General features: G+C 42.4%; 53 protein-coding genes, 2 tRNA genes and 1 pseudogene (1 of these 56 only partly in view). 5 read left to right on the forward strand and 51 right to left on the reverse strand.

All coding sequences use genetic code 11. The annotated features are described in order from the left end of the window. Positions 1-239: 239 nt before the first annotated feature. A complete protein-coding gene (locus HMPREF9389_RS10650) occupies positions 240-2,210 on the reverse strand; it encodes a peptide ABC transporter substrate-binding protein (protein ID WP_002927642.1) in 1,971 nt (656 codons plus the stop codon). A gap of 191 nt (positions 2,211-2,401) precedes the next feature. Then, positions 2,402-4,357: a peptide ABC transporter substrate-binding protein gene (locus HMPREF9389_RS10645; protein WP_032906119.1), complete on the reverse strand. Its 1,956-nt coding sequence runs from the start codon at positions 4,355-4,357 to the stop codon at positions 2,402-2,404. A 296-nt stretch (positions 4,358-4,653) separates the two neighbouring features. Between HMPREF9389_RS10645 and pbp3 the strand changes: the two genes are divergently transcribed. Next, the gene (gene pbp3 / locus HMPREF9389_RS10640; RefSeq protein ID WP_002927651.1) at positions 4,654-5,922 is read left to right on the forward strand and encodes a D-alanyl-D-alanine carboxypeptidase PBP3; all 1,269 of its coding nucleotides are present in this window, start codon (positions 4,654-4,656) and stop codon (positions 5,920-5,922) included. 123 nt (positions 5,923-6,045) lie between these two features. Here pbp3 and sufB read toward each other — a convergent pair whose 3' ends face one another. From sufB to HMPREF9389_RS10595, 9 genes are all read right to left on the reverse strand, one after another. Next, positions 6,046-7,458, reverse strand: coding sequence for a Fe-S cluster assembly protein SufB (gene sufB / locus HMPREF9389_RS10635; protein ID WP_002893631.1), 1,413 nt, complete (start codon positions 7,456-7,458; stop codon positions 6,046-6,048). 17 nt (positions 7,459-7,475) lie between these two features. Then, entirely contained in the window at positions 7,476-7,913 is a 438-nt protein-coding gene (sufU, locus tag HMPREF9389_RS10630; RefSeq protein ID WP_002902442.1) for a Fe-S cluster assembly sulfur transfer protein SufU, read from the reverse strand. Further along, on the reverse strand, positions 7,900-9,132 hold the full coding sequence (locus tag HMPREF9389_RS10625) for a cysteine desulfurase (protein ID WP_002927654.1): 1,233 nt from the start codon (positions 9,130-9,132) through the stop codon (positions 7,900-7,902). The genes sufU and HMPREF9389_RS10625 overlap by 14 nt, the downstream gene beginning before the upstream one ends. Before the next feature lie 40 nt (positions 9,133-9,172). Next, entirely contained in the window at positions 9,173-10,435 is a 1,263-nt protein-coding gene (gene sufD, locus HMPREF9389_RS10620; RefSeq protein WP_002927656.1) for a Fe-S cluster assembly protein SufD, read from the reverse strand. Between the two features lie 41 nt (positions 10,436-10,476). Further along, the gene (gene sufC, locus HMPREF9389_RS10615) at positions 10,477-11,247 is read right to left on the reverse strand and encodes a Fe-S cluster assembly ATPase SufC (protein WP_002893635.1); all 771 of its coding nucleotides are present in this window, start codon (positions 11,245-11,247) and stop codon (positions 10,477-10,479) included. Positions 11,248-11,336: 89 nt separating this feature from the next. Continuing rightward, entirely contained in the window at positions 11,337-12,503 is a 1,167-nt protein-coding gene (locus HMPREF9389_RS10610; RefSeq protein ID WP_002893637.1) for a glycosyltransferase family 4 protein, read from the reverse strand. Beyond that, positions 12,494-13,246, reverse strand: coding sequence for an adaptor protein MecA (mecA, locus tag HMPREF9389_RS10605; protein ID WP_002927661.1), 753 nt, complete (start codon positions 13,244-13,246; stop codon positions 12,494-12,496). The genes HMPREF9389_RS10610 and mecA overlap by 10 nt, the downstream gene beginning before the upstream one ends. A gap of 195 nt (positions 13,247-13,441) precedes the next feature. After that, positions 13,442-14,284: an undecaprenyl-diphosphate phosphatase gene (locus HMPREF9389_RS10600; protein WP_002927663.1), complete on the reverse strand. Its 843-nt coding sequence runs from the start codon at positions 14,282-14,284 to the stop codon at positions 13,442-13,444. A gap of 139 nt (positions 14,285-14,423) precedes the next feature. Then, on the reverse strand, positions 14,424-16,319 hold the full coding sequence (locus HMPREF9389_RS10595; RefSeq protein ID WP_002927666.1) for a DUF2207 domain-containing protein: 1,896 nt from the start codon (positions 16,317-16,319) through the stop codon (positions 14,424-14,426). A 131-nt stretch (positions 16,320-16,450) separates the two neighbouring features. On the opposite strand from HMPREF9389_RS10595, the gene HMPREF9389_RS10590 reads away from it, so the two are divergent. Then, positions 16,451-18,016: an ABC transporter substrate-binding protein/permease gene (locus HMPREF9389_RS10590; protein WP_002927671.1), complete on the forward strand. Its 1,566-nt coding sequence runs from the start codon at positions 16,451-16,453 to the stop codon at positions 18,014-18,016. Next, positions 18,013-18,753: an amino acid ABC transporter ATP-binding protein gene (locus HMPREF9389_RS10585; RefSeq protein ID WP_002927672.1), complete on the forward strand. Its 741-nt coding sequence runs from the start codon at positions 18,013-18,015 to the stop codon at positions 18,751-18,753. The genes HMPREF9389_RS10590 and HMPREF9389_RS10585 overlap by 4 nt, the downstream gene beginning before the upstream one ends. A gap of 96 nt (positions 18,754-18,849) precedes the next feature. Here the strand turns inward: HMPREF9389_RS10585 and HMPREF9389_RS10580 are convergent, their stop codons facing one another. From HMPREF9389_RS10580 to HMPREF9389_RS10555, 6 genes are all read right to left on the reverse strand, one after another. Continuing rightward, positions 18,850-19,065: a hypothetical protein gene (locus HMPREF9389_RS10580; protein ID WP_002893653.1), complete on the reverse strand. Its 216-nt coding sequence runs from the start codon at positions 19,063-19,065 to the stop codon at positions 18,850-18,852. A gap of 108 nt (positions 19,066-19,173) precedes the next feature. Continuing rightward, the gene (locus HMPREF9389_RS10575; RefSeq protein WP_002927673.1) at positions 19,174-20,106 is read right to left on the reverse strand and encodes an SPFH domain-containing protein; all 933 of its coding nucleotides are present in this window, start codon (positions 20,104-20,106) and stop codon (positions 19,174-19,176) included. A 56-nt stretch (positions 20,107-20,162) separates the two neighbouring features. Next, positions 20,163-21,413 (reverse strand): threonine ammonia-lyase IlvA, encoded by a 1,251-nt coding sequence (ilvA, locus tag HMPREF9389_RS10570; protein ID WP_002927674.1) that lies wholly within the window; start codon positions 21,411-21,413, stop codon positions 20,163-20,165. Between the two features lie 99 nt (positions 21,414-21,512). Beyond that, complete coding sequence (gene ilvC / locus HMPREF9389_RS10565; RefSeq protein WP_002927675.1) at positions 21,513-22,535, reverse strand: ketol-acid reductoisomerase; 1,023 nt, start codon at positions 22,533-22,535, stop codon at positions 21,513-21,515. Positions 22,536-22,599: 64 nt separating this feature from the next. Then, on the reverse strand, positions 22,600-23,076 hold the full coding sequence (gene ilvN, locus HMPREF9389_RS10560) for an acetolactate synthase small subunit (RefSeq protein WP_002927678.1): 477 nt from the start codon (positions 23,074-23,076) through the stop codon (positions 22,600-22,602). After that, entirely contained in the window at positions 23,069-24,769 is a 1,701-nt protein-coding gene (locus HMPREF9389_RS10555; protein WP_002927679.1) for an acetolactate synthase large subunit, read from the reverse strand. Before HMPREF9389_RS10555 ends, ilvN begins: the two co-directional genes overlap by 8 nt. Positions 24,770-25,071: 302 nt before the next feature. On the opposite strand from HMPREF9389_RS10555, the gene HMPREF9389_RS10550 reads away from it, so the two are divergent. Next, positions 25,072-25,422 carry a hypothetical protein gene (locus HMPREF9389_RS10550; protein ID WP_002893665.1) on the forward strand — a complete coding sequence of 117 codons (351 nt, stop codon included), beginning with the start codon at positions 25,072-25,074 and terminating at the stop codon, positions 25,420-25,422. Between the two features lie 247 nt (positions 25,423-25,669). Here HMPREF9389_RS10550 and HMPREF9389_RS10545 read toward each other — a convergent pair whose 3' ends face one another. The 21 genes from HMPREF9389_RS10545 to HMPREF9389_RS10455 all read right to left on the reverse strand — a co-directional run bounded on the left by HMPREF9389_RS10545 (position 25,670) and on the right by HMPREF9389_RS10455 (position 45,074). Beyond that, positions 25,670-26,269 (reverse strand): response regulator transcription factor, encoded by a 600-nt coding sequence (locus tag HMPREF9389_RS10545; RefSeq protein ID WP_002927683.1) that lies wholly within the window; start codon positions 26,267-26,269, stop codon positions 25,670-25,672. Further along, positions 26,266-27,366: a sensor histidine kinase gene (locus HMPREF9389_RS10540; RefSeq protein ID WP_002927685.1), complete on the reverse strand. Its 1,101-nt coding sequence runs from the start codon at positions 27,364-27,366 to the stop codon at positions 26,266-26,268. The genes HMPREF9389_RS10545 and HMPREF9389_RS10540 overlap by 4 nt, the downstream gene beginning before the upstream one ends. A 4-nt stretch (positions 27,367-27,370) precedes the next feature. Then, positions 27,371-28,105, reverse strand: a complete 735-nt coding sequence (locus HMPREF9389_RS10535; RefSeq protein ID WP_002927687.1) for an ABC transporter permease — start codon at positions 28,103-28,105, stop codon at positions 27,371-27,373. Between the two features lie 10 nt (positions 28,106-28,115). Further along, positions 28,116-28,991: an ABC transporter ATP-binding protein gene (locus HMPREF9389_RS10530; RefSeq protein ID WP_002927690.1), complete on the reverse strand. Its 876-nt coding sequence runs from the start codon at positions 28,989-28,991 to the stop codon at positions 28,116-28,118. Between the two features lie 433 nt (positions 28,992-29,424). Beyond that, on the reverse strand, positions 29,425-30,033 hold the full coding sequence (locus HMPREF9389_RS10525) for an SP0191 family lipoprotein (RefSeq protein WP_002927692.1): 609 nt from the start codon (positions 30,031-30,033) through the stop codon (positions 29,425-29,427). A 109-nt stretch (positions 30,034-30,142) separates the two neighbouring features. Next, complete coding sequence (locus HMPREF9389_RS10520; protein WP_002927698.1) at positions 30,143-31,807, reverse strand: DAK2 domain-containing protein; 1,665 nt, start codon at positions 31,805-31,807, stop codon at positions 30,143-30,145. A gap of 2 nt (positions 31,808-31,809) precedes the next feature. Then, positions 31,810-32,175, reverse strand: coding sequence for an Asp23/Gls24 family envelope stress response protein (locus tag HMPREF9389_RS10515; protein ID WP_002893676.1), 366 nt, complete (start codon positions 32,173-32,175; stop codon positions 31,810-31,812). A 142-nt stretch (positions 32,176-32,317) separates the two neighbouring features. Continuing rightward, complete coding sequence (rpmB, locus tag HMPREF9389_RS10510) at positions 32,318-32,506, reverse strand: 50S ribosomal protein L28 (protein WP_001140948.1); 189 nt, start codon at positions 32,504-32,506, stop codon at positions 32,318-32,320. A gap of 130 nt (positions 32,507-32,636) precedes the next feature. Beyond that, positions 32,637-33,311, reverse strand: coding sequence for a LiaF transmembrane domain-containing protein (locus HMPREF9389_RS10505; RefSeq protein ID WP_002908050.1), 675 nt, complete (start codon positions 33,309-33,311; stop codon positions 32,637-32,639). A gap of 4 nt (positions 33,312-33,315) precedes the next feature. Beyond that, positions 33,316-33,762 carry a LytTR family DNA-binding domain-containing protein gene (locus HMPREF9389_RS10500; RefSeq protein WP_002908049.1) on the reverse strand — a complete coding sequence of 149 codons (447 nt, stop codon included), beginning with the start codon at positions 33,760-33,762 and terminating at the stop codon, positions 33,316-33,318. 173 nt (positions 33,763-33,935) lie between these two features. Further along, entirely contained in the window at positions 33,936-36,236 is a 2,301-nt protein-coding gene (locus HMPREF9389_RS12190) for a hypothetical protein (protein ID WP_002927713.1), read from the reverse strand. Next, entirely contained in the window at positions 36,233-36,445 is a 213-nt protein-coding gene (locus tag HMPREF9389_RS12060; RefSeq protein WP_235787849.1) for a hypothetical protein, read from the reverse strand. The genes HMPREF9389_RS12190 and HMPREF9389_RS12060 overlap by 4 nt, the downstream gene beginning before the upstream one ends. Positions 36,446-36,655: 210 nt before the next feature. Next, positions 36,656-37,129, reverse strand: a complete 474-nt coding sequence (locus HMPREF9389_RS12065; protein WP_032906121.1) for a hypothetical protein — start codon at positions 37,127-37,129, stop codon at positions 36,656-36,658. A 655-nt stretch (positions 37,130-37,784) separates the two neighbouring features. Next, positions 37,785-39,425, reverse strand: coding sequence for a hypothetical protein (locus HMPREF9389_RS10490; RefSeq protein WP_235787850.1), 1,641 nt, complete (start codon positions 39,423-39,425; stop codon positions 37,785-37,787). Between the two features lie 348 nt (positions 39,426-39,773). Next, positions 39,774-39,846: transfer RNA gene (locus HMPREF9389_RS10485), tRNA-Thr, on the reverse strand. A 50-nt stretch (positions 39,847-39,896) separates the two neighbouring features. Beyond that, positions 39,897-40,355 carry a GNAT family N-acetyltransferase gene (locus tag HMPREF9389_RS10480; protein WP_002893679.1) on the reverse strand — a complete coding sequence of 153 codons (459 nt, stop codon included), beginning with the start codon at positions 40,353-40,355 and terminating at the stop codon, positions 39,897-39,899. A gap of 50 nt (positions 40,356-40,405) precedes the next feature. Beyond that, positions 40,406-41,191 (reverse strand): ABC transporter permease, encoded by a 786-nt coding sequence (locus tag HMPREF9389_RS10475; RefSeq protein WP_002920174.1) that lies wholly within the window; start codon positions 41,189-41,191, stop codon positions 40,406-40,408. Position 41,192: 1 nt separating this feature from the next. Continuing rightward, the gene (locus tag HMPREF9389_RS10470) at positions 41,193-42,011 is read right to left on the reverse strand and encodes an ABC transporter permease (RefSeq protein WP_002927722.1); all 819 of its coding nucleotides are present in this window, start codon (positions 42,009-42,011) and stop codon (positions 41,193-41,195) included. Between the two features lies 1 nt (position 42,012). Beyond that, positions 42,013-43,005 carry an ABC transporter ATP-binding protein gene (locus tag HMPREF9389_RS10465; protein ID WP_032906125.1) on the reverse strand — a complete coding sequence of 331 codons (993 nt, stop codon included), beginning with the start codon at positions 43,003-43,005 and terminating at the stop codon, positions 42,013-42,015. 535 nt (positions 43,006-43,540) lie between these two features. Beyond that, a complete protein-coding gene (locus HMPREF9389_RS10460; RefSeq protein ID WP_002927724.1) occupies positions 43,541-44,449 on the reverse strand; it encodes a hypothetical protein in 909 nt (302 codons plus the stop codon). Positions 44,450-44,708: 259 nt separating this feature from the next. Next, entirely contained in the window at positions 44,709-45,074 is a 366-nt protein-coding gene (locus HMPREF9389_RS10455; protein WP_002927730.1) for a winged helix-turn-helix transcriptional regulator, read from the reverse strand. A 128-nt stretch (positions 45,075-45,202) separates the two neighbouring features. Here HMPREF9389_RS10455 and HMPREF9389_RS10450 point away from each other — a divergent pair, with 128 nt between their 5' ends. Then, a complete protein-coding gene (locus tag HMPREF9389_RS10450; protein WP_002927733.1) occupies positions 45,203-46,234 on the forward strand; it encodes a zinc-binding alcohol dehydrogenase family protein in 1,032 nt (343 codons plus the stop codon). A gap of 318 nt (positions 46,235-46,552) precedes the next feature. Here HMPREF9389_RS10450 and HMPREF9389_RS11460 read toward each other — a convergent pair. The 13 genes and pseudogenes from HMPREF9389_RS11460 to HMPREF9389_RS10390 form a co-directional block, all read right to left on the reverse strand. Then, a pseudogene (locus HMPREF9389_RS11460) lies at positions 46,553-47,043 on the reverse strand (transposase); the annotation flags it as partial. Between the two features lie 262 nt (positions 47,044-47,305). Then, on the reverse strand, positions 47,306-48,187 hold the full coding sequence (locus HMPREF9389_RS10445; RefSeq protein ID WP_002902377.1) for a class II fructose-bisphosphate aldolase: 882 nt from the start codon (positions 48,185-48,187) through the stop codon (positions 47,306-47,308). A gap of 177 nt (positions 48,188-48,364) precedes the next feature. Next, a tRNA-Leu gene (locus HMPREF9389_RS10440) sits at positions 48,365-48,450 on the reverse strand. Positions 48,451-48,594: 144 nt separating this feature from the next. Further along, complete coding sequence (locus tag HMPREF9389_RS10435; protein ID WP_002927738.1) at positions 48,595-49,005, reverse strand: GyrI-like domain-containing protein; 411 nt, start codon at positions 49,003-49,005, stop codon at positions 48,595-48,597. Between the two features lie 70 nt (positions 49,006-49,075). Continuing rightward, complete coding sequence (locus HMPREF9389_RS10430; RefSeq protein WP_002927741.1) at positions 49,076-50,689, reverse strand: CTP synthase; 1,614 nt, start codon at positions 50,687-50,689, stop codon at positions 49,076-49,078. A gap of 197 nt (positions 50,690-50,886) precedes the next feature. Next, positions 50,887-51,573, reverse strand: coding sequence for a B3/4 domain-containing protein (locus HMPREF9389_RS10425; RefSeq protein ID WP_032906129.1), 687 nt, complete (start codon positions 51,571-51,573; stop codon positions 50,887-50,889). 120 nt (positions 51,574-51,693) lie between these two features. Further along, positions 51,694-52,284, reverse strand: coding sequence for a DNA-directed RNA polymerase subunit delta (rpoE, locus tag HMPREF9389_RS10420; RefSeq protein ID WP_002898937.1), 591 nt, complete (start codon positions 52,282-52,284; stop codon positions 51,694-51,696). A gap of 185 nt (positions 52,285-52,469) precedes the next feature. Further along, a complete protein-coding gene (gene tig / locus HMPREF9389_RS10415) occupies positions 52,470-53,753 on the reverse strand; it encodes a trigger factor (protein ID WP_002927751.1) in 1,284 nt (427 codons plus the stop codon). Between the two features lie 79 nt (positions 53,754-53,832). Beyond that, positions 53,833-54,396 carry a TIGR01440 family protein gene (locus HMPREF9389_RS10410; protein ID WP_002927754.1) on the reverse strand — a complete coding sequence of 188 codons (564 nt, stop codon included), beginning with the start codon at positions 54,394-54,396 and terminating at the stop codon, positions 53,833-53,835. Positions 54,397-54,408: 12 nt separating this feature from the next. Further along, the gene (locus HMPREF9389_RS10405) at positions 54,409-54,891 is read right to left on the reverse strand and encodes an ECF transporter S component (RefSeq protein ID WP_002927765.1); all 483 of its coding nucleotides are present in this window, start codon (positions 54,889-54,891) and stop codon (positions 54,409-54,411) included. After that, positions 54,881-55,642: a bifunctional hydroxymethylpyrimidine kinase/phosphomethylpyrimidine kinase gene (locus HMPREF9389_RS10400; protein ID WP_002927767.1), complete on the reverse strand. Its 762-nt coding sequence runs from the start codon at positions 55,640-55,642 to the stop codon at positions 54,881-54,883. The genes HMPREF9389_RS10405 and HMPREF9389_RS10400 overlap by 11 nt, the downstream gene beginning before the upstream one ends. Beyond that, positions 55,632-56,381: a tRNA pseudouridine(38-40) synthase TruA gene (gene truA, locus HMPREF9389_RS10395; RefSeq protein ID WP_002927769.1), complete on the reverse strand. Its 750-nt coding sequence runs from the start codon at positions 56,379-56,381 to the stop codon at positions 55,632-55,634. Before truA ends, HMPREF9389_RS10400 begins: the two co-directional genes overlap by 11 nt. A 255-nt stretch (positions 56,382-56,636) precedes the next feature. After that, positions 56,637-57,671, reverse strand: partial view of an SIALI-17 repeat-containing surface protein gene (locus HMPREF9389_RS10390; RefSeq protein WP_002927770.1) — the final stretch only. 4,779 nt of this gene lie beyond the right edge of the window; the window shows 1,035 of its 5,814 coding nt (coding positions 4,780-5,814); its start codon lies beyond the right edge, outside the window; its stop codon occupies positions 56,637-56,639.

The following is a 57,671-nucleotide window of genomic DNA, read 5'->3' on the forward strand; positions in this document are numbered from 1 at the left end:
ACTTGTTCATATGGGTTCTCCATCTTTAGATTTTTAGATTAATTAAGATTATAGCATAGATAGTACTAAAAGTAAAATAAATTTTCAGAATATTAAGTTAGCTCACTAGCAGCCTAAGATGTTTATGCAATTGGCTTTCTCGGATGTTTATTATCTAGGACTAGGCAACCTCAACCTGACCCATTTCGTCTTCAAAATCATCAAAAATCCCATTGTAGTAACAGTGGGATTTTCTTGCTTTATTTGATATGTTCTGCGAGTTCTTCTTGAGCTTTTTTATTGGATTCTTCCTTTTCTTTTGCCCATTTTTCACGCGCTTTTTCATATTCTTTAGTCGTTATTGGTTTATCTTGGATTTCAACATATTTAAAGCTGTATTCACCCTTGTTTCCAGTCCAAGCAAATGGACCTGAGAATGGAACAACCTTACGGACACTTGGTGTTGCACCAGATGACCATGCCGGCATCAACAGGGCACTGTCTGTCAGCCAAGCCTGAGCTGCAGCATACTTTTCGTAACGTTTGTTAATGTCCTCGTTTTCTGAAGCAGCGTCTTCCAAGAGCTTGTCATACTCTTCAAAGCCGGCCTCTTTAGCTGCTGCATTATCTGTTCCAGGGTCAAAACCAAAGTAGCTGTCAACATTCTCACCAGTCTTAGAGCCAGTGATTTCCAGATAAGAAGATGGATCGTTATAATCTGGGCTCCAGCCGAGATTATTATTCAAGTCCCAATCTTCTTGAGATGCAGAGTTCGCAAAGTAGGTGATGTTATTCAACTCATCATCTGTCATCTGCTGAATGTCAATCACCACATTGTCAGAGCCAAGATTAGCTTCAATAGACTGCTTCAGTGACTGAACACCCTTAACACCATTGGTATCTGCTGAGCTAACCGGAATATCCAGATGAATAGGGAATTCTACTCCTTCTGCCTGCAGCGCTTCCTTAGCTTTGGCAAATTCTGCCTTGGCTTTTTCTGGATTATAAAGACCATCCTGAGCGTCGTCTAATTTGACTCCCTTCCACTCATCACCGTAGCTAGCCAGATTTTCTTCTACAATGCTGCCGAACTCTTTACCATTAGCTTGTACAAAGGTTGGCGGAACAAAGGTATTACGAAGTTGTTTGTCTGCTGCTTCTTCGCCATTGGTTTGTGCAGAATAGGCAGTACGGTCAAAGGCAAAAAGCAGAGCCTGACGAAAATCTTTATTGAGCAGTGCTTTCTTAGTGGAAGATTTCTGTGCATCCGTTGTCTTAGAAGTATGCTCGTAAGCCTGACGGTCAATATTAGTTGTGACAAAGAAGGTTCCTGAACCTTGAGGTGTGTAGACGATGTTATCGCCGTACTGTTTCTTCACGCTGGCAAAGTTGGAGCTATTTGGGAAAAGACGAGCAATGGTGTAGTTGCCATCAGAAAAGCCACGCACCAGAGATTCTGTATCTTGACCATCGTAGTAAGAGAATTTGACAGTATCAATTTTTACCTTTTCCTTATCCCAATAGTTTGGATTTTTCTCTAAGCTAATTTGAGATTTTGAAGTGATAGATTTCAAGATAAACGGACCGTTATAGAGGACACTGGTCGGATCCGTTCCCTGAGCAAACTTGTCACCTTTTGATTTCAGAAATTCTTCGTTAATTGGGAAAAGAATCCCCATGGTTGTCTTAGAATTCCAGAAACTTTCTGGCTGATTCAAAGTGTATTGAACAGTAGAATCATCCACCGCCTTGACACCCACTTGGGAGAAATCAGTTATTTTACCATTGACATAATCGTCCAAGCCTTTAATGGATTTTTGAACGATATAGAGGCCATCAGACTTGCTGTCTGCGGCATGCTTCAGACTGGTCACAAAGTCTTTAGCAGTCACATCTGCATACTCTTCACCATCAGAAGTATACCATTTCACTCCCTCACGAAGCTTATAAGTATAGGTTAGACCATCTTTTGAAACAGTCCAATCTTCCGCTAGAGAAGGCACTAAGTTACCATACTTATCGCTTTCCAGCAAACCATCCACTACATTAGCCATAATCTCATTGGTTGCCCGCTTATTGGACACAGTGTAATCCAACGTATCTGGATCTGCGGTATAAACATAGCTATAGTTTTTCCCAGATGAATTGGAGCCGCCAAACGAACAGGCCGCCAAAACACCTGCAGAGAGAATGACAAGCCCAGCAGCTGCAGCTAACTTAGATGTTTTCATAAACTTCCTCCAGTTTTCATTAAGATTACTTTCATTATAGCACTTCTGCGACAGGATGTAAACGCTTCAATGCAATAGAGATTCATATAAAAAAGAGACTGGGACAAAATGTCTCAGTCTCGCTTTATCGTATTTACAAACTTTTGATTCCAATCTGTTTGTAAAGAGTCAAAAGTTCGCGGTTCAGAAGCTTATTTGATGTGTTTTTCTAGCTCTTCTTGGGCTTTTTTATTGGATGCTTCCTTTTCTTTTTCCCATTTCTTAAGAGCAGCTTCGTAGTCTTTGGCTGTCACAATATCATTTTGGAGTTCCATGTTCTTAAAGACATAGACATCCCCTTTGATTCCGACATAAGAGTAAGACTTGGTAAATGGCACGACCTTCTGAACAACTGGTGAACCACCTCCAGAAACACTAGGAATAACAATTGAGCTATCTGTCAGCCAAGCCTGAGCTGCTGCGTATTTGGTATATCGAGCGTCGGTATCTTGTTTTTCCTTATCTGCCTCATCCAATAACTCTTTGTATTCGTTCAAGCCGACTTTATTTGCAACATCAGCATTTTTCCCTTTTTCTAATCCAATATTATCTGTAGCGTCACCCGTTTCTGGGTTGAAAATATTCAGATAAGTTGATGGATCTTGGTAGTCTGCTGACCAACCAGACATGTTGAGGTCGTAGTCCTTCTGAGCTGCTGTTTCTGCAAAGTAAGCAGAGTTATCAAAGTCATCTGTAGACATTTGCTGAACATCAATGACTACATTATCCTGTCCGAGCGCTGCTTCAACAGACTGTTTGAAAGAGTTGGTCCGTTGTACTAGGACTTTGTCAGTCTGATCCACAGGAATATCGATATGAATCGGGAATTCAACACCTTCTGCTTGCAAGGCTTCCTTAGCCTTAGCAAACTCAGCCTTGGCCTTGTCAGCATTGTAGATGCTGTCTTGAGCATCTGTCAGCTTGACACCGCTCCACTCATCGCCGTATGTAGGAAGCTTACTCTCTACAACCTCTGAAAAGTCTTTGCCATCAACCTGCACGAAGCTAGGAGGAACAAGCAAGCTACGGATGAGTTTAGTCGCTCCGTCTTTACCATTCATCTGAGCTCCAAAAGATGTCCGGTCAAAGGCAAAGTTGATTGCCTGACGGAAGTCTTTATTTTGAATAGCCGCTGTAGTCGATGTCTTCTGAACATCTGTGGTTTTAGACGAATGATTATAAGCCTTACGATTCAGATTGAAAGCAAAATAGAAACTAGTTGAATTCTGCGGTGAGAAGATAATATTATCTTTGTATTGTTTTTCTACAGAAGCGTAGTTAGAACTTGTCGGATAAAGTCGCGCTTGAGAGTAGGCTCCATCTGAGAAGTTACGAATCAAAGCTTCTTGGTCAGAACCATCATAGTAAGTCAGCTTCACATTTTCAATCTTGACATTGTCCTTATCCCAGTAGTTCTGATTTTTAGCATATTCGATGACAGACTTAGAAGTGAATGCTTTCAGAACATAAGGTCCATTATAAAGAATGGAAGAGGGTTTAACTGTACCAAAATCTTTGCCTTGTGACTTTAAGAAATCCTCATTGATTGGGAACAGAATCCCCATAGTAGTTTTAGAGTTCCAGTAACTTTCTGGCTGGTTAAGAGTGTACTCAACCGTATAGTCATCGACAGCCTTGACACCTACGGTTGAAAAGTCATTTGATTCACCCTTGACATAGGCATCCAAGCCTTTGATAGAGCTTTGGACGATTGGAAGGGCTTCTGATTTTTCATCTGCCGCATGCTTCAAACCAGTGACAAAGTCTTGAGCTTTAACCTCTGCGTATTCTTCACCGTCTGATGTATACCATTTAGCATCTTTACGAAGCTTATAGGTATAGGTCAAACCGTCCTTTGAAACAGTCCAGTCTTCCGCAATAGACGGAACCAGATTGCCATATTCATCATTTTCTAAAAGACCATCCACCAAGTTTGCAATAACATCAGAAGTAGTAGCTCGATTTGAATTGACATAGTCCAAAGTATCAGGATCATTCGAATAGACATAAGAATATGTATTGCTGGCACTAGAACTTCCACAAGCAGCTAAGATTAGTGTTGACACGACTGTCAGTCCAGTAATGGCCAACCATTTAGATTTTTTCATGAGCATTCTCCTTCTCAATTCAGTATATTGTATTATTATACAATATTTTTTTGAAAAAGCAAACGCTTTATGTAAAAAAGTAATAATTTTCTATTTTTCAGCCCTATAAACTGTGTTTTTTCAAATATTTTTCTATTTTGTGAGATTTTTTCGAAAGATGTTTTTATAAAAAATCTCTTAAAGGAGATTGTTCTACTTTTCCTTACATTTATTTTGTAATCTTTTATTATCCTTGATTTGTAAAAGAAAAGAGAATTTTATGATACAATGGTTATATCTTGTTTTAGGGGAAAGAAATGAAACGATTATTCCTATGTTTTCTAGTTTTGGTCGGATTGACCGCCAGCAAGGTTGCAGCAGATGATTACAACATTGCCGCTAAAAGTGCAATGGCTGTGGATGCTACTTCTGGAAAGATTCTCTACGAAAAAGACGCAACTACTCCAATTGAAGTTGGCTCCATCACCAATCTTTTGACCGTCTATCTGGTCTATGAAGCCATTGACAGAGGAGATCTGACTGCCGATACCTATGTTGATATTTCAGACTACGCCTACAATCTGACAGCTAATCCAAATATCAGTAATGTCCCTTTGGAAGCCAGACGTTACAAAGTCAAGGACTTGATTGCCGCCTCCTTGATGTCTAGCGCTAATAGTGCCACGATTGCCTTGGCTGAGAAGGTTGGGGGCAGCGAAGAGAATTTCGTCCAAATGATGAAAGCCAAGCTCAAAGAATGGGGAATCACAGATGCTACTGTTGTAAATTCCACAGGGCTGAATACTCTTCTTCTAGAATACGCATCTGAAGAAACGGACTATACTGCCTCAGCTAGCACATCTAAAAAAAATAAGGATAGTGAAAACAAATTCAGCGCCTACGACTTGGCTGTTATCAGCCGACATCTGATTATGGACTTCCCTCAAGTGACAGAGATTACTTCCAAGTCCACAGCCAAAATTGCGGGGACGAGTCTGGAAAATTATAACTTCATGCTGGAAAACCAGTCCAACTTCCGATCAGGTGTTGACGGACTCAAAGCCGGCAGTTCGGAGAAGGGAGGCTCTTCCTTTGTTGCAACGACTACTGAGAATGGCATTCGCATGATTACTGTTGTGCTGGACGTTGAGCAAACTGACGGCGACCCCTACGCACGCTTTGTAGCCACAGCCTCTTTGATGAACTATGTTTCGCAAAACTTCACTCAGACGACCATTGTGGCTGAGGGGGAAGCCTACAATAAAAGCCATTCAACAGTTATTGATGGCAAACAAAAGACTGTGCCAGCCGTTGCCAGCAAGGATTTTACTATTATTGAGCGCATTGCCAATCAGGCAGAGCACAAAGTGGAATTTTCCACCAAGGAACAAGGCTTCCAAGCTCCTCTGAAAAAAAATACTGAACTCGGCACCTTGACCTATACCGACCCTGAGCCAATCGGTCAAGGCTATCTGGAAAACAAAGCACCTTCTGTCACAATGGTGGCCGGCCAAGAGGTTGAAAAAAGTATCTTCTTCAAGGTCTGGTGGAATGACTTTGTCCGCTATGTCAACGAGAAATTATAAAGAAAAGCCGCGAATCAAATGATGCGCGGTTGTTTTGTATGTTTTGTAAATGTTGGACTAGAACTAGCAAACTTCTTTGAATATTAACTCGCAATGCGTGTCTTCAAGCAGTGATTTAAAGTTTTACCCAACTGATCCTTCCATTTCATAGCTGATAAGACGGTTAAGCTCAACAGCATATTCCATAGGCAGTTCTTTGGTGAATGGCTCGACAAAGCCCATGACAATCATTTCGGTAGCTTCGGATTCGGACAAGCCACGGCTCATGAGATAGTAGAGCTGCTCTTCTGAAATCTTAGAAACCTTGGCCTCATGCTCCAGAGCCACTTGAGAGTTATGAATTTCATTAAAGGGAATGGTATCTGACGCCGAAATATCGTCCATGATAATCGTATCACACTCAATATGGCTGACGGATTTCTGTGAATTCTTTCCAAAGGTCACTTGACCGCGGTAGTCCACTTTACCTCCGCCTTTAGCAATGGACTTAGACACGATAGATGAGCTGGTATGCGGAGCATTATGAATCATCTTAGCCCCTGTATCTTGGTGCTGATTGGTATTTGCAAAGGCAATAGACAACATGGTTCCTCGCGCTCCAGGCCCATCCAGATAGACAGACGGATACTTCATAGTTGTTTTCGCACCAAGATTCCCGTCAATCCACTCAACTGTCGCATCTTTCATAGCCCGCGCCCGCTTGGTCACGAGGTTGTAGACATTATCAGACCAGTTTTGAATAGTGGTGTAGCGCATATAGGCACCATCGAGGGCAAAAATTTCAACAATTGCCGCATGTAGACTATTACTAGAGTACGTTGGAGCTGTACATCCCTCAACATAATGGACACTTGCTCCCTCGTCAACGATAATCAAAGTCCGCTCAAACTGACCCGAATTTTCATTGTTAATCCGGAAATAAGTCTGCAAGGGAACATCTACCTTGACACCTTTTGGCACATAGATGAAGGTACCACCAGACCAGACGGCGGAGTTGAGAGCTGCTAGCTTGTTATCTGTCGGAGGAACCAGCTTAGCAAAATACTGCTTGAAAAGTTCTGGATATTCCTTAAGAGCTGAGTCGGTATCCGTAAAGACAATTCCTAGCTTTTGGAACTCTTCCTTCATATTGTGGTAGACCACTTCGGACTCATACTGGGCAGCCGCACCAGCCAGGTAAGCTCGCTCTGCTTCTGGGATCCCAATCTTCTCAAAGGTTTCCTTGATCTTCTCAGGCACTTCATCCCAGCTTCTAGCAGGTTTATCAGAGGCCTTTTGGTAATAAATCAAGTCATCAAAATTAATTTCCGACAAATCCGGTCCCCAAGTCTGCATCGGCATCTTCTTGAAAGCCTCGTAGGATTTGAGGCGGAAATCCAGCATCCACTCTGGTTCATCCTTGGCTGCAGAAAGCTCACGAATGACCGCTTCATTCAGCCCTTTTCCTGTCGAGAGGACAGGTTCAACATCGTCATGGAAACCAAACTTGTACTCACCGAGATCAATCGGTTTTGGTTCTACTCTTTCTTCTGACATAATTTCCTTTCACATTCTTACTTTTTATCTTCTTCAATTGCTCGCTTGAGGGCATTCCAACCCAAGGTCGCACACTTAATCCGCTGCGGGAATTTGGCAACGCCTGCTAAAAAGGCGCCATCTCCCAATTCTTTCTGGCGACTGTCTTCCTGGCCCTGAACCATCTGAGAGAAGACCTCTGCTAATTCCAGTGCCTGCTCTTTTGTCTTGCCCAGAACCGCATCCGTCATCATGCTGGCCGAAGCCGTTGAGATGGTACAGCCAGAATTAACAAAGGCAATATCCTCAATCTGATTTTCAGCATTAAACTTGACAGACAGGCTGATAACATCGCCACAGGTCGGGTTATTGAGAACTACTTGCTCCACATCTTCCAACTTACCATGATGATGGGGGTGAGCCGAGTGGTCGGTCACAACCGCCTTGTAAAGACTGTCTAACTTAGAAAGCGCCATTGAAAAACTCCTTTGTCTTTTCTAAAGCATCTACCAGCTTGTCACAATCTGCATAGGTGTTATAGATATAAAAGCTAGCCCGCACAGTCGCTGGCACCTGCAGATAGGTGAGCAGAGGCTGAGCACAATGGTGGCCCGCCCGAACAGCCACTCCTTCGTAGTCCAGAGCTGTCGCGACATCATGCGGATGGAGACCATCCAGGTTAAAGGCAATCACGCCTGAACGCTGGGCTAGGTCCTGAGAGCCGTAAATGGTCAAGCCTTCCACTGCCTGCAGCTTAGGAAATACGTAGGCAATCAAGTCCTGCTCATGCTGTGCAATGGCATCCATGCCCAAGTCTTCCAAATAATCAATGGCCGCCGCAAGACCGATTGCTCCTGCCATATTCGGCGTTCCGGCTTCAAACTTCCACGGAAGCTCCTTCCAGGTCGCTTCCTGCTCATAGACAAAATCAATCATTTCACCGCCGAACTCGACTGGCGACATCTCTTCTAGCAACTCTTCCTTACCATAGAGAACCCCGATACCAGTCGGGCCTGCCATCTTATGTCCCGAAAAGGCGAAGAAGTCCACATCCAAATCCTGCACATCAATCTTCATGTGCGGAATGGATTGAGCCCCATCCACCACTAAAAGTGCTCCTTGCTGATGAACAAGCTGGGCAATCTCCTTGATGGGATTGATGACACCGAGGACATTAGAAGCATGAGCCAAAGAGGCAAACTTGGTCCGCTCATTGAGCTTGGCACGGAAATCCTCCATATCCAGAGCACCATCTTTGAGATAGACATAGACCAGCTTGGCTCCAGTCTTCCTACAAACTTCCTGCCAAGGAATGACATTGGAATGGTGCTCCATGATAGAAATCATCACTTGGTCACCAGGCTGCAGCATTTCAGCCGCAAACTGAGCCACCCAGTTAAGCCCCGTCGTAGTTCCTCGTGTAAAGAGAACCTCTCTGCTAGAAGCTGCATTGATAAAAGAACGAACTCTTTCTCTGGCTGCTTCATAGGCTGCAGTTGCCCGCTCGGCTAGCGTATGCACACCGCGGTGGACGTTGGCATTGTCTCTAAGATAGTATTCCTCAATGGCATCTAGCACCTGCTTGGGTTTCTGGGTTGTCGCCGCATTGTCCAAATAAACCAAAGGCTCATCATTGACAATTTGGTCCAAAATGGGAAAATCTTGCTTGATTGCTTCTGCATTAAATCCAGACATGAAGACTCCTATCTACTTACAAGGGACAAGGCCCAGCTTTTTATCTTTTTGCGAGAATAATATCGATATTTTCAATCATTTCATCACGGACTTCTTTAACAGGGATTTCCACAATCACTGAGCCCAAGAAGCCACGCACGACCAAGCGCTCCGCTGTCGCCTTATCAAGCCCCCGACTCATGAGGTAGTACATATCTTCTGGATCTACCTGACCGATAGAAGCCGCGTGACCAGCTGTCACATCATTCTCATCAATCAAGAGGATGGGATTAGCATCTGAGCGAGCTTGGTCAGACAGCATGAGAACCCGGCTTTCCTGCTGGGCATCTGCTCCCTTGGCACCTTTGATAATATGGCCAATACCATTGAAGGTCAGAGTTCCTTTTTCCAGGATAACCCCGTGCTGCAGGATATTTCCGATAGAGTTGCAGCCATAGTTAGTTACGCGGGTATCAATTCCCTGAACCTGCTTACCGCTGGATAGAGCCACCACCTTCATATCCGCATGGCTACCCTTGCCATAGAGGTCGCTATCAAAGTCAGCCACGACATTGCCTTCGTTCATAACGCCGATGGCCCAGTCAATCATAGCATCGTTGTCCAGCTTACCGCGACGGCTGATATAAGCCGTTACATTTTCGCCCAAGCGGTCAATAGCGGAAAACTTAATCTGAGCTCCAGCCTGAGCAATGACTTCGACAGTGATATTGGCTGTTACCGGAACAGCCCCTTCACCATAAGTTTCCAAGCGTTCCAAGTAGTTAACCTTGGAATGCTTGCCCGCGATAATCAAAATATGCTTGTTAAAAGGAACATCGCTTTCGCTGTCCTGATAAAAAATTCCTTCAATCGGCTGGTCAATCTCAACATTGTCCGGCACATAAAGAACCGCACCGCTGTTGAAATAGGCCGTATGGTAAGCCGCTAATTTATCCTCGTCATACTTGACTGCGGACATAAAATGCTTCTCTACCAGCTCTGGAATTTCTTCCAAAGCAGAGTGGAAATCAGTGAAGACCACACCTTGGTCTGCCAAGTCAGCCGGCAATTGCTCCAGAACAGTCTGAGTTCCCACCTGAACGAGTTTGAGATTGTCTTCTAGAGCTGTAAAGTCTGGAACACTTGTCAGCGGCTCACTTTCTGAAATACGGCCGTCTCCCAGATTCCAGCGATGAAATTTAACCCGCTCAATACGCGGCAATTCTAACTGGTCAATCTTATCAAAGGCCTGCTGCCGCAGTTGAAAGAGCCAGTCTGGCTCTGCATGTAGCTGTGAAAATTCTTGAATTAATTCTTTAGTCATGTCATTCTCCTATCTTTTATCAAAGTCAAAAGAATGTTTGACTAGGCTTCTTCGGTATAGGTGAAGCCCAATTCTTCAGCCAATTTGGCATAGCCTTCTTTCTCCAAACGGACTGCCAATTCTGGACCGCCAGAAAGAACGACTTTACCATCCATCATGACATGAACCACATCTGGAGTGATATAGTTGAGCAGGCGTTGGTAGTGGGTGATAATCATAGCACCAAAGCCTTCACCGCGCATAGCATTAACTCCCTTAGAAACAACCTTAAGAGCATCGATATCCAGACCTGAGTCAATCTCATCCAAGAGCGCAAAAGTCGGCTCTAGCATGAGCAACTGTAGAATTTCATTGCGCTTCTTTTCACCACCGGAGAAACCTTCATTAAGGTAGCGCTCAGCCATTTCTTCTTTCATGTTGAGCAGTTCCATCTTTTCATCCAGCTTCATGATAAAGTCACGGACAGAGATTTTTTCCTCGTCTTCCTTGCCAGCATTCATAGCTGCTCTCAAGAATTCGGCATTAGTAATACCAGGAATTTCACTAGGGTACTGCATAGCAAGGAAGAGCCCCATGCGAGCACGCTCGTCTACTTCCAACTCTAAGATATTGACTCCATCAAAAAGAACCTCCCCTTGAGTCACTTCGTAGTTAGGATTGCCCATGATAGCCGCAGACAAGGTGGACTTCCCCGTTCCATTTGGGCCCATAATAGCTGCAACCTCTCCTGTTTTCAGAGTGAGATTCACCCCTTTGAGAATTTTTTTTCCTTCGATTTCAACATGAAGATCTTTGATTTCTAAGACAGACATTTCTTTTTCCTTTCTTTGCTTAGCTGATTTACACACTTTAGTATACCAAAAAAAAGCCTAAAAGGCTTTTATTTTGTTTAGAGCTATTCTTATTTATTCCTCTTTTGGCGCCATTTCCGTCGAACTTCCTCTCGGTAGGAGGAGTTCCCAATAAAGCGGAGAATATTGAGCAAAGGAGTACGATTAGGCCCCAAAACTCCGACCAGCTCAGCAAAGAGCTCAACACCCAGAAGTAAGCCAATCATCAAGAGCACACCACCAATCCGACTGGAAACATTCAACAAGAGAGAAATCATGGCAAAGACCAGCGAAATCCCATAGATAACCAGTACTGTTCCTCGGTGAGTCAATCCCAAGGACAAGAGTCTGTGATGGAGATGGTGCTTGTCAGGCGTGTAGAATTTCTGGCCAGACAGAGTACGGCGGATAATCGCCAGAAAAGTATCCGTAATCGGCACCCCTAAGATAATCATAGGAGTCACCACCGCAACAGCCGTCGCATTTTTCAGCCCTTGCAAGGACAGAACAGCAATCATAAAGCCGATGAAAAGGGCCCCCGTATCACCAAGATAGATGATAGCTGGGTGGTAATTGTAAGGGAAAAAACCCGCAATTGACAAGACCAAGACGAAAATAGTCAGGGTCAGAAAGAGATTGTGTTGGGGCAAAAAGAAATAAGAAACAATCCCCATCGTCACCAAGGAGATAATGGATACCCCGCTCACTAGACCATCCAAACCGTCAATCAAATTAACCGCATTAGTGATAGAAATAATCCACACCACTGTCAAAATATAGGACAGCCAAGGCTCAAAATGCAGGAAAGGTCCGCCAAAAGGAATCTTAAAATCATCCAATCGGAAATCTGTCAGCCACCAGATTAGGCTGGCTGCTAGAACAATTCCACCCATTTTCAGCAGGGGCGACAGCTCTTTGATATCATCGACCAGCCCTGTAAAGGCAATAATCAAACCACCTAGTACAACCGGCCAAACATAATCAAAATAGGTCTGTCCAAAAAAATCTACAGCAACAATCTGCGGCATCAAGAGCAGAGTAGAAATAGAAAAGGCCGCTACAATCGCCAGCCCGCCACTGCTAGGCATGGGCTTTTTATTGATGCGGCGAGCATTGGGATAATCTACCGCACCAATCTTAAAGGCTAAGAGCCGAACCAAGGGTGTCAGAATCACCCCGATAAAAAAAGTTCCCAGCAATACCAAGATAAACTTTAATGGAAAAGTAATCATAGGCATTCAACCTTCTGCAGGCCGGAGACAGCATCTGTCACCAAAAGCAGATGACCGTGCTCCTGCAGCACTGCCCGAGTGATATCTGAATCATCTGCGAATTCACGCATCTTGGCCAAGAGCCAAGCAGGATAACGCTCCGGAAAGCCCTCAACATCCACCAAAATCGTCAAATAATAAGCTGAATCATACTTATAAAGCTCTGATAAATCAATCTTATAGTCCACCGTCTGAGCAAAGGCCGCAGCAGCCTTAATATCTTCAAAACGCAGGATATAGTAAATATAGCGCTCTGCATTTTCCGCCGACTGCTCATCAGCCGCCTCCTGAGAATGCTGCTCCCCTTCCTCTGCTTCTGCTGTTTCCAAAGATTGGACTGCTTCTATGTCTTCCTTACTCTTTTCAAAAATGCTCTTTTCCAATGTCTTGAGGAATTCATCTGGAGACATATGAGATAACTCATCCATGTCTGGCAGATCTGCCAAATCCTCAAAACTCAGATTCTTATCCAATTTAGACTTGGTAACAAAAACATCTACCTTGTCTGGCTTAGGCGTCACACGGAAACTCAGCATGCCGCTGTCCAAAAAATTATCCGGCATTTCCAACTCATCTAAGATGGTGTAGAAAAATTCTTCCGTTTTTTCTTGGGGGACCAAGAAATCGGCCATTTCCATGCCGCGCTCTTCCAAATCTTCCAGCTGAATCGTGATTTTTATGGTCGAATCACTAATCTGTTTCATTTCCATATCTCTACCTCATACACTTCTAGTCCTACTATTATACTAAAAAATCCCCCGTATTTCAAAAAATAGCTAGTATTGGTCTGAAAATGGAAGTTGTTGGAAAGAAAAGATTCCTTACAAGAAAAAAGCTCTCAGAAAATTCCGAGAGCTCATTATTCACTACATGAGATAGTCAGAGAAACATTAAAATTACCTCTTTTATCCCATCAAGGCTTTGATTGCTGCATAAAGCAGAAGCACACCGCCCAGGCCAATCCGATATTTCCCAAAAATTGTAAAGTCATGCTTTTTGACATAGTCTGTCAGGAAACGAATCACGACTAGACTGACACCGAAGGCCACCCCCATGGCAACTAAGAGTAAGAAAATTTGCCCAAATCCCAGACTGTTCCCATTCTTGATAAACTTAAGAATTTTCCAGCCACTAGCGCCAAACATAATGGGAATCCCCAGATAGAAAGTGAATTCTGTCACGACAGAACGACTAACACCATTCAAGAGACCGCCGACAATGGTGGCACCAGAACGGCTAGTCCCAGGAAAGAGAGCTAGAACCTGAAAGAGACCAATCTGCAAGGCAGTCTTGTAAGGCAAATAGGCTAAATCCGTCACAGCAGGCTCCTCATGCTCGCGCCTTTCCAGATAGATAAAAGCTGCGCCATAGACAATCAGCATCACTGACACAGAGACTAGATTGTAGAAGTGCGCTTCAAACCAATCATCCAAAAATAAGCCGATAACAGCAGCCGGCAAGGCTGCCACGACCACCTTGGCCCAAAGCTGCCAAGTCTTTTGAACCTGACGTGCTGACTTGCCTGATTTAAAAGGATTGAGCTTGTCAAAATAGATGACGACAACCGCTAAAATTGCTCCCAGCTGGATAACGACATTAAACATTTCCATAAAGGCTGGACTTTGATTTTTATACTGGATAAAATCTTGAATCAAAATCAGATGCCCTGTACTGGAAATCGGCAGCCATTCTGTGATTCCTTCGATGATTCCGTAAATAATAGAGATGAAAATTTCAATGATAAACATAGAATACTCCTGAAACAAGGGTTTACTCAAGGAAAGTCACAGTTAAATTCCCAAAGAGTATTAGGTTTTATTATATCACAATTTCAAGGCTAGGAAAAGCCAGTACTAAGACTTTTCCGGCTAGGAGGGAGTTTATCTATTAGAAAGCTCCACCGCCTCCGCCGCCTCCGCCGCCAGAGAACCCACCACCTGAACTACCGCCAGATGAGACAGAGAAATTGCTAGCTGTAGTGGCTACATGACCATAGTTTGAGAAGCTGTGCATACTGCTATAGAAGGCATAGTGCAGGTTAGCCTGAACATAGCTGTCCATAGATGGATTTTCCAAGTGAATCTGACGCAGAGCCATGACACGGCTGACACGATCTGCATAACCAAAGAGGGTCGCATAGACCAAGAGACGGTTCCACAGGATAATGCCTTCGATTTCTGTATTGTCCAGATGGGCAATATCTCGCAGCATATTGGAAAAACTTCGCCACAGATAGAAGTCGTGCGCGCCTTCGTCATTCAGGACGCCATCTCGCCAATAAAGCTGTGCCTTACTAGCAAAAATCAAAATCAAGACAAGACTCACCAGCGCCAAAGGAATATAATACCAGATAAAGCCGCCAAAAGAAGCCATATAGATAAAGAAAATAGCGATAGACAGTACCAAACCAGCACTAGCTAGAATAATGGCAGTAATCAGCAATCTCTTTTCCTGAACTTTAAGAGGCCGGTAGTGACCAAAGAGACCCAAACGCTTACCTTCAGAGCGCACTTCTTTAGATAAGGAGCGCAAACTGTTAGTAAATAAGGACTTGATGTTACTACCAATGTTACGGATATAGGACTCATCCGCAGAAGACTTGTGCTTATAAATATCTTCTGAAATTTGATAGGCTGAAAAGAGATCTTTCACCCTAGCCTGGGATTGCTTGTTAAAAGCCATGCCCAGAAAACGTCTCTCAAAGTCTGCCAGACCATCATAAGTCGCTATTTGCAGAACAGGATTTTCAGCATCCCCCTGCAGGAGGAGATTGCCCCTATCCAGCAAGTCTAACAAAGTCGCCTGAACCATGTTTTCAAAGTTCAGCACTGCCTTGCCGCCCCTAGTCGGGTCGACATCCTCCATGTCTACCGCGTAAATATTTTCCGCTAAGACAAGAGGAGCCAAGTCCTGAGGAGCCTCATATAGACGGGCATTCTTGGGATAAGACTGCTTAGGCTTGATCTTCTGGGCAAAGACAAAATAAAGAATGGCCGCTGCAAGGATGGCACATAGGAGCAGCAAGGGTATATAAATTTCTCCTAGCTGCCGGTAAAAGACCGTCATGCGGGCAATCTTTTCTTCTTGAGCTTTAAAGGTTGGCAAGTAGTCGCTCTCGTCTTCATTCTGAGACACAAGAGAGACCGCTTGTCGATCCCAATAGCCGTGGAGCTCGACATTATCGCCCGAGCCAATTCCATTGATTTTGACCAGATAGTCGGTTCCATTCTTATCCACGAAAGGCTGAGTACCAAAGTAGCCACTATGAGCAAAAAGATCGCTCTTATCTGGATTGCTCAAGCCAGAAACTGTCAAGACGACCTCACCTATCCCCTGGTCCCAATCGCTGATAGGAGTCCAGTTGAGCTCAGCAATATCCCTGTGAAGAAAAAGGAGATTTCTCAGCTGCCAGGTTACAGTGACAACAACTCTGTCACCGTCGGATCCTGAATTATAGATTTTGACTTCATAGCCATCTCCCAAGTCTTTGACTTGGGGGTTAAAGTCCATATCTGGCTCACCATTCGTCAGAACCGAGACCGTCGGATTCCCATCAATGGCAAAGCCATTGGGCATTTTCCCAGCCGATCCTAGCGAAACAATTTGACCGTTATAGTCGTCATTAAACTTGTAGGTTACTTTTTCTGTATAGGTAGCTGTATTGTCCTCACGCAAGGCCAGATCGCCTTGATAGGATTCAATATCATAGTCAACAGCCGAGACAACCCGACCAAAACAAAGGCAGGAAAATAAAACCAACAGAAGATAAAAATATCGTTTCATACTCAACCTCTCTTTACAGATATTTTGTTCTATTATATCATTTTTATCAAGTAAGGGCTTACTAGGATTGAAAAGAACGGTAATTTTCGATAGAATAGGAAGAACTATTATTAGATAAGCAGGAGAAACCCATGAAGAAATTATTACTCACTTTATTTACAGCCCTCCTGGTCACCTTAGGAACGGTCCATGTTATTCAGGCCGATGACTATCTGAGAATCGGTATGGAGGCAGCCTACGCTCCTTTCAACTGGACTCAGGATGATGATTCCAACGGTGCTGTAAAAATCGAAGGCACCAACCAATATGCCAACGGATACGATGTGCAGATTGCCAAAAAAATTGCACAAGAGATGGGCAAGGAACCTCTGGTTGTCAAGACTTCTTGGAATGGTTTAATTCCTGCTCTGACCTCTGGCAAGATTGATATGATTATTGCTGGTATGAGTCCGACTGCCGAGCGGAAAAAGGAAATCGCCTTTTCCAACAGTTACTACACCAGCGAGCCAGTTCTCCTAGTTCGTAAAGATGGAAAATATGCATCCGCTAAGACTCTAGAAGACTTCAAAGACGCTAAAATCACCTCCCAGCAAGGAGTTTACCTCTACAATCTCATTGACCAGCTACCTGGCGCCAAAAAAGAAACAGCTATGGGCGATTTTGCCCAGATGCGTCAAGCCCTGGAATCTGGAGTTATTGATGGCTATATCTCTGAGCAGCCAGAAGCCTTGACTGCTGAGACTGCCAATTCCAACTTCAAAATGATTCAGTTTGAGAAAGGCTTTGAAGTTGGCGAAGAGGATGCTTCCATTGCCATTGGGATGCGCAAGGATGACGACCGTATCGAGCAGGCCAATGCAGCTATCGCTAAGATTACCACCAATGACCAAGTCAAGCTAATGGATGAGATGATTCAGAAACAGCCTGTCGACACGGATAGTGAAGCATCTAACGAATCATTCTTCAGTCAAGTTGCTAAGATCCTGGCTGAAAACTGGCCGCAATTCCTACGCGGAGCTGGTTTGACTCTACTCATTTCGATTACAGGGACCATCGCAGGTCTCATCATCGGACTGCTGATTGGCGTTTTTCGGACGGCACCAGCTTCTAAGAATAAACTCTTAGCATCACTGCAAAAAATCTTCGGCTGGTTCTTAAATGTTTATATTGAGATTTTCCGCGGAACTCCAATGATTGTTCAGTCCATGGTTATCTACTACGGAACTGCCCAGGCTTTCGGAATCTCTATCGACCGGACTATCGCTGCCATTTTCATCGTCTCCATCAATACGGGAGCTTATATGAGCGAGATTGTCCGCGGTGGTATTTTTGCCGTTGATAAGGGGCAATTCGAGGCCGCAACAGCACTGGGTATGACCCATGGCCAGACCATGCGCAAGATTGTACTGCCTCAGGTTGTCCGCAATATTCTGCCCGCAACTGGTAACGAATTTGTCATCAACATCAAGGATACATCCGTGTTGAACGTTATCTCGGTAGTTGAGCTTTATTTCTCTGGAAATACTATCGCTACCCAGACCTACCAATACTTCCAAACCTTTACCATTATCGCTGTAATCTACTTTGTCCTGACATTCAGCGTGACACGCATCCTGCGCTATGTTGAAAAACGCTTCGACACAGACAACTACACGACAGGGGCCAATCAAATGCAGACAGGAGAAGTGAAATCATGACAGAAACCATTTTAGAAATTAAAAACCTCAAAAAGTCCTACGGTGAAAACCAAGTCCTCAAGAACATCTCCCTCACCGTTCATAAAGGAGAAGTGATTTCCATCATCGGCAGCTCCGGCAGCGGAAAATCAACCTTCCTGCGCTCTATTAATCTTTTGGAGACACCAACTGGCGGTCAGATTTTCTATCGCGGTAAGAATGTCTTGGACGAGAATTATGACTTGACCCATTACCGTGAAAAGCTGGGCATGGTCTTTCAGTCTTTCAATCTCTTTGAAAATCTTAATGTTCTGGAAAATACCATCGTCGCTCAGACAACAGTTCTGAAAAAAGAACGGTCAGAAGCCGAAAAAATTGCCAAAGAAAACCTCAACAAGGTTGGAATGGGCGAGCAATACTGGCAAGCCAAGCCTAAGCAACTCTCAGGCGGTCAGAAACAGCGGGTCGCTATTGCCCGCGCCCTCTCCATGAATCCTGATGCTATCCTCTTTGACGAGCCGACTTCAGCTCTCGACCCTGAAATGGTTGGTGAAGTTCTGAAAATTATGAAAGAACTGGCTCAGGAAGGGCTGACAATGATTGTTGTAACCCACGAAATGGAATTTGCCCGTGATGTCTCTAGCCGTGTTATCTTTATGGACAAGGGCGTTATCGCTGAAGCTGGCAGCCCGCAGGATATCTTCACCAATCCCAAAGAAGAAAGAACCAAAGAATTCCTGCAACGCTTCCTCAGCTAAATTACTTCTATTTTCAAAAGCAAAAAAGGAATCTGGAACTAAGTCCAGATTCCTTTTTTTATTTAATGAGCAATATCAGTTGCACGATTTTGAAGTTTAGTCTTCAAATTTTTCATGGTTTTTGTCGTAGAAATCAATCAAGCCAAGAGCTGTTTCAAAAGAGATATTTTTCACTTTTGCACGTCCTTGAGCAAGAGCAATGATAGACATTTCACGTGCATTTGTTTCTTTACTAATACGGTAACCGGTGATCTTCTTATCACGTACCCAACTAACAACAGATTCTACTTTCTCGAAATTAGATTTAGCCATTTCTTACTCCTCTCTATTCTAGCTACATCAACTACTATAATTGTTTTTATACAGTTTGTCAACTTAAACAAACCAAATTCGAACAAATTAAATAATTCTGAATTTTCTTTACTTAGCTTTGAGGGCTGAAAGTATCTGAGTCCGAATACTTTCGACTCCTTCTGGATTAGCCGGAAGGAAGATGGTATTATTACCCGAACTATCTGCAAAATTATTCAGAGTATCCAGGTACTGGTTGGTCAAAAGAATAGACATAATCTGCTCTTCTGTCAACTCAATATTGGCCCCCTTCAATTCCTTGATAGAGTCTGCCAAACCATCCACAATGGCCTTCCGCTGCTCGGCAATACCAACCCCATGCAGGCGGTCTTTCTCAGCTTCTGCAGAGGCAGCTGTCACAATCTTAATCTTGTCGGCCTCTGCCAATTCCTGAGCAGCCACGCGCTTACGCTGGGCCGCATTGATTTCGTTCATAGACTGTTTAACTTCAGCGTCCGGTTCAACCTTGGTAATCAAGGTTTTGACAATAATGTAACCATAGGTCGACATTTCTTCAGCCACTTGTTTTTGGACTTCTAGGGCAATTTCGTCCTTCTTTTCAAAGAGCTCATCCAAGGTCAGTTTTGGAACGGAGGAACGAAGGGCATCTTCGATATAGGACTTAATCTGTGCTTCAGGACGCATAAGCTTGTAATAAGCGTCAATCACGTTGTTTTCATTTACACGATATTGAGTCGCAACATTCATGGTTACAAACACGTTATCCTGTGTCTTAGTCTCAACGATAATCTCGCTCTGCAGCAAACGCAGCTGAACGCGAGCCGCTATCTTGTCAATCCCTAAAGGAAGACGGAAATTGATACCGCTGCTGCTGGTTTTGTGATAGCGTCCAAAACGCTCAATGATTGCCACAGATTGCTGACGAACCACATAGACTGCACTAAGCATCAAGAATACAAAGATTATAATCAATATGATAAAGAAAAATGGAATAAAAAACATGTTCAAGCCTCCTTGATTCACTATAGTATATTCTAACATATTTAATTTGCAGTTTCAAACGAAAGCATACAAATTAGGCTAAAATATCTTTAGAATTAGACAAGCATATTGTAGAGTGTTTCATTTCCGTTCAGATTGATAAAGGAGGGATCGAACTGCTCAACACGGTTAATCAAAGAAGCATAATCATGCTTATCTGCCAGAGCAATACCAATGAGAACCGGACCCGTTCCCTTGCTTGCCCGTTTGATATATTCAAAACGAGTGATGTCGTCATTAGGCCCTAAAATATCATTTACGAATTCACGCAGGGCACCAGGACGCTGCGGGAAGTTAACCACAAAATAGTGCTTAATCCCATCATAAATAAGTGCCCGCTCTTCCATCTCTGGCATGCGGTTGATGTCATTATTCCCACCTGAGATAATGCAGCAGATAGTCTTCCCCTTGATAAACTCGCTCAGGACTTCCAAAGCTGCGACACTGGCAGCACCAGCTGGCTCTGCGACAATCCCTTGCTTAGAGTATAGGTCAATGATGGTCTCTGAAATAAGCCCTTCGTCTACACCAATAAGATTTTGAACATTCTTTTGTGTTACTTCATAGGTTGATGCACCGACTTTCTGGACTGCGATACCATCCGCAAATTTATCGATTTCTTTAAGCTTGACTGGACCACCTGCTTCAAAGGCTGCTTTCATACTGCGGGCACCGTTGGCTTCCACACCAATAACTTCAATAGTTGGCTGACTTTCTTTGATATAGGTTGAGACTCCTGATATCAGGCCGCCGCCTCCAACTGGTACCAAAACTGCATCAAAAGTAATAGCTTCTCTCTTGGCCTCATCTAAGATTTCATAGGCTACAGTCCCTTGACCAGCTTGGACATCTTCATTATCAAAAGGATCGATAAAGGTGCGATTTTCAGTCTTAGTATAATCAAGCGCTGCCTTGGCCGAAGCATCAAAGGTATCTCCAACCAATTTAATTTCCACAAATTCACCGCCAAAGAAGCGAACCTGACTAATCTTCTGCTGAGGGGTCGTGATTGGCATAAAAATGGTTGCTGGAATTTTCATTTCCTTACATGTATAGGCCACTCCTTGGGCGTGATTGCCCGCAGAAGCGCAGACAACTCCACGCTGACGTTCCTCTTCGCTAAGTTGAGAAATAGCGTAATAAGCCCCGCGGAGTTTAAAAGAACGCACCCGCTGCATATTTTCTTTCTTCAGGTAAATTTTAGCCTGATACTTCTCTGACAAATAGTGATCGTAGTCAAGCGGTGTATTGACAACCACATCTTTTAACACTTTATGAGCATGCGTGATATCTTTTGCTCTGAGCATGTTTCTTCCTTCCCTGTCTTTCCAGTTTATTCTCTATCAAGCAAAACAAGGGGCTGGGAATTCGCATTCCAACCCCTAATGTCTTATCTGCTCTTTATCTTAATTATAAATCTTGAAGGCATCGTCGTCGTTTTTACCAACGAATGGCATTGCTTTACGCAATTCTGCACCGACTTTTTCAATCTCCAGATTAGCAGCTTGCTCACGGAAAGCAGTGAGTTTCGGACGGCCAGCTTTATAGTCGTCAACGAAGTCGTTAGCAAATTTACCGTTTTGGATATCAGCCAAGACCGCCTTCATGTTTTCTTTGACTTGCTCAGTAATCACGCGCGGACCAGATACATAGTCACCATATTCAGCTGTATTTGAGATAGATTGGCGCATCTTCTTGAAGCCACCTTCATAGATCAAGTCAACGATCAATTTCATTTCATGAAGCACTTCAAAGTAAGCCAATTCTGGTGCATAACCCGCTTCAGTCAATACTTCGAAACCTGCTTCGATCAGGGCAGTCAAGCCACCACAGAGAACAGCTTGTTCACCAAAGAGATCTTCTTCTGTTTCTTCTTTGTAAGTTGTTTCAAGAAGTCCAACACGAGCTGAACCAACACCTTTACACCAGTCCATTGCGATATCTTTGGCATTTCCAGTAGCGTCTTGGTAAACCGCGTATAAAGCTGGCACACCAAAGCCTTCTTCAAAGGTACGGCGAACCAAGTGACCAGGACCTTTCGGAGCACACATGAAGACATCTACATCGGCAGGAACTTTGATAAACTCAAAATGGATATTGAAACCATGAGCAAAACCAACAGCATTGCCTGCTTCCAGATTTGGCGCGATTTCTGCTTCATACAAATCTCTTTGGATTTCATCCGGAGCCAAAATCATGATGACATCAGCCAATTTAGCAGCTTCTGCTACTGTATAAGTATCAAAGCCATCTTCTTTAGCCTTGTCAAATGACTTACCAGGTCGAACACCGATAATCACATCGTGGCCTGTATCACGCAAGTTTTGTGCATGGGCATGACCTTGTGATCCATAGCCAATTACGGCAATTTTCTTACCGTCAAGTGCTGCTACTTTTACATCTTTTTCGTATTCCATTGTTACTGCCATAAGTTTTACTCTCTTTTCTATTTTTCTTGCCTGTTAGGCGGTTTTAACAAATTAAAGGTTTGATTTAATCTCGGGTAAAGCCTGTTGCCCCAGTCCGAGCAATATTTTTGATACCATATGGGCGGATGACCCGAAGCAGAGCCTCGCTCTTCTCCGCATCACCAGTCATCTGAACGGTAATGGAGCTAGGTGCTACATCCACAACTGTCGCCCGGAATGGCTGGATAATAGACAGAATCTCTGCCCGCTTATCAGCTGGAGCTGAGACCTTAACCAAAATCACTTCGCGCTCTAAGTGAGGGCGGTCCGTGATATCTCGAACCCGAATCACATCAATCTGACGATTGAGCTGCTTGATGATCTGCTCGACCTCTGCCAACGAAGCCACATCAATGATGATGGTGATACGGGAGACTTCCGGATTTTCCGTCATTCCAACTGAGATACTCTCAATATTGACCTGACGTCTGGAAAGAACACCCGTGAAGCGGTTTAGGACACCCGAACGGTTTTGGAGTTTAGCTGTCAACATTCTACGCATGGAACTTCACCCCCAACATCTCATGATTGCTCTTGCCAGCCGGCACCATTGGAAGAACGTGCTCCTTGCGAGAGATATCTACCTCGATAAACATTGGTATATCTTCCTTCAGGACTTCCAAATCCTGAACAATGGTCTCCGGATTGTCAAATTTATAAGCTTTAACACCATAAGCCTGAGCCATGAGCTGGAAATCTGGCAAAGTATCAAAGACAGACTCAGAGGTACGACCATCATAGAAAGCTTCCTGCCACTGGCGCACCATGCCTAGCGAATGATTGTTGAGCATGATGACCTTAATCGGAATCTTATAGATATTGAGAATAGCCATCTCTTGGTTGGTCATCTGATAACCACCGTCTCCGACAAAGAGCACCACTTCCTTATCCGGATTGGCAATCTTGGCCCCAATCGCTGCTGGAACGCCGAAGCCCATGGTTCCCAGACCGCCAGATGTTACCAGTTGGCGCTCGTTTTTGTATGGATAATATTGGGCGGTCCACATTTGGTGCTGGCCGACATCTGTTACGACGATGGCATCGCCCTTGGTCAGCTCGCCCACACGCTCAATGACAGCCTGAGGCTGGACAACACGTTCTTTCTTATCGTATGAGCGGACTCGCTCCTTGTCCTGGGTTACTTTTTCAATCCACTGGCTGGTATTGTTATGTACTTGCTCTTCATTGAGTAGCATCTGCAGGGCTTTCTTCGCATCTCCTACGATAGGGATGTCCACACTGATAATCTTTCCAATTTCCGCTGGATCGATATCAATATGTGCTACTTTAGCATTCTTGGCAAAGGTTTTCGGATTACCGGTCAGACGGTCATCAAAACGGCAGCCGATACTAATCATAAAGTCGGCCTCAGTCATGGCAATATTGGCTGCAAAAGAACCGTGCATTCCGCCCATACCTAAGAACAAAGGATGGTCTGTCGCAATGGTTCCCTGGCCCAACAAGGTAGTGACTACTGGAATCTGATACCGCTCCGCCAAAGCAACCAGCTCTGCTGCTGCCTCAGCATAACTAATACCGCCTCCTGAAAGAAGAACCGGCTTTTTAGCCTTAGAAATCTGCTTGATAATCTTCTTAATCTGCAATTCATTGGGCTCAATAGTCGGCTGATAACTCGGCAGATGCAACTTGCTGTCATAGATAAAGTCCGTTTCCAGAGCGGAGACATCCTTAGGCAAATCAATAACGACTGGCCCAGGACGACCTGTCGTCGCAATGTGAATAGCTTCTGTAATGATGCGCGGAATTTCCGCCGTCTCCCGAACCTGGTAATTGTACTTTGTAATAGGGGTCGTAATACCGACAATATCCGCTTCCTGAAAAGCATCTTTACCGATTCCAGTCTTGGCTACTTGACCAGTAAAGACTAAAAGGGGGACGCTATCACTCATGGCATCGGCAATACCAGTAATGGCATTGGTCGCTCCCGGACCGCTGGTCACAACTGCTACTCCGATTTTCCCAGTAGACTTAGCATAGCCTTCTGCTTCGTGTACACAGCCTTGCTCATGGCGGCCTAGAATATGATGGATGCCTTCAAAACTATAAATAGCATCATAAAGCGGCAGTACTGCTCCGCCAGGATAGCCAAAAATCGTATCAACACCAAGACTCTTCAAGGTTTCTAAAACAAGCTCTGAACCTGTCTTAGGAGTTTCTAATTTGATTTTCTCCATTTTTCCCCTTTCATTTATTTACAATTTTCTAAAAATTCAAAAAGCTTTCTACTATGATAACATTTTTGAAAAAAATTGCAAGCCATGCAGAATATTTTTCTACATTTTTTTAGCGATTTATCAGATGAAAAGGGAAAATTTTCCAAAGAAACCGAATAAGAGCATGCTGCTTCCATATCAGGGTTTGCCTTTTCTCTGTAAACAGGAAAACAACCTTCTTACACTATTGCTTTTATTTTCTATGGACTTCCTTTTTCTTTAGTGGTATAATAATGCTATTAATTTATCAATGGAGGTCAACAATGGAGAAATTTCTTAATATTTTCAGAAGTCTTGACCGTTCTTGGCTGATTCGTCACTACATTTTTAGCTTTGCTTTTTTTGGGCTACTATTTGTTATGCTAAAAGGTTTCAGCACACCTCTTCCTGTCTGGCTTCTTTATCTGAGTTTTACGCTCTTTTATCCTTTTGCCATGTTTGTCTATGAAAGCATCGTTGATTTGATTATAGGGGACAACATTTTTCTCATTCCTGTCCTTATCATGATTATTTGGAAAATCATTCGCTTCTTTATCATCTGGCTTTTTTCCATACCTATCGGCTTGATCGGACTAATTTATCTCTACTTTTCTGTCAATCGTAAGACTGACTAAGGCTGCTTCCCTAAGACAAGCAAAAACTGTAGCAAGAATGATAATTCATTCTTAGATTATACAAAACAAAAGAAACAGGTCTTCTACCTAACTATGGTATAGAAAACCTGTTTCTTTTTTCAATTTTTTAGTTCATTATCTCTGAATGGTCGATAGCTCGCCTCCACAAGATTGGAGATTAAAGGAAAAGAAATAATGTTTTTTCTTGATATGCCAATATATCTGATTCCTCTCAAGCTCCTACCAGCTATAACCAGCCTTTATCTTGCCCGATTCGGACTGCTTCTGTTCGATTTTCAGCATCTAGCTTGGTCAAAATAGCAGACATGTAGTTGCGAACCGTTCCATTTGACAGGAAGAGTTTTTCAGCAATTTCTTTATTGGACAGGCCATCCGCTGCTGCTTGTAGGACTAGCCTCTCCTGCTGAGAGAGGGGGTTCCTACTGGTCATCAGTACCTCCATCAATTCCGGCGAATATTCCTTTTGCCCATCTAGAACAGTGTGGATGGTCTTCATTAAATCCGCAATGCTGCGCTCTTTGAGCACATAAGCATCCACATCCGCCTTAACAGCTCGCTCAAAGTAACCCGGTCGCTTGAAGGTTGTGACGATGATGACCTTGATGTTTGGTCGATTTGCCTTGACCCATTCGAGAACGTCTAGGCCGGTCTGGTGGGGCATTTCCACGTCTAAAATAGCCACATCAACAGTTTCTGACTTGAGACAGTCAATGGCCTTCTGCCCATCCGCGGCCTGATAGACTTCTTTGACATCTGGCTGCAGCTGCAAGAGCTGAGCTAAGGCATCTCTCAGCATACTTTGATCTTCTGCTAACAAAAGTTTCATGATTCCTTCCCTCCGTATGGCAATTCAATCCGAATCCGCGTCGGATTTTGACTGCTGAGAATCTCAAGCCTTCCTGACAAGGCAGACAGTCGCTCTCGAATACTATGCAACTCCCGACCAGTCAGCTTTTGAAAACCACAACCATCATCCTGAATGTCTAAAACAATTTTTTCATCTTTCTTCACTAAAGAAAACCAGCTCTTTTTAGCTTGGGCATGCTTGATGATATTGGTCGCTGCCTCCAGCAAGATCATACTGATTGTTGACTGCTGACTTGGTGGGACACTGGCAACATTGAGTTGGTTATCTATTTTTACCTGAACGCCGCTCATCTCCAGCATGGCTCGAATGGTCACTAGTTCCTCGTCCAGAGTCCGATTCTTTAAATCGTTAATAATCCGCCGAACATCAGCCATGGACTTTTTACTAATCTCTTGCACTTCCTGCAGTTCTTTTGCTGCCTTGTCATAGGCTTCCATCTGCAAAAACTGCTGAGCCAGCTCCGCTTTAACACTGAGCATGGCAAATGTATGCCCTAGACTATCATGTAAGTCACGACCAATCCGATTGCGCTCATTCTCCGCCAGAAACAGATTCAGCTGGGCATTTTGCTTGACCTTTTCTTCCTTGATTCGGTCTGCCGTCTGAATCCGATGGAGGCCAAAAGTCAAACCATCTGAAAAGAGAAAGGTTACAATAAAGAAGATCAGCTCTGCTGGACCAACATTACCCACCAAATAATTAGTCATCACAATAATGGGCTGCAAGGCAATAAAGGTCAAAAAACGCCAGGATTTAAAAGAAATATCATCTAGTTCGTAAATAAGCAGATTGGATAGATAAAAAATGTACCAGGTAAAACCTGTATTTAGCCAGACAGAACCATAATATATGTAAGCAATCAAGAGCCACCAAGAAAAAAACTGGATAAGGCGATCGTTACTTAACAAGACCGCATAGTAAGCCACAACAAAAATAGCTGTCCAGAACAAGAGGAAAAGCGGGTATTCCCCGCTAATCACTCCCGCAACTGGAAAGATAATAAAGACCAGCGCAATATGAAACATATAGTGGACTTGTTTAAGTTTTTCCCACATGAATTTATTTTACCTCAATTCGCTTTTTGAGCTGCAGCACAAGAATGCCGACCAAAACCGTATAAATCAGAACAATCAAAGCAGCCTTGCCATTAAACTGATGGTGTTCTAGATAAGAAGACACAACCTGCATCAGTTGATAACTTGGCGTCAACTTACCGATTGGCTGGAGCCATTTTGGAAACATAGTCAGAGGGAACCATAGACCTCCTAGAACAGCCAGTGCCATATAGACGATATTGCCCACTACAGACATGAGCTGAGCACTTGGCAAGAGACTGACCAATACACCCATAGCAATAAAGACCACACTTCCTACCAGAAGGATCACGGCAATAAGAAGCCAGTCTACCATTGGTAGATTAACCCCGCGAACAAAATGCCCAATCGAGAAGACTACGATGATAGAAAGCATAAAAGTCAACAGCGTACTGCAAAGCTTTGATATATAATATTTTACCATAGAAATCGGTGAATGCTGAATCATTTTTTGCCAGTTATTATTTTTATCAGACTGCAAAGTGCTTGGAATGCTAAAGAAGGCACTAGACATGATACTAAAAAGAGTCATAGAGAAGAGATAGCCTCGAAGTACAGGTTCAGGCGTATCACTTCCAGACATCATTCCTGAGAAAATCAGGTAAAAGACGCTGGGCAAACCAATAGACAAGAGATAATAAGCAGCCTGCCGTTTCATTAAAATCAACTCAATCTTCATTAGACTTGCCATATTTTTCATGATTACTCTCCTATTCTTGTGTCGTTTCAAAAATACTATCCAAGAGGGTACGGTTACGTACTTCAATCTCTTCGATTGTACAGCCGTGTTCCTGCAGAACCTGCCAGACCCGTCCAGCATCTCTAGTAGCAAAAGATAAAGCCTTTTGCTTGATTTCTAAATCAGTCACATTATCCAGTTTTTCCAGCACAGACTGATAAGTCAGCGGCAAGGTAAAGTGTTTTTCCTGCTCCTCACTGCGCATGGCATAAGGCGTCGTGTCCCGAATCAACTCGCCCTTGTGCAGCACCAAAATCCGATCTGCCGTATGCTCGACTTCTTCGATATAGTGCGAAGAATAAACGATGGTCACTCCCTGCTGCTTGAGCTGATTAACAATTTCCCAGAAATGCTGACGAGTGGAGGTGTCCATAGCTGAAGTCGGTTCATCCAAGAATAGAATCTTAGGACGGCCAATCAAACTCAGAACAAAAGAGAAGAGACGTTTTTGTCCACCAGACAGCTTGCTGGCCAACTGATTCTTTTGCTTGTCTGTAAATTGCAGCAAGCCATCAATTTCTTGATTGGACAGACTATTTGGATAAATCGCTTGGAAGAAAGTCAAGAGTTCCTTGACTTTCAAATCCTCCACCACTGTATTTTCCTGTGGTAAAATCGCTACCGACTGCTTGAGATGATTGTCAGTTGGTTTGAGCCCCTGAATTGTTGCCTGACCTGCTGTCAGAAACTTATCGCCCAACAAACAGTCCATGAGAGTCGTTTTCCCTGCTCCATTGGGACCAATCAAGGCTACACAGTCACCTTGGGAGATTTCAAAGGAAATATCCTTTAAAATCTCCTTACCGCGAATGCTTTTAGAAAGCTTCTTTACTTCAATCAGTTCCATTTTGCTCCTCCTTTGATCTGATAACCGCATCTGCGTCTGCCCCTTGTTTTTTTGTAATCATCCAAGCCTAGGGCCGGAAGAAGAACAAAGGCCAAATGCTTTTTTAATTCTTACAGCAAACTTTTATCATGTTGTTAACTATATTATAAGGCAAAGAGATTTTTCCTACTAGTTGATTTTGTCACCAGCTGACATGACAAATGTCACTATTCTGCTTTTAGAGCACAAAGCTAGCAAATATTGGAATAACCTGATTGTATCCCTTCTGCATGAAGACACGAAAAAAGCCGGCCCCCCTCGTTGAGAGGCGCCGACTAGTTGTATGTCTGTTGCAATTTAGATAGAATCTAAACTTAAAGCAGCCTAATCTAAAAAATTTTTTAATAGACTAGCTACTCAATTTGCAAGATGAGAGACAAACGCTTTTTTAACTTTAGCTCTGTCCCTCTTCTTTGAGACCATTGAGCTTCAGACTCAGAATAAACATCTCAGGTGTAATATCCTTAATGTCCTTCAGTCCAAAACCTTGGAAGAAACTGTTCTTTTCCACCTCTCCGACATTGACCTTTTGCAAATCAATTTCAATCAAGGTCTGCAATTTCTTCTCTGCCGTAACTGAATAATCAATATTAACACCTTCCAAACTCTTAGCTGCTACATAGTTTGAATCAGACTGCATTCCTTCACGAATGATAGTCGTCATTTCCTCTGGAGTCAAGGTAGCTGAAGCTGCACTAGCTTCTTCTGGTAAAGAAGTAAGCAATTCCATCCGAAGATTCAAGATTTTCTTACCCTGATAGGTAATGGTGTCACGATGGTGAATGCCCTCAATGTCTCCAACTAAGGTCTTAGAGATAACCTCTGTACTTTCAGAAGAAGAACTGGATGATTGACTAGAGTTGGAGCTAGAGCTGGATTTAGTCCGCCTAGAAGAAGCAGCTGATTCAGAAGAATGTCTAGGGCGATGCTTGCTAAAGTTAGGAAACACGCAGCCCGTCAAGAGCACCGAAACAGAAATAACAAGAATGAAAAATTTTTTCATAGTTCACCTTTTTTACTTTTTATTTGTTACAGTATAACATAATACCAGTTTCTTGTCTAAGTATTTTCCACAAAATGACAAAAGGCAACCTTTCGATTGCCTTTTTATGCTATTCAACGCTAAAAATATATGGATAAACCGGCTGACTGCCCTGATGAATTTCTACTTCGACATCCTCGAATTGTTCCATCAAATCTTGAGCAAGACTGCTCGCCAACTCTTCACTGCCATCCTCACCGATATAGATAGAGACAATCTCGCTGTCTTCATTGAGCATCTTGCTGAACGTTTCTTTCAAAGCTGTCAGCATATCTGGATTAGAAACAACAATCTTACCATCCACCATACCAAGGTTGTCATTCTCATGAATTTCCAAACCATCAATCGTCGTATCACGAACCGCAGTCGTCACGCTACCGCTAACTACTTCTGCCAAGGCTGCAGTCATACGCTCTTGGTTTTCCTCAATAGTCTTGCTGCCATCAAAAGCTAGGAGACTGGTCAAACCTTGAGGGATTGTGCGAGTCTCAATCACTGCTGCAGGCTGTTCAATCACTTCTGCTGCAGACTGGGCTGCCATGAAGATGTTTTTATTATTTGGCAAGATAATGATATTACGAGCATTAACTTGCTCCACAGCTTTGATAAAGTCCTCTGTAGATGGGTTCATGGTTTGCCCGCCAGAGATGATATAGTCAACTCCCTGAGCCTTAAAGATTTCAGCCAAGCCATCACCAGCCACTACAGCGATAATCGCAAATTCTTTTTCTTGAGCCGGCTTAGCTGAGCGTTCTTCCTTTTCAACCTGCGCTTCGTGCTGGTTGCGCATATTGTCAACCTTGACCTTGACCAAACTACCATACTTGAGACCTTCCTGCATAACCAGTCCTGGATCTTCAGTGTGAACATGGACTTTGACGATTTCATCATCGTTGACTACCAACAGGGAATCTCCCAAATCGTTGAGGTAGTTGCGAAATTCATCATAATCAAAATCTTTTACATAGGTTGGTCCTGTTTTGAGAGCCACCATGATTTCTGTACAGTAGCCGTAAGTGATGTCTTCCGTTGCCACATGGCCAGCTACAGACTTATGATGCTCAGCATTGATCATCTCAGACATGGTCGCAGGTGTCGCCACAAAGTCCTCAGAAGCGATATATTCGCCTGTAAGAGCAGACAAGAAGCCTTCGTAGATAAAGACCAGCCCTTGACCGCCAGAGTCCACAACACCAACTTCTTTCAGAACCGGCAGCATATCCGGTGTCTTAGCCAGAGCAGACTTGGCTCCTTCAAGAGCCGCTTTCATAACTTCTACAGCATCATTAGTGACTTCAGCTTTCTTCTTAGCTCCGATAGCCGCACCGCGGGAAACAGTCAAAATCGTTCCCTCAACTGGCTTCATAACTGCCTTGTAAGCCACTTCTACACCAGACTGAAAGGCCAGAGCTAGGTCTTCACCAGTCAGCTCTTCATTCTCCTTCACACTTTGAGAAAAACCGCGGAAAAGCTGGGAAGTGATAACTCCTGAGTTACCACGCGCGCCCATCAAAAGACCTTTCGCAAAGATACCTGCCGCTTCACCAACTGTTGAAGCAGACTTATCTGACACTTCCTTGGCGCCATTTTCAATGGTCATGCCCATGTTGGTCCCTGTATCTCCATCTGGAACTGGGAAGACATTCAAAGAGTTTACATATTCAGCCTGTTTATTTAAGCGAGTAGATGCTGCTTGCACCATTTCTTGGAATAAACTAGTAGTAATATTTGCCACGATTATTCTCCTACGACTTTAATATTTTGGATATAAACATTCACTGCATGGGCAGTAATTCCGAGCTTGTTTTCCAAACTGAATTTAACACGCTCTTGGATGTTTTTGGAAACTTCGCTGATTTTGACTCCATAGCTTAAGACAGTGTAGACATCAACTGCGATATCACCTTCATCAGTCGCTTTCACAACCACGCCCTTAGCATAGTTTTCTTTTCCTAAAAGGGCTTGAAAATTATCCTTGATTGCATTTTTGCTGGCCATACCAACTACACCAAAAATTTCAGTCGCTGCACCACCGACGATTGTTGCAATCACATCATCAGTCAGCTCAATTTGACCATCTTTTGTATTAATTTTCACAGTCATAATTTGTACCTCAAAAGTATTTTATAGTTTATTCTACCATATTTTATACAGGGTGTAAAAGAGGAAGGGTCTAAATCAACTGTCTAGGCGGAAATTTCCAAGCAAAAAAGGACGGAAAATTTCCATCCTTTTTAAATAAAGATTAAACGCGTTCAACTTTACCTGATTTAAGGGCACGAGCTGAAGCCCAAACTTTTTTAGGTTTACCGTCAATCAAAACAGTAACTTTTTGAAGATTTGGTTTAACAGCGCGTTTTGTTTGGTTCATCGCGTGAGAGCGGTTGTTTCCTGATACAGTCTTACGACCAGTAAAGTAACATACTTTAGCCATTGATACTTATCCTCCTGATTAGTTTAAGGTGTTTTACCACATACTTATAAAGTCTACCATACTTTACCGAGTTTGGCAAGAGCTAGTTCCCAAGTTTTGCAAATAATCACCTTTTTAAAACAAGAAATAATTAGATATAAATCACTTTCAAATGACCGAAAGCCACGCTGCCTTCTAAATAGAGCGTTTTTTCTTTTTCACTGGTATCGCGAACTTGAGAAACACCGCCAAAAGCACAAGCAACCTTGCTGACAACCTGCCAAGAGCTTGGAACAAAGAGAGTGGCATTACCAAAAGCAACTTCCACTTTAAAAGTCGCTGAATCCCCAGCTATCTTAGCGTTGTCAAAGTAAACCTTGGCACTACCAAAAGAGCAAGTCAGCTCATCATAGCTAAAATTGTCCTTATTGACATAACGGGTGCCTGAGCCAAAGACAATGCCTTCGCCACCAATTTCTTCGCCAGAAAAATGTTTAGAAAAATGCCTTAATTTCCATTTTTTGCTAGGTTTGACCAAGAAATTGACACCGATACAGGCTAGAATACCAGCAAAACTAACTGCGCTTGCTGAGATATTGGGCAAGAGGTCGTAAGTGCTATTAGCAATGATAAAAGCGATAATGGCAAAGATAAAACCTAGCGGAATGTTGCCAGAATAGAAGCTCTCCGCTGAAAAATAGACAAAGCCCATAATGACCAACAAAGGCCAAACATTGATGTGAATAACGGGAATCCCGAAATTCCCCTGCAAAAGTACCCAAGCTGCTAGAAGTAAGCAAGCCAGTCCTAATATTGTTTTTCTCATGATGTTACCTCGTTTCGTTTAACTTTTCTTTTAAAATTTGATAATAGTGCCTAGACACATACACTTCCTTATGGGTATCGTAGAAACGGACGCTGCTACTGCCCGAAAAGGATTTTTCCAGCGAGTAAATCGCCTTACTATTGATAATGCTGGATTTGGATATGCGACAAAAATAATAGGGCAGGCGGTCTTCCAACTCATAGAGCTTGTGCTTGACTTCATAAGCATCCTCACGCGTATGAGCAAAAATCTTGCTACCGTCAGTCTCGAAAAAGAGAATATTGTCAATATCCAGAAAATATTCGCTAGCTCCCTTATAAAAAATAATGGGCGGTGCCGTTGCTTGCTCCAGAGCTTGCTGAATTTGCTCGAGCTGAGCATCAAATCGAGCAGCCCTGATGACAATCTCTACTTCCGCTAAATCCGAATCCAGTTCTACTCGAATTTTCATTGCTACCTCCTTTACTTTCTACGTTTATTATATCAGTTTCAAAATGAGAAACAAGGCTTTTTCAGTAAGTGGTAGATTTTGGGCGGTAAGTGGTTTGCTGCTAACATTGACAAGAATCAAACATCAAAAAACCGGGTCTCGTCCCGGTTTTTTGACAATATAAGGAAAAGGAATTAGTTTTTCTTGTTTTTAGAGGCTTTTGATGACGGAGTGGAAGTCTTAGATACAGATTGTTTAGAGTCAGTTTTAGACTTACCAAAATTTCTGATTTTATCTATTGGAGTCGTTAGGGCTTTCCCAGCTTTTTTCGCTCCTCCTGCAGCTCCTTTAAAGTCACCTATATAATCTGTAGTAGTTCTATAAATATCTTTCATCATATTAGCACTCTTAACTGCGTCCCTTTCTTCCCATGCTTTACCAAATTCTGTCATGTATGCTTTGAAAGAATTCCATCGATTAGACATTCGTTCTAACGCTTCATTTTCAACCATCTTGGCTTCTGGACTATAAGGAATGCCTTGTGAGTAGTTAAATCCTGTGCTTAGCAATAGAGCAGCATCTTGAACTTCTTGCTTATCTGCAACTTTGGTAATAGCTCTTGCAGACTTAGTGACTTGATCTATTGCTTTCTTCCCTCTTGAAGACGCAAATGTTCCTATCGCATAGCCAGCATTTTTAAGCATTTTCATGTTTTCACTGTCTGTTGATTTCTTTTTGGTTGAATTTTCAATAAAAGTGTCTAAGTCTTTTTTCTTACCTTCTACATATTTATTAAACTTCTCTGGATATAAACTAAATCCGCCAACAGCAGTCGTCTCTTTGGCCGCCTTCTTTGCCTCTTTTTCTGACGCTGGGGTTTTAAAGAAGTCTCTTTTAATACCATTTGTCAGTGGATCAAAATAGTCCCCAATTTGCTTCTCGATTTCGTTAGATATTTTACTCAGTTTTTTAGTATCCCTATCTTGAAACGCTTTATAAACTTCTTGTTTTAGTTTATGATAACCTGGACTAGGCTCTGTCTTTTTCTCCTTCTCCGCCATAATAGCAGCCATATCCCTCATATCAACAGCAGTAGGGGGCAAGCCATTTGCAGCATTTAAACCAATACTAAGCATTCTTGAAGTAGAGCCAACTCCTGGTTTGTCTGCAAATTTATTAACATTATTTACTACAGCAGTTGCCCCATCTAATGCGAGATTTCCACCTACCACACCTAAATATGCTAACTCATTAGAAGAGGCTCGAATCGCTGCAAGTCTAGAGGATGAGCTAGCTGCCATGTTATCTATCGCAGCTCCAACATAACCTAAGTCTTTGAAACGTCTATCATCTTTGACTTCAAAATCATTTGTCAAATGCTGTTTAGCAGATTTATTCATAGCATTTCTGTAATTATTTATATCCCTGTTAAACTCGTATTGAAATCTTTCAGATAACGCTTTGGGATCCGAGGTCATTCTGTGGTAAGTAGCACCCGGCCCTGCAAACATCGCACCTGCTTGATAGTAGTCTTCTGGTGTTCGACTAAAAGTTTGAGATAAGCCTAAGTCAACCGTCGTTGGAAGAGTTTGGTTAGTGAGTACGTCCTCTGTAGCTAAAGGATTGTTAAAAAGGGTTGAAGTGGGCTTACTTTCGCTGACCCATTGCCAATCTCCGTCTAAAAACGAACCCGGCAATTGATTTTTTCCTGTTGCTGACAGAGAGGATGCATAGTCTAAAGCAAAGCCTGGGAGTCCTTCCTTGCTCGTGGTTGTCTGCTTGAAGCCTGCCCAATCAGCCAAAGCCTCTGACATCGTTGGGGTGTTAACAGTTTTTGACTTCTCAGAGATATCAATCTGCTTCCAATCACCCTCGACTGGATTAAAGCCAGACCATTGATTTACTGGTGACGTGCTAACAAAGTCCTCTGTAGGTTTTGTTGCAGAAAGAGTATATTCACCCTCCAATGGAGAGAGACTTGCTGTTCTTGATGCAGCATCCTGAACACTAGCCCAATCACCAAGTGCCAAATCACTTAGAGAGTTCCTTTTGTTGGAAAACTGGCTTCCAAGCGCATCGGTTACACGAGTCCAGTCTCCTGTTGTAAAATCATCTGTTGCTGTGATAGTTGACGAAGCCGAATTGTTGAAAGAATCATTGATTCTAGACCAATTATCTACCTCCAAATCACTATAAGCAGCGCTTGTTGACGTTTTATTGTCGCTAAAATCTGATACATGCGACCAGTCACCTGCTGTAAAGTCGTTCAGACCCAAGCCACTTGTTGAAAATTTATCGCTTGATGAATCAGATACTCTTGACCAATCGCCTGAAGTAAAGTCACTCACTGTCTTGCTGGTTGACGAAGCATTATCTGCCAAGGCATCAGATGTTCGAGACCAATCACCTGTATCAAAATCACTAAAAGAGTCAGAAATCTCGGAAGATTTCTTAGCAGCTGAATCGTTGGTGCTCGTCCAATTCCCTGTGCTCAAATCTGCAGAACTTGTATTGCTGTCAGAAATGCTAGACCAGCTTCCAGAACTATAATTGTTGCCCGATGAAATAGCATCACCAAAGCTAGAAAAGTCGCTGTTATCCTTAGACGAACTGGCATCTCCAATACTGGACCAGCTTCCAGATCCATTTGACAAGTCGTTGTCGCCAATACTTGACCAATTCCCAGAAGTATCTGACGAGCCAAAGCTACTATCTGAAGTAGAGGTTCCAAGACTATCATTATCTGAAGTAGAATAGCCACCGAAACTGTTAGAATCAGAAGATCCGAAACTTCCAGAATCTGAGAAACCTAGACTATCACTATTTGAAGTATAGGAGCCATAACTACCAGAATCCGAGGAGCTTGAGCTGAAACCACCGGAATCTGAGGTACTGGAACCAAAACTGCCGGAGTCTAAAGAACTGGAACTAAAGCTTCCAGAGTCTGAAGAGCTTGAACCGAAACTGTCGGAATCCGAGGAACCTGAACCAAAGCTGCCGGAGTCCGAGGAGCTTGAACCGAAACTGTCGGAATCCGAGGAACCTGAACCAAAGCTGCTGGAATCCGAGGAACTGGAGCCAAAACCGCCGGAATCTGAGGAACCTGAACCGAAACCACCGGAGTCCGAGGAACTGGAGCCAAAACCGCCAGAGTCCGAGGAACTGGAGCCAAAACCACCGGAATCTGAGGAACCTGAACCGAAACCACCGGAATCTGAGGAACCTGAACCGAAACCACCGGAGTCCGAGGAATCTGAACCGAAACCACCGGAGTCCGAGGAATCTGAACCGAAACCACCGGAGTCCGAGGAATCTGAACCGAAACCACCGGAGTCCGAGGAACTGGAGCCAAAACCGCCAGAATCTGAGGAACCTGAACCACCATCATAAGCCTGGACCTGCCCAACGTGGACAAACACAGCGCTCAACAAAATCAAAAGCATTAGTCTTTTCTTCACAAATGCTCCTCCTTTCTTTTTTTACTATTCTAATATACCATAATTTTATTATAGGCTACTGAGTTTTTTGCCATGTAAAAATATTTTAAAGTCCTTGAAATATTATGTCATATATAATTGACACCTTGTCCAGTAAAAAAGAAACCTTGCTTTTACAAGATTTCTAAGACCTATTTATACCCCCTGCAGGGAATTTTCTTATTAACCCAAATTTGTGACTCCTAAAATTTGCGTTATATAGTGCTGCTCTTAAATTTGTGATAAAAATAATATCAAGCAGTACCTAAAAATTCCTGGTAAAGATACATATTGGATTTCGAACCATAAAAAACCTAAGCGTGTATCACTCCAACTGTCTAAAAATAAGCTTAATGCTTCTAACTTCTTCTTAAGTAGGATATAAAAAAATTATCTTTCGCTTTATGAACTAGAAAAAGCTACTGTAGATTATAGTGTTTTCTACAAAAAACGAATTAAAAGGACCGAATCCTGTTCAATATAGAATTCAATCCTTTCAATAATTATTGGTTCAGCTTTGAAATCTTAGTATAGAAACCTAGTCTTTCGATAAGATGTCAAAGAAGATTATTTTTTCTGACTATTACTAGCTCCTTCGGAGCCCTCCTTTTGTCCCCCTCTCATTCCTTGAATTATTCCAAATAGCGAGGGAATGCGATCTTCTTTTTCTCCAGTAATGGGATTATAACCTGTCGTACCGATAACAACATCTAAAGGCTCTACATCTGTTTTAGATCCAACAATATTATTTGCAATAATAGCAATTCGACCAACAGATTCAGGCAGAGGAGAACTATCAGGAACAGCATCAGTTCCTGATAAAGTCTCTCCAGTAAGTCCAATGTAGACATTATTTGCTACATTATGAGTTAAATTATCAGCAATTATACCGATGTATCGTGCACCCGTTTCGCTCGTTCTAATCACCCCTGTTCCAAGAACCGGAGAAGTTCCTTGTGCTATATTATAATTTAAAGATCCGATAGGGGTTAGAACTTCTTCAGGCACTGGCTGAGGATCAGGAGTCACGTATGTTCCCAACTCAGTAAACGTCACTCCAGCCAATTTTCCAAATGTGCCATCAAATACATCATAAACTTCTTCTCCAACAATACCCAAAGCAGTCGTTGGAGTAGAAAAAGGCTTGCCAGTTTCTGTCCCCCACATATTAGGGTTCCTTCTTTCTCCTGTATTTGTTGTATTTGTTGCAGAGACAGTGTAATCAGCCTCCAAGGGAGAGTAATTACCCCAAGCATCGTTTCCCAAAACGTTGAAAGTTTCATTTGAATCACCTGTCAAACCGCTGCCAAGGTCAGCAGAAGATTCGGAGCCAGTTCTATCGGCTGGTTTATCCGAAACGAAACTGCCTAAGCTGTCCGGATTAGCTGTCAAACCATTGCCTGCGGAAGCCGCAGTGCTTGATTCAGTTGCCGAATCTGTCAAATTAGGCTTGTCAGAGCCTGCCGAGCCTACTGGCTCAGTTGTAGAATCTGATTCTGAGATAAAACTACCTAGACTATCTGCATCTGCAGTCAAACCACTGCCCAGGTCGGTAGAAGATTCGGAGCCAGTTCTATCGGCTGGTTTATCCGAAACGAAACTGCCTAAGCTGTCCGGATTAGCTGTCAAACCATTGCCTGCGGAAGCCGCAGTGTTTGATTCAGTTGCCGAGTCTGCCAAATTAGGCTTATCAGAGCTTGCCGAGTCTACTGACTCAGTTGTTTGATTAGCTGAATCTATAGGAGTCGAGGAAGCCGTCGTTTCATCTGTAGTAGTGACAGAATTAGTTGCATCCGTAAGGGGTGTGGGAGCGGTCGCTACTGCTGCATCTGGTGTGCCCGCCATTATCTCATCTGTGCTCGTTGTTGGATTGCTTGATTCTGTAGAAACTGGGGCAGAAATATTCCCCAGATTAGTCAAATTATCACCATCATTTGCTGACGCATCCAAAGAATCAATAGTTGGAATATCTGAAGCGAAGTCACCTAAACTATCCGGATTAACGGTCAAACCGCTGCCCAAATCAGAGGAAGAATCATCATCAGATGTGTCATCGTCAGAATCCGAAGAGAAGTGACCTAAATCATCTGCATCAGCAGATAAGCCACTGCCCAAATCAGAGGAAGCATCATCGTCAGATGTATTATCGTCAGAATCCGAAGAGAAGTGACCTAAATCATCTGCATCAGCAGACAGGCCGCTGCCCAAATCAGAGGAAGAAGCATCGTCAGATGTGTCATCGTCAGAATCTGAATCATTAGACGAGCTGAAACTACTAGAATCTGAAAAACTATCAGAGTCACTGCTATCAGCACGGACTTGTCCTATCCCAATAAATATGGAAATTAGTAAAATTAAAAAAATAGTAGTCGTTTTTTCATAAACACCCACTCCTTTCTTTTTATACTAATTCACTGTACCATATTTCTCTTTGATTTTCTTGATTTTTCCACCATGTAAAGATATTTTAACCTCTTTGCATTCGAACTTTTATAATTGACACCTTGTCCAGTAAAAAAGAAACCTTGCTTTTACAAGATTTCTAAGACCTATTTATGCCGATTGCAGGGATCGAACCTGTGACCTACGCGTTACGAGTGCGTTGCTCTACCAACTGAGCTAAATCGGCGCCTTTCCCCTTTATTTTAGCATCTTGAGCTTTTTTGTCAAGGGAAAATTTCACAATTTTTTAACCCAAATCAAACAAGGGTTGCTTTTATCCCAAAGTTCAGGAAAGATTTCTAACTTTTTAAAGCCCTGAGCCTGATAAAAAGCGTTAGTCCTGTCGTAAGTAGGATAATGACCTGGTGCTACCGTTTTTACTTGCAGATAGGATGCTTTTTGACGAGCAGATTTTTCTAAAACTTCTAGAAGTTGACTGCCAATTCCCGCTCTATGATAGAATTTTTTAACAGCTAGGCAGTCAATCTCAGCACAATCTTCACTAGAGTATGATAAGCTTACAAAGCCAGCCAAATCACTCTCCTGATAGGCAGCCCAAACTTGCAAATCCTTGGCTCCTTCAATGTAAGCTCGTGTACTTTCAGGTATTCCAAACCATTCTGGTAGATCCTTCAAAACTTCGCTAACCACTATCATCTTTTGTTTTTCTTCCTTCACTTCTTCAATTACTATCATCTGAAAATCCTTTCTTGATTTAAGCTTTAGGACTAAACATATGTTCTATCTTACGAACCTGCACTCTCGTAGGCGTCTAAGCCTCTGTCCCATAGTTTCAAAGAAATGACAAAGAAGATAAGAGAAGTCAGAATCAAACCACCGATATTAAAGAGTCCATTCTTGTCCTGCAAGAAATAGCTAGCTGGATAGTAGGCCGTAAAGGCGAAAGGCACGATAAAACTAATCAACCAACGGATAAGCGAGTGGTAAATCGAAATCGGATACTTGGCAAAATCATTGAACATATAGAAAATGTAAATCATGGCGCCTGACTGCTTGGTCCAAAAAGCGATACTGGCTGTCGCGATTTTCAAAGAAGTATAAATCAAGGTCGCAAAAGGAATACAAACTAGGAAAAGCAAAAATTTAGGAAAGGTCCAGCTAATACTGGTGACCGTTGTCGCCAGAAGGATCCCACCAACCAAAAGTTCGCCCAAGGCATCAATCTGAAAAGTCTCGACTAGGATGTGAAAGAGAGGATTGATAGGCCGAGTCAGGTATTTGTCAAACTCTCCTTTTCGCACCAAGCGTTGCCCCAGTGCCCAGAGATTGTCAAAAAAGAGATGGTCCAATCCCTTGGGAATCAAGGAAAAACCATAGATAAAGGCAATCTCTTGAAAGGTCCAGCCTTCAAGCGAGGGAATGTGTTGAAAGAGTACATTGAGAAACAAGAGGTTCAAGCCTTGAGTCAGGAAAACACCTAAAACACCAACCACAAAATCAACCTTGTATTCCATGATTTGCTTGATGTATTGTCTGATAAAAATCAGATGCATGCGCTGATATTTTTTCATACTAACCTCCTTGAATGGTGATAAATGATTGGACTCTTTTCCAAATCAACTGAGACAAGCCCACCATCACTATAAGCCAAAACAACTGCAGGAAAAGAGCCTGTAGAATCTGACTGGTATTGTATTTTCCAACGATAATCATTACCGGAGTATAAATCAAGGATGAAAAAGGCAAAAAGGACAGAATATTTGAAACAATCTTAGGAAAGAAAACCAAGGGAATCAAACTCCCCGACATAAAGGCAATCAGAGAATTCTTGAGCAGATTAGAGCCCCATAAATTTTTAAACACAAAAGCTGAAAATCCAAAACAGATATTAAAGAAAAAGTTAATCAGGTAGGCTATCGTTAAGCTAAAGAGATAAAGGACAGTTAGTCCTAGCACTTCTACAATCCCTTGCCCAGAAAGGATTTTCATCAAAACAATCACACTTAAGAAAGGAAGTCCAACGCTGACAAAAATCAACCACTTGGAACCAAGCTCGGTGAAGAGATAAGAGGCCGCAAAATGAACTGGTCTCAGCAAGCGCATGATAATGGAGCCATCCTTGACCTCCTCTCCAATCATAAAAGAACTATCAGACCTAGTCAAAATATTAGTCACAAAACTCATGATGATATAGAGGGTGATATCCGCCATACTGAAGCCCTGAATCAAAGACTCTTGCGAGGAATCGAAGACTGCCTTCCAAAGATAAAAAGCGACAAAGGCCCCCATGACATCGCCAATCCGATAGAGAATAAAGTTTACTCGATAGGTAATCAACTCCTGAATCCCTGCATTGATAAAGGGTTTATAACGTCTCCACAATTTGACCATCTTAGAGCTCCTTTCGGTAGAAGCGACGGATAATATCTTCAATATCCGTATCCACCATCTTCAAATCGCGAATCTCAAAATCAGACAAGGTTTGCTTGATAATATCAGCCGTCTGATAGCGGGAACTATCAAATTCAATATTGAGGCTATTTCCTCGTCTATCAACGGTCATATCAGGTAGGCCTTCATAGTGGGAGTCGAGATGACTTTGCCCTGGCACCAGTTCAAAGGAAAGAGTCTTCATCTTGCCAAAGGTTTCCTTGAGCTGGCTCACCGTTCCATCAAAAATCTCCTGCCCCTTGTCAATCATAAAAATCCGATCACAAAGTTGCTCAATATCACTCAAGTCATGAGTGGTCAAGAGAATGGTTGTTTCTTCTTCCTGATTAATCTGGGTGATGGCCCGGCGAATGTTATCCTTGACCGAAACATCCAAACCAATGGTCGGCTCATCTAAAAAGAGAACCTTGGGATTGTGGAGCAAGGAAGCTGCAATGTCCGCACGCATTCGTTGACCAAGCGACAGAGTCCGCACGGGATCCTTGATAAATTCCTTCAAATCCAAGACTTCATTCAAAAAGTCCATGCGCTTATGGAAAAGCGAGTCAGGCACATCGTAAATCTCCTTCAAGACCGTGTAGGTCTCTTGCAGAGCCAAATCCCACCATAGCTGGGTTCGTTGCCCGAAGACCACTCCAATATCCTTGACATAATCTTGGCGATTGTCCTGCGGAATCTTGCCATTAATCCGACACAAACCAGATGTCGGCTTCAAAATCCCTGTCAGCATTTTAATGGTTGTTGACTTTCCAGCACCATTGGCCCCGATAAAGCCTAAAATCTGTCCTTTTGGAACCTCAAAAGTCAAATCCTTGACCGCTTCAAAGGTCTGCTTTTCAGGATGAATAAAGGAGCGCAAAGCCCCCTTCAAACCTGGTTCCTTAACAGTCTTCACAAAATTTTTCTGAAGATGCTCCACTTCTATCATTGCCATATCTATCTCCCCTATCGTAAGGAATAGCAACATTTTATTTTTGACTGCAAATATTCTAAATCCTTACTTTCTACACCTTCTCAAGGTTATTATTACAGAAGGCTTTATACCAACCTATTATAGTCCAACAAAAAATAGAATGCAAGCGTTTGCCTATAGAGCATGAAATTGAAAATTTCTCTCTTAAAATAATACTTTTAATACAAACTTCTGGTTTAATAGTTTCCTTAAAACACCAAAAAACCTACCCTTGCGGGCAGGTTTCTGTTTTGTAATGTTCAGCTAGATTAAGCTTTACCTTCTGAACATAAATCATTTATTTACTATACTTCCTCATACACTAAAAAGAGCTATATTCAGGTATTCTTCTACCCACACTGTATTAGAAATATGCTTCATTATTCCCTTTAGTTCTTAAAAAAGTGTGGCAAAATAGGGGCAAAATCTTAGGTTGAATTTGCCATAAATCCTAGTATAGACAGCAGAAATTTGGAGAATATTTAATAAGCTTTTTTTGCAGTGAATATGAATCATACTAACAAACTGGAACTCTTCCTATAAAACAGAATTTTATAAGATCTTTAAATACCTTTTGTTCTTTAGTGCTAGATAAATAAAGATCTAAATCATGCTTTCTATATTCGACTACAGCTTCTTCGAAATCTCTATAAAAACCATGTGATGACAATTGGACATCAGTGTTATTCAGAACGGATACTAATAGACTATAACAATTAGAATGATTTCTTAGCTTAAGAGGTAAAACATTCTGAGAAAAATTCTCCTCATATTCGATAATTTCTGATTCTGAAGGATAAATTACATCTTGAAGAAATTTACTATTATTATATAGCCAAAATCTAGCTTCATCAATCCCTCTAGCCTTAACGATAGACAAAAGAAACTTGTCTAGTAGTTGAATATTATCATACCCTATGATATCAATTATTTTTTTCAAAGTTCGATATCTAATTTCAGGAGGTAAAACAGAGAACAATGTCAAGATATTTTTGTCTGTTTTTAAATTCAGACTATATTTCAAAAAATATTGTACAAATAAATAAGAAAATAAATCCCAAATGGAGTCTTCGGCTATAATCAATTCATCTACATTAGCATTCGATATATTTGCTGTATGAGTGTATTTATTGCCTAATTTTCTTAACCTATCTATAGTTTTTTCAAAATCCTTGACTAGTCGTTTATCTACCTTTTTATACCTTTCTGTTACTTTAAACTTTTCATTTTTCTCATGAGTAGTTATATCTCCCAGATTCATGGGTTCTCCTGCTCCCAAGTTCAAAAATTTGCGAACTAATAACTCTGTCAATTTTCTGAGTAATATTATCCTACTTCCCATACTGATAGTTGAATAATATATATCTGCAATTAAATCAGATAAAACTAATTCATAATCGTAATTTTTAAAAGGAGCAATTGCCATAATTTGACCTCTCTAAAATGGTATATAGTAAGACTCTAATACCATAAAATTGCAGAAGGATGTGCTTATTTTTTCTTACTAACTCAGACTCTTTTGACAAGTTTATTGGCTTGATATCTAATAATACTTTATCTATGGATAGACAAAAGATATATCATACTTAATTATTTGTAATTTAATATGAGGAATTTGTTCTCAAAGAGTATATTTTTCAATTAATTTATTAAACTAGAGGGCATTTAGTCGTGTTGAGAGAAATTTATTTATCAACAGGAAGCTCGTTACCATTTTTAAATAAAATTTGATTATATTTATTTCCCCATCTATTCATTTCAACTACTACTGGTTCTAAAGTTCTTCCAAGTTCAGTTAGTGTATACTCTGTTATCGGAGGCATGATAGAGTAAATATCTTTATGAATAATTTTGTCCAACTCCAATTCTTTAAGTTGCAACGCTAACATCCTTCTAGAACAACCGGGCATTAATTTTTCTAATTCGCCAAATCGACAAATTTCATTATTTAATAAGTGAAATAATATTACGCACTTCCATTTGCCAGAAATTACTTGGAGAGTGGTTTCTACTGGACATCCATTAGCACAATCATAAATTTTTCTTACCATAATCTACCCATCTTTCTATCTTAAGTTACTAAAATATCACTAGTTACAAAAACTTCAATATTGTTATTTTGCAGTATTTGTCTATAATTAACATTATACCAAATAAAATAAGGAAAGGAAATTGAACTATGGCAACTATGAAAGGGGTCGGATTATACAGATATTTACCTATTGATGATAAGAGAAGTTTTGAAGACGTTGAGTTAAATAAACCTTTTGCTAAAGGAAAGAACTTACTTGTTGAGGTTAAAGCGATTTCAGTAAATCCAGTAGATTATAAAGTTAGATCTCCAAAAAGTAAAGTCGAAGAATCCCCGAGAATCTTAGGATGGGATGCTTCAGGAATTGTCTCAGAGGTAGGGGAAGATTGCGAGTTGTTTTCTGTTGGCGATGAGGTATTCTATGCGGGAGATTTAACAAAATCGGGGTCCTATGCTGAATATCAACTTGTAGATGAGCGTATTGTTGGGAAAAAACCAAATACCTTATCTTTTGAAGATTCTGCGGCCTTACCCTTAACTTCCTTAACAGCATATGAGGGTTTATTTGAAAAATTAAAAATCCCATTTGATAAAAGCAAAAATTATACTAAGAGTATATTAATCATCGGAGCAAGTGGTGGAGTAGGATCAATAGCTTGTCAGTTAGCTCATAATGTTGGGTTAACTGTTATTGGAACTGCTTCCAGAGATGAAAGTAAAAAGTGGGTTTTGGAGCATGGAGCTGAATTTGTAATTAATCATTTTGAAGATATGGATAAAGAGCTTAATGAAATTGGATTCTCAACAGTTGATTACATTTTCTGTTTAAATAATACTGAAAAGCATTGGGATTTTATGGTAAAAGCTATTAAACCTCAAGGAAATATCTGTTCTATTGACGAAACTAAAGAAAAAGTCAATTTGTCTGCACTACAGTCTAAAGCAGTTAGTTTTTCATGGGAATTTATGTTTGCAAAATCAATGTGGCAAACAGAAGATTTGATTAGTCAACATTATATTCTTAATCAAATTGCAGATATGATTGATAATGGAGAGCTAAAAACGACGGTTACAAAAAGATTATCTCCAATGAATTCAATAAACATTAAAGAGGCTCACAGGCTTCTAGAAACCGGTCGAACCATAGGAAAAATTGTTATCAGCAATTCAAAAGAGTGAAAAATTAGAATTAATTAATGGAGAAAGAAAGAATAAATAGATATAATGAGTCTCGTGTAATTAAAGATAGCATAGTAAAGCAATAGGTCCGTGAATTTTCCAAGAACAGATTTGGCTTTTATTTCATAGAAAGGGATATTCCCCGAAAAAGTAAAATGATTGTCAGCATTACCTGTCTTAAACTTGTAAAATTACCTTGATATAATAAAAATGGAGTAAGCAAATGTAAGAATTTGCCACATTATTTTTAGTGCCTCTATCTGCAATTTTATTTATTGCCTGTTCTAACCAATCAAGTAATTCTTTAGATGGTGAACACTATAGCCAATTGAAACAAGAACAAGACAAAAGAGCCTCGAAAAAGTATTACAACTTGATAATACCTTTTTGAGGTGTTTTTTGATATGAGCTCATGTTTTCTCAATAGGATTGTACTCAGGTGAGTAGGGAGGAAGAGGTAAAAGTTTATGCCCAAACTCTTCACATAAGAGCTCCAGCTTATCCATTCTATGGAATCTTGCATTATCCATAATAATAACTGATGGTGTATTCAATTTTGGTAGGAGAAACTTCTGAAACCAAGCTTCAAAAAAGTCGCTCGTCATCGTCTCTTCGTAAGTCATTGGAGCGATTAACTCACTATTTGTTAGACCTGCAACCAAAGAAATCCTCTGATATCTTCTTCCAGACACTTTACCTCCTATTAACTGACCTTATAATGAGCGACCGTATTCTCGATAAAAATAAGTATCGAATCCCGTTTCATCAATATAAACAGGTGCTAAGTGCTTTAAACTATTAAATTTTTTGAAAGTTCTATCATTCATTTAGCCACTCTGTATTCCTAAAAATTAGATGTTCCAATTTACTTTGGGAAAGACAGTGATTTCCTTTGAAAACAGGCGTAAAGCTGTTATATTCGTTCGCCAAGGGTAGTCTTAGAATCATTGTAAAAAATTACATTCGTTTAGCAACTTTGGATGTAGTAGTCTTAAGTATATTCTCTATAAAAGCAAACACAAAAAAACCTACCCTTACGGGCAGGTTTCTGTTTTATATGGTTAAGCTAGATTAAGCTTTACCTTCTGAACCGAATACGTCGATACGTTCTTCAACTGATGCTTGGATGGCTTTTACACCGTCAGCCAAGAATTTACGTGGGTCGAAGAGTTTCTTCTTGTCGTATTCTGCTTCGTTTGCTTCGTAGTCGCGAGCGAATGCACGAGTTGCATTAGCGAATGCGATTTGGCATTCAGTATTAACGTTAACTTTCGCAACACCAAGTTTGATAGCTGCTTGGATTTGGTCATCAGGAATACCTGAACCACCGTGCAATACGATTGGGAAGCCTGGAAGAGCTTCTGTCAATTTCTTCAAGTGGTCAAGATCAAGACCTTCCCAGTTTGCTGGGTATGGACCGTGGATGTTACCGATACCAGCTGCCAAGAAGTCGATTCCAGTTTCAACCATTGCTTTAGCGTCTTCGATTGGAGCCAATTCACCTTTACCGATGATACCGTCTTCTTCACCACCGATAGTACCAACTTCAGCTTCTACTGAGATACCTTTAGCGTGTGCTTTTTCAACGACTTCCTTAGCCAATTTAAGGTTTTCTTCTACTGGAAGGTGTGAACCATCAAACATGATAGAAGTGTAACCAACTTCGATACACTCAAGTGCATCTTCGTAGTGACCATGGTCCAAGTGAATCGCAACTGGTACAGTGATGCCCATTGATTCTACAAGGTTAGCGATCAAGTTGCGAGCAACTTTGTAACCACCCATGTATTTAGCAGCACCCATTGAAGTTTGAATAAGCACTGGTGCTTTCTTAGCTTCTGCCGCACGCAAGATAGCTTGAGTCCACTCAAGGTTGTTTGTGTTGAATCCACCAACTGCGTAACCATTGTCACGAGCTGCTTGGACAAATTTTTCTGCTGAAACGATTGCCATTCTTATCAGGCCTCCTCTTATTTTTTGTGGTTAAACCACTTACATTGTTTATTTTATCACTTTTTCACTAAAATTGCTAGTTTTTCCTGAAATTTTAAAGAATTACAGGGAGACACTCAGCCTTTTTAAGCGTCTCTAGTGGAAAAAGAAAAAGCTGACCGAAGCCAGCTTACTTGATGCGGAGAGAGGGACTTGAACCCTCACGACCTAAAGCGGTCACAGGATCCTTAGTCCTGCGCGTCTGCCAATTCCGCCATCCCCGCGATTGAGTACCTTACTAGTATAACAGGACAGCTAAGGCTTGTCAAGAAAATTTTTGACTTTATTTCAAAAAATCAACTTTCTACTCAATCAACAAATCTAAAAAATCTAAGCGAAAATGAAGCTAAGGCAGAAACACAGAAAACTCAGTGCTGCTGAGTCGCAACAAAGACAGCCACCGTTTGGTCGGGATCATATTTTTCAAAGTCAATAGTGTAGTCCCGATGAAGCTCACCTGTTTCTTCTGCCTCCCAAATCCTCTGCCAAGCATGAAGAACCGCTTGAGGATCCTCCTTATCCGCTTCAAAAACTTGATAGGTCTGCTCGGATGTGTCAAAATCATAGACTTCCTCATCTGTCAAACGGCAGATAGAGAGACTGTAGTCTCCTTTGTAATCACTGGCATAGTCATGATAGACAGCATAGACCGGTTCCCCTTGGACAAAAGCTTCTTTCACAGCTCCCTCTTGTTCCTGCCAGAGAGCTTGGATTTTTTCTATACAATGCTCATCTTGAAAATTATTAGTACGAATACTAGCTAAAATGTTTAGAAACATCTTCTTCCCTCCTTTTGCTATTCATTATAACATTTCTCTAGAAAAGCCGCTTAGGTTAGACAAAGCAAGTCTATCTATCCGAGCTCTTTTCTACCGCTGCTGTGACAAATGCCGTATAAAGACCTTCAGGTCGGTTCGATCGGCTGGAAAGCTCTGGGTGATACTGACAAGCAACGAAGAATTTGTTTTCTGGGATTTCTACTATTTCGACCAAGCGATTATCTGGTGAAACTCCTGAAAATACAAATCCGGCTGCCTCAAACTGCTCGCGAAAAGCATTGTTAAACTCATAGCGATGACGGTGACGGCGCTGCACGACTTCTTGATGGTCGTAAGCTGCTGCTGCCTTAGAGCCACTCTTAAGCTTAGAAGGATAGAGACCCAATCTCAGCGTTCCACCCAAGTCTTCGACATCAATCTGATCTCGCATGAGGTCAATAATCGGAAATGGTGTGTCTGGATTGAGCTCCGCTGAGTTAGCATCTGACAGACCTAGGACGTGACGGGCGAATTCGACACAGGTTAGCTGCATGCCCAAGCAAATGCCCAACATAGGCACATCCTGCTCACGTGCATATCGGATTGCCTGAATCTTACCCTCAGTTCCTCTCTGACCAAAGCCGCCCGGAACGATAATCCCATCCGCACTTCCAAGAAGCTCTGCGGCGTTTTCGGCAGTTACCTGATTCGCATCAATCCAGTCAATCTTAACCTCCGCATCATTGGCATAGCCGGCATGCTTGAGCGCTTCGACAACTGAAATATAGGCATCTGGCAACTCGACATACTTGCCGACCAGAGCAATACGGACCTGCTTTTCCAGACTCATCACTTTCTCTACCATGGCTGACCATTCAGTCATATCCGCTGCCGACACATCCAGCTTCAGATGGTCACAGACGATTTGGTCCATCTTTTGCGCCTGCAAATTGAGAGGAATTTGGTAAAGATGCTCCACATCTAGCGACTCAATGACCGCCTCCGGCGCCACATCACAGAATTGAGCCAGCTTATTTTTGATATTTTGTCCAGCCGGCTTCTCTGTGCGGATGACCAGCATATTAGGCTGAATCCCCAGACCTCGCAGCTCTTTGACAGAATGCTGAGTCGGCTTGGTCTTCATTTCGCCAGCCGCCTTGAGATAGGGCAGGAGGGTCGTATGGATATACATGACATTGTCTGCTCCGACGTCCGACTTCATCTGGCGCAAAGCTTCTAAAAAAGGAAGAGACTCGATGTCGCCCACTGTGCCACCGACCTCTGTGATAATCACATCCGAGTCCGTCGTCCGTGCTGCTCGCTTGATCTTGTCCTTGAGAGCATCTGTAATATGCGGAATGACTTGGACCGTCGCCCCCAGATACTCGCCTTTACGCTCCTTGCGCAGGACTTCGCTATAGATTTTACCAGTGGTGACATTGGAGTATTTATTGAGATTAATGTCAATAAAACGCTCATAATGCCCCAGATCCAGATCCGTCTCGGCTCCATCATCTGTGACAAACACTTCCCCATGCTGGTAAGGGCTCATGGTACCGGGATCAATATTGATATAAGGGTCAAATTTCTGAATTGTAACCTTGAGACCGCGATTCTTCAAAAGCCGACCCAAGCTGGCTGTCACAATCCCTTTCCCGATAGAAGAAACCACACCGCCGGTGACAAAAATATATTTAGTTGACATACGTGCTCCTTTTCATAAAACTATTCATTCCAGCAACCACGTCGTTGCTGGAAACTTATCTAGAGGAGGATTTTCCATAATCTGTCTGAAAAAGAAAAATAGCTCCCTGAACACAGGAAGCTCTGACCTCTAAAAGAGGTGCCCGAACAGTATCATATCGCAAACCTAAAAAATTGTCAAATGATTTCATTCGGTTTTCATCCATTTTCAGCAATACTGATGACATGTGTTTCGAATTCTAAATCGGGCATAGACTCTGCTAAATCGTGTCGGATTCGTTCCAAGGCTTCCAGACGCATTTCGACAGAGGTATTGGCATTCCCCTGAATGATGAAAATGGCATCCTTGGTCTCTTCATCAAACTTATAATACTCACTGTCACGAACATCCAGCCAAGCCAAAATGCCCTTGGCATCCCGATAGACATAGTCCGTCTTGGCAACATGCTTCTCCTTGGACAAAATAGGCAGAAAAACATCTTCCTTTTGGCTTACGGTGAATTCTATCTGATCTTCAATCTTGTCAAAATCATGCCCTCCAATAGCCAGTAGGGAATGCAGGGCTTCAACGTTATAAATATCAATAATGCTATTAATATGAGGGAGCGAGCCTCGGTGCTGGATATTGCGAATCAGCGCGGGAACCGTCGGAGGATTTTTCTTGACACTGCGACCTACGCGCTGGAGTATTTCTATATAACCTTGAACCACTGGCGACTCAAGCACCTCATCCAAGTCACAGGCCAGAGCCCAGTCTTCCATTTCCTTTTTCTTTTTTAGAAATGAGGAAGACAGTTCTGCCTGCGGATTGACATTCTTGGCAATCCCGATTACAACACTCTTAATGCCTAAATCACCCAGACTCTTATCAATGACAAATTTCATAGCAGCATACCTCCATCTTTTCTTCATTAAATTTTATTAGTATTCTACACCTTCCGAACTTATATTTCAAGGAATATTAAAAGAAACAAGGGACGAAATCCCTTGTTTCTTTTGGTTGATTTATTCTTCCTCTTCGGTCTCCGTATCTTCATCAGAGTAGTCGTCATCTTCTTCGTTGAGTTCGACTTCTTCACCTAGATCATCTGGAGCAATTTCGTTGATTTCAGCATCGTAAGCTTCCACTTCGTTCTTCTCATCGTCTGGATTTTCCTCATCGTATGAGAGAGCCGGATCTGCTTCGTAGCCGTCCTCATCTTCTGGATCGTCATCGCTGTAGTCAATGGCATCCTCGTCGCCATCCATAAAGGCATTAACGCGTTTCTTCTTGCGTTTCTTAGGTGCATCATCCTCATCAGTCTCTTCCAAGGCGATGATTTCTTCATCCACTTCGTCGATAGCATACCATGAACGCAGGCCCCATTTATTATCTCCCAGCGGAATAAAGCTGCCGTCTACATTGAGTTCTGTGTAGAATAAAGGCAGAGCATCACGAATCTCACTGTTTGATTTTTCCAGATAGTTTTGAATTTCATTGACCAGATCATTAAAATACATCTCATGGTCGCGGCCGCGGGCTTCCAAAATGGCACGCGCCACTTCAATCATAGAAAGCTCACTTTTTTCCTGTCCAGCAAATACTTCTAATTCCAAAGTTGATCTCCTTTAAGATTAAGTAAAGGCTTGTCGCCCTCTTGCAATTTTTCGCTACTTTCTATTGTACGATAAATTTCTATTTTCGTCAAAAGAAAATCCAGGAAAAATCACGGAACAAGTACAAAAAGAAACTAGTGCATCTGTACACTAGTTTCAAATGATCTCATTTTGAATGATGAAATTTATTTCACTTTCGCAGTGCTTGTAATCACTTCAACAGCTTTCTTGATAGCAATGTCGTGTTTCAGCATGTCTTCTGACAGCAATTGACGAACACGTTCTACTTCCATGTTGTAGTCTGTAGCCAATGAAGTTACTTCTGCTTCGATTTCTTCTGCGCTAGCTTCAAAACCTTCTGCCTTAGCAACAGCTTCTACGACAAGGTTTGTCTTAGTGCGTGACTCAGCATCTGCTTCGTATTGCTTGTGCAGGTCTTCCTGACTAGTACCAGTGATTTGGAAGTACATGTCAGGTGAGATTCCTTGGCGTTGCATATTGCCCAAGAATTCATTAACTGCACGGTGTACTTCTTCGTGGACCATTTCCGCTGGCAAGTCAACGATTTCCGCGTTTGCTACTGCTTGATCAATAGCTGCTGCTTCTACCGCATCGTTATAAGCTGTTTCCTTAGCTTCTGACAATTCTTTGCGGTACTTTTCTTTCAGCTCGTCAAGTGTTTCAACTTCTTCGTCGATATCTTTTGCAAGTTCATCGTCCAATGCTGGAACTTCTTTTTCTTTAACTTCATGAATAGTTGTCACAAACTTAGCTTCCTTGCCTGCCAAGTCTTCTGCTTGATAGTCTTCTGGGAAGGTTACGACAACGTCCACTGTTTCACCTGCACTGTGGCCAACCAACTGCTCTTCAAATCCTGGGATGAATTGACCGCTGCCAAGTCCAAGTGAGAAGTTATCGCCCTTGCCGCCGTCAAATTCAACGCCGTCAACAGATCCAACAAAGTCAATCACAACTGTATCACCGTCAGCTGCTGGACCTTCTTTGAGAACCAACTCAGCCAAGTTGTTGCGCTCACGCTCAATGCGCTCATCTACTTCAGCGTCAGTCACTTCTTTAGTAGCTTCAACAGTTACTTCCAAGTCTTTGTATGCACCTAACTTAACTTCTGGCTTAGTGACTACTTCAGCTTTGATGACCCAGTCTTGGCCTTTTTCCATAGACTCGACATCAAACTGAGGCTGAGCAACTACTTCGATACCTGCTTCTTTGACAGCAGCTTCGTATGCTTCTGGAAGAAGAGCGTTCAAAGCATCTTGGTAGAGGGCTTCTTCACCAAAACGTTGGTTGAAGATAGCACGTGGAAGGCGACCTTTACGGAAACCTGGTACAGCAATATCTTTTTTTACTGAGTTAAATACACGGTCCAAGGCAGGCTTGATTTTCTCTTGACTGATGCTAAAAGTCAAAAGACCGCGATTTGTTTCTTTGTTTTCAAATGATACAGACATTCTGTCATTTCTCCTTAAAATTTATTGAATACAACCCATTATAGCATAATTAGAGTTTTTTTCAAAATTATTTTTCCTTTTATCCCTTCCTGATTTTATCCTCTATATAGGCCGCTCTGGCGCCGCCAATTAGCTTGGGACGGCTGGCTAAAGCCGTGACATGAGCAGCCCCCAACTCCTTGAGAATCGGTCGGATAGGAATCTGCACGTGCTTGACATGCATGCCGATGGCAGTATCGCCAATGTCCAGCCCCGCCTGAGCGACAATAAACTCCACCTCGACAGGATCCTTCATGTATTGGAAAGCTGCTAGCTGACCGCTGCCTCCAGCATGAAGAGTAGGCAGAACATTGACAATTTCCAAATCCTTCTTGTTTGCCAAGGCTCTTTCGACTACGAGGGCACGGTTGAGATGCTCACATCCCTGAACTGCTAGAAAGATACCCTTCTCTTCTAAGATATCCAGTATGGCTTTGACAATAACCTGTCCAACTTCCAGACTGGAATTCTGACCGATATGGCCTCCGACAACCTCACTAGAGGATAGACCCAGAACAAAAATATCTCCCTCGACCAAGGCAGCCTTGTCCAAAACATCTAGAACAATCTGACGAGTTTCTGCTCCAATCTTAGCTAAGTCCATGTCTCACCTCGTTTATTTCACTGTGACTGTCTTTTTCAAACTCTCTGGGAAGGCTTTGTAAAGGGCAAAACCGACTGCTAAACCAAATGCATTCTGCATAAAATTGCCCAAGATTCCAGCCAGACCTGCTCCGACGCCATTCATGATACTGTCAAAGAGGGCGTAGCCACCGACCATAGCTACTGTAGCCAAGACCAGCCCAAGGTAGCGTTTCTTGCCCTCAAAGCCAGCAAAGAACCCTTGAAGTCCGTGGCAAATCAGGCTGAAAATCATCCACTGGGGATAGCCGGCAATCATATCAATCAAAAAGCCTGAAAGGCCTCCGACAATAGCCGCTTCCTTGCGGCCAAAGTAGAAGGCAGTAAAATAAATCCCTGCATCCAACAAGGTCAAAAAGCCAGTCGCCGTTGGGATTTTCACAAAATTCCCCAAAAGCACAGACAGTGCTGTGATGAAAGCTAAGAACACTAATTTTTTAACTTGATTATTTCTCATACTGAACTACCCCATATTGATCTGAGCGCTGAATCGCTCGGTAAACAAAATCTTTAGACAATTGAACTGCTGCAAGTGGAGACTTGCCTAGAAGCAGCTGACTGGCAATGCTGGAAGCAAATGTGCAGCCCGCTCCGGTATTGTTGCTGGCCAGCACTGGCGATTCAATGACCTCAAACTCTCGGCCGTCATAGTAAACATCCACCGCCCGCTCCTTGCTCAAGCGATTGCCACCCTTTATCACTACATGCTTGGCTCCCAAATCATAGAGCTCCTTGGCTGCAGCCTGCATATCCTTCAGACTTTTGATTTCTTTTTGGGTCAATAGCTGAGCTTCTGCCAGATTTGGCGTAATGATGCTGACATGAGGGAAAAACTTGATGATTTCTTCTCTCAGCGCACTGACTTCCAAGTCATGATTTTCCTTGCAGACCAGAACAGGATCCAGCACAACTGGTATATCCGCATGCTGCTTGACAAAAGCCAAAGCCTGCTCTGCTATTTCCAGATTGGGTAAAAGTCCTATCTTAATAGCAGAAAAAGGAATATCCTTGAGACTGGCTAACTGCTGGGCAAAAACCTCTTCCTCAACTGGAATGACCTCAAATCCCTTGTCGGTCATAGCCGTCAGGCAAGTCACAGCTACGAAACCATGCAGACCATTGACCGTATAGGTAGCCAAATCAGCATGCAGCCCGCCGCCGCTGAAAATATCATTGCCCGAAAGGGCTAAAATCAACTTATTCTTCATAACGAATCTCCTTTAGATAGAGGCCGTTTGGACCGGCTGTCGGCCCTGCCAAATAGCGGTCTTTCTCCTCTAAAATCCTCTGAATCTGCTCTACCGGCATGCGCTTATTGCCAATCTTGAGCAGAGTGCCGACCATATTGCGGATCTGCTTGTAGAGAAAGCCATTGCCTGAAAAAGTAAAGACCAGAAAATTGCGCTCTGCATCATAGCGGACCTTGGCCTCGGTAATGGTCCGAACCTTGTCTTCCACGCTGGTTCCCGAAGCCGTAAAACCAGTAAAATCATGCGTCCCCTCTAACTGAGCAATCGCTTCTTCTATCAGACCCAGCTCCAAAGGATATGGATAATGCGTGGCATAATGGCGCATCATAGGATTTTTAGGCCGGCCGATGTCCACCAAAAATTCATAGGTCTTGCTGTGCTTATTGTAGCGAGAATGAAAATCATCCGACACCTGCTCCACCCTGATAAAATCAATATCTTCCGGCGTCTGTGTATCCAAAGCAAAACGCAATTTCTCTTCATCCCGCTCTTCTGGTAAATCAAAATGCAGCACCTGGCCCAGAGCATGGACGCCGCTGTCGGTTCGGCCCGCTCCATGAATCACCACAGGCTGGCCTTTATTGATACGGGTCAGGGTCTTTTCAATCTCTTCCTGAACGCTTCTGGCATGGGGCTGTCGCTGAAAACCAGCAAAGTCATAACCATCATAGGAAATAATAGCTTTATAACGTGTCATGTGTTTATTTTAGCAGGAAAAAAAGCCCCCAGCAAGCCCTAAAAGCAGGAACTGTCTGGGGACAGATTTTTTGAAAAATATCGTTTAAGAATCAGGTTTTTTTCTGTTCCGGCTTGCCATCATGCAACAAAATAACCCATCTGAATCAGACTGTCAGTGACAACACAAACAGAGCTAATTCAAATGGGTTATTTATCGCATATTTCTAAAGGGCATTATTTGCAGTTACACATGCAGCAAATCTGACATTTTGACTTAAGAACCCCAAATGGAGTTTTCATCCATAAAGCTGTTGGTGTTCTTCAGCAACTGCGTAAAGATAGCATACTTGAAGTCCTTGGTTGTGCGTTCATCGACACGAGACTTCTTCAGATCCTTGTCAACAGCTTCTGCAAAGCCAGCTTTCAGCTCTTCATAAGTAGTATAGACTTTTCCGTTGATCGTCACTGGCTTAATACCTGAGGTTTGTGCTTTGTCCACAACTTTTCTGAAGTAAGCTTTCTTGAAGGCTTCCATGGTTTCGAATTCGCCTTCAGAAATTTGCTTGATGATAAAGTTGTCGCTCAAACCAGTCACACCTTGCTCATTGGCAGTCTTACGGTGTTTATTGGAAGCATAGCTTACAAAGCCTTTTTCATAGCCATAGTAACCCCAGATTCTGAAGGTATTATGCTTGAACATCAAGGCGCCTGGCGCTCCAGTATTGTTTTGGCCGCCACCATAGATACCCGTCATAAAGTCAATAGCAATGTAACTAGAGTCATAGTCGGCAGGATTATAAGTTCGATTGTCAACTGCACGGTTAGACAGCAAGCCTTGGTCAACCAAGTCATCTACAGATGAAACTGACATGGCTGCTTTCTCCTCTGCCGTCAACTCTCTTACGACGTCGTATTGAGTCCGAGCATCTACAACCTTCGGTTCAACCTTCTTGAACCATTTAGCTGCTGCTTCATTTCCTTTGGCAACAACGGCTTGTCCTTCAAGGTAATCCAGCAGCATGAGGGTGTCATTATAACCCTTCATGTAATGGTCAATGTCTGCTCGGTTCTTGAAGAGACTTGGCGAGCTATTGAAAATGAGACTACCATCATTTGGACGTTCAAAGGCCATATTGAGACCCAGAGCACCCCAGCCCGGCTGATCAGGAACAGGTGATTGGAGCATACCTTGGGCATAGCCTTCTGGTCCGATCCCTTGTCGTCTGCCATGTCCGCCCAGATAAATATCTCTGTCATTGACGTGGGTAAGCTCGTGCGTGAAGACGGACACACCGTATTCCGTCAAGAG

Source organism: Streptococcus sanguinis SK355, assembly GCF_000212855.1.
Lineage (GTDB): Bacteria > Bacillota > Bacilli > Lactobacillales > Streptococcaceae > Streptococcus > Streptococcus sanguinis_A.

What these genes read in the sequence shown, in the direction of transcription:
- HMPREF9389_RS10650 (WP_002927642.1), bottom strand. Translation starts at nt 2,210, where the DNA reads ATGAAAACATCTAAGTTAGCTGCAGCTGCTGGGCTTGTCATTCTCTCT.
- HMPREF9389_RS10645 (WP_032906119.1), bottom strand. Translation starts at nt 4,357, where the DNA reads ATGAAAAAATCTAAATGGTTGGCCATTACTGGACTGACAGTCGTGTCA.
- pbp3 (WP_002927651.1), top strand. Translation starts at nt 4,654, where the DNA reads ATGAAACGATTATTCCTATGTTTTCTAGTTTTGGTCGGATTGACCGCC.
- sufB (WP_002893631.1), bottom strand. Translation starts at nt 7,458, where the DNA reads ATGTCAGAAGAAAGAGTAGAACCAAAACCGATTGATCTCGGTGAGTAC.
- sufU (WP_002902442.1), bottom strand. Translation starts at nt 7,913, where the DNA reads ATGGCGCTTTCTAAGTTAGACAGTCTTTACAAGGCGGTTGTGACCGAC.
- HMPREF9389_RS10625 (WP_002927654.1), bottom strand. Translation starts at nt 9,132, where the DNA reads ATGTCTGGATTTAATGCAGAAGCAATCAAGCAAGATTTTCCCATTTTG.
- sufD (WP_002927656.1), bottom strand. Translation starts at nt 10,435, where the DNA reads ATGACTAAAGAATTAATTCAAGAATTTTCACAGCTACATGCAGAGCCA.
- sufC (WP_002893635.1), bottom strand. Translation starts at nt 11,247, where the DNA reads ATGTCTGTCTTAGAAATCAAAGATCTTCATGTTGAAATCGAAGGAAAA.
- HMPREF9389_RS10610 (WP_002893637.1), bottom strand. Translation starts at nt 12,503, where the DNA reads ATGCCTATGATTACTTTTCCATTAAAGTTTATCTTGGTATTGCTGGGA.
- mecA (WP_002927661.1), bottom strand. Translation starts at nt 13,246, where the DNA reads ATGGAAATGAAACAGATTAGTGATTCGACCATAAAAATCACGATTCAG.
- HMPREF9389_RS10600 (WP_002927663.1), bottom strand. Translation starts at nt 14,284, where the DNA reads ATGTTTATCATTGAAATTTTCATCTCTATTATTTACGGAATCATCGAA.
- HMPREF9389_RS10595 (WP_002927666.1), bottom strand. Translation starts at nt 16,319, where the DNA reads ATGAAACGATATTTTTATCTTCTGTTGGTTTTATTTTCCTGCCTTTGT.
- HMPREF9389_RS10590 (WP_002927671.1), top strand. Translation starts at nt 16,451, where the DNA reads ATGAAGAAATTATTACTCACTTTATTTACAGCCCTCCTGGTCACCTTA.
- HMPREF9389_RS10585 (WP_002927672.1), top strand. Translation starts at nt 18,013, where the DNA reads ATGACAGAAACCATTTTAGAAATTAAAAACCTCAAAAAGTCCTACGGT.
- HMPREF9389_RS10580 (WP_002893653.1), bottom strand. Translation starts at nt 19,065, where the DNA reads ATGGCTAAATCTAATTTCGAGAAAGTAGAATCTGTTGTTAGTTGGGTA.
- HMPREF9389_RS10575 (WP_002927673.1), bottom strand. Translation starts at nt 20,106, where the DNA reads ATGTTAGAATATACTATAGTGAATCAAGGAGGCTTGAACATGTTTTTT.
- ilvA (WP_002927674.1), bottom strand. Translation starts at nt 21,413, where the DNA reads ATGCTCAGAGCAAAAGATATCACGCATGCTCATAAAGTGTTAAAAGAT.
- ilvC (WP_002927675.1), bottom strand. Translation starts at nt 22,535, where the DNA reads ATGGCAGTAACAATGGAATACGAAAAAGATGTAAAAGTAGCAGCACTT.
- ilvN (WP_002927678.1), bottom strand. Translation starts at nt 23,076, where the DNA reads ATGCGTAGAATGTTGACAGCTAAACTCCAAAACCGTTCGGGTGTCCTA.
- HMPREF9389_RS10555 (WP_002927679.1), bottom strand. Translation starts at nt 24,769, where the DNA reads ATGGAGAAAATCAAATTAGAAACTCCTAAGACAGGTTCAGAGCTTGTT.
- HMPREF9389_RS10550 (WP_002893665.1), top strand. Translation starts at nt 25,072, where the DNA reads ATGGAGAAATTTCTTAATATTTTCAGAAGTCTTGACCGTTCTTGGCTG.
- HMPREF9389_RS10545 (WP_002927683.1), bottom strand. Translation starts at nt 26,269, where the DNA reads ATGAAACTTTTGTTAGCAGAAGATCAAAGTATGCTGAGAGATGCCTTA.
- HMPREF9389_RS10540 (WP_002927685.1), bottom strand. Translation starts at nt 27,366, where the DNA reads ATGTGGGAAAAACTTAAACAAGTCCACTATATGTTTCATATTGCGCTG.
- HMPREF9389_RS10535 (WP_002927687.1), bottom strand. Translation starts at nt 28,105, where the DNA reads ATGAAAAATATGGCAAGTCTAATGAAGATTGAGTTGATTTTAATGAAA.
- HMPREF9389_RS10530 (WP_002927690.1), bottom strand. Translation starts at nt 28,991, where the DNA reads ATGGAACTGATTGAAGTAAAGAAGCTTTCTAAAAGCATTCGCGGTAAG.
- HMPREF9389_RS10525 (WP_002927692.1), bottom strand. Translation starts at nt 30,033, where the DNA reads ATGAAAAAATTTTTCATTCTTGTTATTTCTGTTTCGGTGCTCTTGACG.
- HMPREF9389_RS10515 (WP_002893676.1), bottom strand. Translation starts at nt 32,175, where the DNA reads ATGACTGTGAAAATTAATACAAAAGATGGTCAAATTGAGCTGACTGAT.
- rpmB (WP_001140948.1), bottom strand. Translation starts at nt 32,506, where the DNA reads ATGGCTAAAGTATGTTACTTTACTGGTCGTAAGACTGTATCAGGAAAC.
- HMPREF9389_RS10505 (WP_002908050.1), bottom strand. Translation starts at nt 33,311, where the DNA reads ATGAGAAAAACAATATTAGGACTGGCTTGCTTACTTCTAGCAGCTTGG.
- HMPREF9389_RS10500 (WP_002908049.1), bottom strand. Translation starts at nt 33,762, where the DNA reads ATGAAAATTCGAGTAGAACTGGATTCGGATTTAGCGGAAGTAGAGATT.
- HMPREF9389_RS12065 (WP_032906121.1), bottom strand. Translation starts at nt 37,129, where the DNA reads ATGATGGTGGTTCAGGTTCCTCAGATTCTGGCGGTTTTGGCTCCAGTT.
- HMPREF9389_RS10480 (WP_002893679.1), bottom strand. Translation starts at nt 40,355, where the DNA reads ATGATAGTAATTGAAGAAGTGAAGGAAGAAAAACAAAAGATGATAGTG.
- HMPREF9389_RS10475 (WP_002920174.1), bottom strand. Translation starts at nt 41,191, where the DNA reads ATGAAAAAATATCAGCGCATGCATCTGATTTTTATCAGACAATACATC.
- HMPREF9389_RS10470 (WP_002927722.1), bottom strand. Translation starts at nt 42,011, where the DNA reads ATGGTCAAATTGTGGAGACGTTATAAACCCTTTATCAATGCAGGGATT.
- HMPREF9389_RS10465 (WP_032906125.1), bottom strand. Translation starts at nt 43,005, where the DNA reads ATGGCAATGATAGAAGTGGAGCATCTTCAGAAAAATTTTGTGAAGACT.
- HMPREF9389_RS10460 (WP_002927724.1), bottom strand. Translation starts at nt 44,449, where the DNA reads ATGGCAATTGCTCCTTTTAAAAATTACGATTATGAATTAGTTTTATCT.
- HMPREF9389_RS10455 (WP_002927730.1), bottom strand. Translation starts at nt 45,074, where the DNA reads ATGGTAAGAAAAATTTATGATTGTGCTAATGGATGTCCAGTAGAAACC.
- HMPREF9389_RS10450 (WP_002927733.1), top strand. Translation starts at nt 45,203, where the DNA reads ATGGCAACTATGAAAGGGGTCGGATTATACAGATATTTACCTATTGAT.
- HMPREF9389_RS10445 (WP_002902377.1), bottom strand. Translation starts at nt 48,187, where the DNA reads ATGGCAATCGTTTCAGCAGAAAAATTTGTCCAAGCAGCTCGTGACAAT.
- HMPREF9389_RS10435 (WP_002927738.1), bottom strand. Translation starts at nt 49,005, where the DNA reads ATGTTTCTAAACATTTTAGCTAGTATTCGTACTAATAATTTTCAAGAT.
- HMPREF9389_RS10430 (WP_002927741.1), bottom strand. Translation starts at nt 50,689, where the DNA reads ATGTCAACTAAATATATTTTTGTCACCGGCGGTGTGGTTTCTTCTATC.
- HMPREF9389_RS10425 (WP_032906129.1), bottom strand. Translation starts at nt 51,573, where the DNA reads ATGAAATTTGTCATTGATAAGAGTCTGGGTGATTTAGGCATTAAGAGT.
- tig (WP_002927751.1), bottom strand. Translation starts at nt 53,753, where the DNA reads ATGTCTGTATCATTTGAAAACAAAGAAACAAATCGCGGTCTTTTGACT.
- HMPREF9389_RS10410 (WP_002927754.1), bottom strand. Translation starts at nt 54,396, where the DNA reads ATGGACTTAGCTAAGATTGGAGCAGAAACTCGTCAGATTGTTCTAGAT.
- HMPREF9389_RS10405 (WP_002927765.1), bottom strand. Translation starts at nt 54,891, where the DNA reads ATGAGAAATAATCAAGTTAAAAAATTAGTGTTCTTAGCTTTCATCACA.
- HMPREF9389_RS10400 (WP_002927767.1), bottom strand. Translation starts at nt 55,642, where the DNA reads ATGAAGAATAAGTTGATTTTAGCCCTTTCGGGCAATGATATTTTCAGC.
- truA (WP_002927769.1), bottom strand. Translation starts at nt 56,381, where the DNA reads ATGACACGTTATAAAGCTATTATTTCCTATGATGGTTATGACTTTGCT.